Raw genomic sequence first — 57,671 nt, forward strand, 5'->3', positions numbered from 1 at the left:
CTTCTAATGAAAGATAATTCATTATTTTATGAAATGCCCCTGAGGCAAGTTGTGCCATTACTTTTCGGCCTAAATACAACGATAGGTTTTGCGATATAAACTGTGTAATGATTCGCGCCAAAAGTAAAGCAGTAAAGGCTTTAAGAAGATTTGCTGCATTTACTTCGACTTTGAAATAGCTGAAAGCATCAATGATCATACCCTCAGTGGCAACATGATTTTTCGAAACGATTTCAAGAAGAGGTAAAAGACTGCTTAATGCTATTAGTTCAATAACAACTGATAACAGCGAAATGACAATACTTAAATAAAGTAATCGATTTTCTTTANNGGTTGAAGATGTAACTTAGGTGCTTCACTGAATCCAGGCTTTCTCTACAATAAGTTGTACTTTGTTATTCTGTTGTGGTTCAGTCATAAAGAGGAACATGTTGTTTTCAGAAGCAATATGAAACTGGATTTCACTCACATACGCGTAAATTTTTTGCGTTTGAGATGCGTGTGTTAATTCCAAACTATCGAGTCCGGCCGCTCTAACTTTTAAATGAATGAATTGTCCTTGAGTTGCATCTAAACATATAACGAATTGATTCGTGGCAATTAATCCCATATATTCTTTGTTTCTTGTGAGCTCTGCTTGCGATACTTCAAAGCCACTGTAGAAGTACGGCAGGTGTTCAGGATTGCTGTAAGTAATTTCAGTGGGAGGGGTAAATTCCAATCTGTTTCTGATCAACTTAGCCGGGGAACCTGCTACTACTGTATAAGGCGCCACATCCCTAGTGACAACAGAGTTTGCCCCAACCACTGCCCCTTTGTGAATTTTTACGCCTGCCATGATGACCGAGTTAATGCCTATCCAGCAGTCATCCTCTATAGTAACTGTGTGCGATTTATTATCCTTGGTCTGTTTACTATCTTGGTCTTTAATGGTTAACCATGGATACAGATCGAAATGGTGTTTACCAGATGATATATATACATTGGGTGCAAATAAGCAGTAACGTCCAATTGTCACATCACCGAGAATTATGCATCTGTCTTGAATGGATGAATCACTGCCTATGCTAATAAGCTTGCTTGGCCCTAATTCAGAAAATCTTCCTATATAACAGTGGTCGCCCAGTTTTAATTTGGTGTCATTGGGAATGATTAAGTTTGCTCCTTCTGCAATGGAGCAATTAGAACCATAGGTTAATTCACCTGAAATATTAAAATTAGATTTTAGATGTACGGCTAACTTTGGGAAGTTAATCTTTAAATATATGTATTTAAAGACGCTGATTCTTAGCAGTTTTTGAAGGAGTCTTAAAGCAAGCTTCATTGCATTTGAGTTTTAGGTTAGTTATAGGTAAAGCTTGTAGATGGCCTTATATTTTTTAAACATTTCATTCAATTTCGTGGTTTTTGGTGCATCACAGGTTGTTTTTTGATAAGCGCCACCAAAAAGTGAGTTGCAGTATTCAATTTGAAAAATCAATCTATCACCATTCTCAACATGCTTCCCTTTGTGTAGCCCTCGCGTATCTTCTGCGATAATTGTACCTCGGGGAGCATTGAATTCGATAAATTGACTGTTATCAAATTCATCATGAACTTCACTATCATTGAGGCGAGCGTAGCCCTTATTCAGTAACTTGGCAGGGATCGCACCCGCTTTATGAGTTCCGGCCACAAATGTATGTGGTCCGTTATCAGTATCGACATCGGTAAGGTATATAAAAAATTTCAGCCATTTAGGCCTGTCCATGTCGAAGTGAAAATATTGAGCGGCCGCCATATCTGGTTTATCTGAAAATCGGGTATGCCACCACATTGTCACAATATCTATTATTGGTTTTGAACCAAGGTAATCTTGCGCAACTGTAGCAAATCCTTCATCGGCCATAATGGATTGAATATCTTCGTTTTTTAAGAGATCTTGTGTTTCGAAGTCATACCGAACAGCTTGAGGATTATCTCTATGGTAAGCGGTTCTAATTGGTGCTGAAAAACTACCATCATCCATACAGCGCATATAACAGGGTTGCGTGAGCGAATAGTCTAGCAATCGGTCACAGATATCGTCAGGTAGTCTGGAATCGAAAATATAATAACCATGTTCAAGAAGAGCTGTATTAATTTTTTTTCGATGAGTTATAGATAAACTCCCAAGTATCCTGTCTGAGGAAGCAAAATTGTATTTCCCGTTTTTTGTTTTTATCATCCAACTGAGTAAGTCATTGGAGCGCCCCTTGCTGCGGCAAAAAAGAAAAATCATACTTTGATAGGCATACTCAGGAGTCTTTTTAGTAAAATTGTATATACCTATACCCACAACCAGTTTGATGGTATGGATTAACGTTAATATATATCTTTTTAAATTGATCAATATGTGCTCACTTTGCTCAAAGGGATATTTTTAGACTAGATGTCGTCCAAACCGCTCACTGCAAAGTGTTTTGAACTCACTCATTTCCATTAAGCCTACTATTGTATCGAATAAATGACTAGTATCCTCTTCTCCAGACTCTACAGTTTGTGATAGTTTGAATAGTTTCTGAGTCACGTTCATCACTAAGCTTTCGCTCGGATCTCTATGCATGTTGTGCATATAGTAAAACATTAAGCTTTGCGCTCTCATTTGATGAGCGTCAAACTGTAGTTTATCAGCGCTTACCAAATACGCTTGATACTCTTCGTGTGTGGTGGCATTTTTGCAAAAATCGAAGCTGATATGAGGGTTATCACCGCAAGTAATTACAGGTATCCCAAGAAATGCCATTTCATGAGCTACTGTTCCATATACTGTGATAGCGCAAGTTATACCTGCATCAACTAGTCTTTTGTTCGTAGCTGTAATCGGTAACCACCGTAAGCCTGGATATTGGGCTTGTAACTGACTAATTACTTCAGAGCTTAAGTCTATCTGGTTGGGATGAGGTTTAATAAAAAATGGTATCTTACTTTTAGTTAGTGTTTCGATAGTAAAACAGATCCAGTCATAAAAGTCTGGGAATAGTGACCATGAGTAAATATGTGGGCTGTCGTAAAAATCATGCAAAAAGATAACAGCGGCATTGGTAACGTTAGGAATCGTATGGACATTAGCATGATAGGCAGATTTAGCCATGTAAGCTGTTGCAGTGTCTATCCCACCATCAATTCTAAATTGTAATTGCTTTTCTGCAGCTAGTAATTTGGAGTCTTTGTCATCTAAGCTCTGGAAATCTGAAAAGTAAGTATTACAACTTGCTGTCTGTTTCGTGTCATCTAATTTAAGCCTCTTGGCAACTGTTTGAAAGTTACTAAATGAATATACAGGGATACCCAGATATAGTGCGACACGAACAGGAATACCATGCTGAATATAGGTGGTATATGAGGTGAAATATGCTGAGGGCTTTGTTTTTGAAAAGTATCTTTTAGCGCTCTTGAAAGTTCTAAGTGCCTGCCAAATGACTGTAAGCATATAAAAATTACGAATATGTACAGTTGGCGCAGGCTTGAAGCGCAGATAACTATCGTAGATAAGATCTCCGAGCAATACATCTTGCCAGCTAAGCTTTAAAACATCACTTTTAGAGGAAAGGTTGCGCCAAATTTTCACTGAAATAAACAGCAACTTTATGTCAGATATGTATCCCAGTGGGCTGGTAGCCCTGAATGCAATCTTATTACAGAACAAACTGTATAAGCTAATCCACTTTTTGTCAGTCAATCTGTTCGATAAAAGATATGACTTTAACCAATTGGCAATTGATTGAGATGATCCAACGTTTAAGCTGCGGACTACATATTGCTCAAAAGATACATTTCCTTGCGTTTTTAGAGTGGTGGCTAGCGCGCAAAATAAACTAAAAAAATAATAGTCCTCAAGGCATTGAATTGTAATGATTTTAGAGTTTTCAGACACGTCGCCTTTACCCACCACTTTACTTAACATTTCCCTGAGTTTTGTTTGCGCTGCTGTCAGGCAGTAGTTTTTCTTTAGTTGTACAAATATTCTGTTCAGAAACATATTCATTTTAAAAGCATTGACGATAAGTAGTACATTTCGTTCTAATCTAGCCAATCATATCCCAATTAAGTGCAGTCCCTCTTGGTATCGGCTGATTAACTTTCTTCCCGAGCAATGTTTCTAGGTATTTGGTTGGTAAGCCTAATCCCGGACGAATCGCTCGAACATTCGTAGTGGTTAAAACATCTCCTGCCTTTAAATCATTTGTGACGTATAAAGATCTCCGATACTGCAAGGACTTTCCTTCCGCTTCAGTAGGCCCATAGTTGATTTTTCCTAGAGCGTGCCAAGCACGCTCTGTTTCAGTGACTAGTGCAGACATCTCGGCTGGCTCCATTGAAAAAGCACTATCAACTCCCCCATCTGCCCTGGATAGGGTAAAATGCTTTTCAATTACTGTTGCGCCTAGAGCAACGCTGGCTACTGAAACGCCAATTCCCATCGTGTGGTCTGATAGTCCAACTTCGCAATTGAACAATTGCTTCATGTGTGGAATTGTGAGTATGTTTGTGTTTTCTGGGCTAGCTGGATATGTACTAGTACACTTCAGTAAAATCAGATCTTTACAACCAGCTTCACGTGCTGCTCTAACTGTTTCATCCAGCTCGGACAGACTCGCCATGCCGGTAGATATAATCAAAGGTTTGCCAGTAGATGCAACTCTACGAATAAGAGGTAAGTCGGTATTTTCGAAAGAGGCAATCTTGTAGCAAGGTACGTTCAGAGACTCTAAGAAGTCAACGGATGTATAATCAAACGGTGTACTAAACGCAATTAATCCTAATTCGGCAGCCCGATCAAAAATGGGTTTATGCCACTCCCATGGTGTATATGCTTCGGCATAAAGTTTATAAAGTGACGTACCGCTCCATGGGTTATCTGGATCGCCAATATAAAATTCATTTTCATTTAGATCCAAGGTCATGGTGTCTGGGGTATACGTCTGAATTTTGAGGCCGTGAGCACCAGATTTAGCGGCAGACTCGACGATAGCAATTGCACGCTCTAGAGAGTGATTGTGATTGCCTGACATTTCAGCAATTATGAATGGAGGAGCATCATGCCCTATCCGACGGTCACAAATTTCAATAGTGTGAGTTTTCACGATTATTACAGCCTTAGAAAGTTTAATAGTACGTAGATTGAAGGGTCATATACGTTAGGTTTTCGCTCGTAATCAAGAAATAATGCAGCGTCAGCGATATTCCATGAGATATGTCCAATAAGAATCATACTTAATAAGGTGTCTGAACCAGAGATACGTAAATAGGGTTCGCTGATTTTGCTATCAAAATCTACTTCCTCAACGTTTTCAAGCTGAAAATGAATTAAAAACCTTCTTCGACTTTCATCAAAATCGATCACTAGCTTATTCTCTGGATATGCCTGACGACGCCCTTGAATTTCCCATAAACGCTGTCTTGCATACTTAATCAGGCGGTCAATAGGTACAGATCTAGAGAACTTTACACGCTCATGATCATAAGTTTTTTCAGACAGATGATCTGCAATGTATTCATCTCGATCTTCTTCAGAAAATACCTGATAAGGGCTATCAGGTAACTTTTTCAAAGTCTCAAGATCAAATGTCTGACCAGAGTTCAGTAACAGTAGTTGACTTTCAAGGCCAGCCTCTCGAACTAAAGACTCAACTACTGCAGGGCAACTGCCATGGGAAATATGGCGGTTTAGATTTGCACGCCTGCCTCCTACCACGTATTGGTCTGCAAAAGGCACAACATATTTGGGATTTATATCCCTTGTGTTAGCAACAAAACCAGCAATTCGTTGATTTAGTATCCGGTTCTTCTCTGCTAGTTTCTGTTGCTCGGTGAGGTTGGTATAGCAACTAGGGTATCCAGATCCACCGGAGTAAGGTAAAAGAGCTAAGTCAATTTGAGGGTAGTGCTGTTTGAGATATGTAACTCCTTCGGCATGTGGTTGACAGTCATTCGCATTGAATATGGTGAATCCATCCCAGCAAATAACAAGTGACGAGTCGATAATATATGCCATTTCGTTGGCTTTATCTGCTTCAATCATGTCTATGAATAAATCATCGGTAAGCCTTAGTCCTTTTTGGGGGGGGACTAAATGCACTTTTGAAAAGTTTAGGTCATTTGCGCGCAAAAACTGGGCTACAAAGTTGGGTTGTCTATCCATGATGATTATTTCAGCATCTCTATTGATATGTTGGATCGTCCCTATAGAGCAGTGATCTTCATGGATGTGTGATATGTACACGTAGTCAAATCGCCCCAACTCTTCAATGGTGGCGGCTGTCGGTGGCCAATGGAACCATGAGCCATGGAATATACCATCGTCCAGCCACGGGTCGAACAGTATACGTTTCCCTTTGTGTTCAAGAATGGCAGTTGCACCACCGATGTTAGTGAATCTCATGCTTTCTTTTCACCTTTCTGCGCATAAGCAATTACCTGTCGCCCGAGATTCACGCTGGCCAGCGCCTGATAAAACGTATTCAACACATCTGCGCGACCAAGGCGACGTAAGTTCATTTCAAAAGCCATGCGTTGCTCGTGGCAATGACGTCCGAGGTCTCTATTTCCAACATAGTTTTCTCCCATTAATAGAAACATTTCAATAGGGAAGCTTGATACTAAATCTGAAACCGTAAATCCTAAAGCAATTAGCAATCGCTTTAGAGTTGACGGGCTAAAGTAATTCAAGTGGGCTGGAGGGGCTACCCACCACTCCGAAAGGTTATGTAGTTCCTTTCCTGCCATTTGAAATGCATTGAACTCGTTAGGTACTTCCACAATCAACACGCCGCCATCTTTTAAGACATTTTGTGAAATATCATTAATAACCATAACTGGATCAGATAGATGTTCTAGAACGTTCATCAGCATTACAACGTCGAAGCGGCGTCCTGTGAAGACATCCATTCGCTCCATGCTCGCTTGTATGCATTCAAGTCCACATGACTTAACATGGGCTACCGCTTCTGGCGCTGGGTCGAATCCTGAGCAGGTTGCGCCTTTAGCGGCCAGATATTGCATAGTTTGCCCCCAACCACAGCCAACATCTAAAATACTTATATCTTTTAAGCTTTTTCCTAATAGCAATTCTATTTTATTCGCCATATCCTCTCGGTTAGCATCGTGGAATTCACGGTCAGCTTCCTGAACCTCTAAGGCTGAATTGTTAAATGCTTTGTATTTTGTGCTATAAAACTCTTCAGCGTAGAAGCGTGTAATTTCATCTGCTGAAGGAGTTGGTCTGACTTGAAAAAAACCGAAGTCTGGATGCTCTTCTAGCCAGAATTGTGAAGTGTTAGCCATTGTCTCTCCTAATAAATGCGCACAGTTTTTGATTGTGGTCTAATGTAATTTCTCGTGCCAGCCCAGCCAAGATTTGCCACGACATCTAATATTGATAGGTGGCTGACAAAGGGCTGCACACTTCGCTGTTGGTATTCGGTGGCTTGAAAATCGTGCACCCACAGATGAACGGAGCAGGAGTCAGCAAATTTGTCCTCTTGTAGGTACTGCAAGGCACCTGGAGGAGTAACATAATCAGTTGCCCCGAGTTTTGTTAAGATGTCAATTAAACGCTGTGTGCGCATCCCCGGTATATCAAGACTACTACTTTTGATAACTGGAGTGTTGATGCCTAATTTACTACGCAGTACCTCGAGTAAGGTGATATTCAAGTTGGACAGGTGTGTTATTGATGTTGTCGATAACGGCTCAGTCGCTTCTAACATCTCTTGCACACTCCCATGGCGTGCATACGCATTTGATAACATCGTTAAGTGCTTGCGACGCCATGGAGCTGAGTCATCAACCTCCACCTCTTGTATTGAGGCGCCTAGGTGACCTCTAAGCACCGGAACAGTCAGCCAGTTGGGGAGTCCGTTAAGTAAAATTCTATTACGGTTATGCCAGGATGATCTTTCAAATTGAGCATCATCAAGATAAACAAAGCAGTCTACTTGTTGCATTAAATTAAGATAACCGGCCCAAGGAAAATAAGTCGGCTGCATGATGGCACACCTCATTATAGGTCCTCTATGTCATTGTATTCATGCCACTCGTATTTGAGTAATGACCAGCGGCGTTGACTTATATATGAGCCATCATGGAAAAGTGCGTCTCTTTCCGTTCCTTCTAAAGTGAATCCCTGTTTCACATAAAGCCTCTCTGCAATCATGTTTTTTTCAAAGCTATGTAGCCAAATACGATGTAGTCCAAGCTGATTAAAGGCACGGCTTAATGTGATTTTTAGTGCCTTTTCGCCTAGGCCTTGACCACGAGCGCTTGGTTCTCCTATGTAGATTTGAAAATAACCAGAGCGATGTCGCTCAGTTACTGTTAATAAAACATTGCCTACATGCTCCCCAGTAGGACTAACAATTGCCCAAATAAGGACATTTTGATTGGTTTCAATCCAAGTTCGATGAGACGATTCGTCGATTGGGTAATTCAGCCCAAATGTCGACTTTAGTTCTGGTGAGTTGAGCCAATCTACAGTTTTCTTATCATGCTTAGCCTCATATGTAATAAGTACTTCTTCATGTTCCAACGTCAATTGTTTACGCATCACTCTGACTCTTTTCTAGTAAATTACGCAAGATGCGTTCGGTACCTTTGCCATCTACAGCTGCTAGACCTGTTGCCCTCATATGTGAGCGAGATATATCATCCTGAAAAAAGGCTCTCAGGTTTTCTCTTAGTTCTGTCGTCTGTAATTCTGACGCTGGGCCAAGGTAGCGACATAAGCCTAACTGATCAAGTTTTTTGAGAATTGGAATTTGATTTTCCGCCGTGGCTACTACAGCAGATGGGATGCCCATGCACGCTCGTTCCCAAGTCGCAGTTCCTGGTGATCCGACGGCTAGACTACATCTTGCATAATGCTTAACCATTTCCATTTCATAGCGGCTCCATTCCAATTTACCTCCAATTTTCTTTTGAAGGTTTGCCATAACTTGCTCGTCACAAAATCCTAGCGCAAGTATTTCTATGTCATGTTCTACTTCCATAATCGACTCAATACAGGAGCCAAGCCATTTAGCTGAAGTTCCACCGCCAAAGAATATATGTACACGGCGCAATTCAGGCCACAATGGGGCGCTAGCATGAGAGAGTGCAAACGATGGATGCAATATTGCATACTTGGGCCCTAGAAGTTGTAGGGTCTGTGGAGATAGTAAACAATTATAATCTAATGATTTACGCCCATAACCAGGGTCAACAAGTACATCACATTCGTGAAAGCGATTAGCTAAGTCATCTATGACTAATATGTGTTTAGTCCTAACTCTGATTAATGCTTCCCATTTAGCATCTATGCCGTAATGATCTACAACAACCCAGTCCACCGATGGCAATATATTTTTCATGCATTTGATGGATTGCAGAGCATCCTCTACTTGATTAACTACCTCTAGTAAATTTAGGAAAAATACATCATGTGAACAGTTTTTTAAAAGTCGATCAGTAACTATGTTGCGATTGCGGATAATAAAGCTACATTTTCCTCCACTCTGTACAATAGCATCTGCCAACAACAAACAGCGCATGAGATGTCCTGATCCAATTGTCTCTGATGCATCCGTACGAAAAACAACATGCACTATTACGCCCTCAATGTCAGAGCAGCATACAGTGACTCAGCAAGCTCCCAGTCTTCTAGTGTATCAATATCAACAGCTCTATATCTTGGGAGCAATACAGCTACAGAGTCTTGAGTAAGCGGCGAGCGACCATCCAAAAATGCTGCACGTGTTCCCCAGCAAAACTGTCCAGCATCATGAAATGCTGCTTCTAAGTCCTGTGAGCGCGTTAAGGCATGCTCTGGTGAAAACATACTTAATTGTCCTGATGCGTCCATGCGCAAAGCACGCTGAATGGGGTGGCCATAATGTGAAACCCCAAAACAAAACTTGCTACCAGATTCAACCAATCGATGATAAGCATCAACTAATACAGAAGGAGGAAGCATCGGTGCTGTTGGGTAAATGCAACATACGTGCTCTGGTGAGTCGCCTTGGGAGTCAAACCATTCAAGTGCATGCTTAATTACAGGCATAGTTCCAATTGTGTCGCCTGAGAGATGAGCTGGTCTTTTAAAAGGTACACGTGCTCCCCATTGAGTTGCTATTTTGGAAATTTCATCATCATCTGTCGATACAATAACCTCATCAAAACAACCGCTAGTTAGCGCTGTCTCTATTGACCAAGCTATCATTGGTTTACCATTAAAGTCCTTGATATTTTTTCTTGGAATTCTTTTACTTCCGCCTCTTGCTGGAATGATAGCAATATTCATGCTAATGCACTTTTTAACGACTTGATGACGGTAGTTTGACTTTCTTCGCTTAATGTTGCATACAAGGGCAAGCTGATAGCCTCACTGTAGTATTTTTCAGCCTCAGGAAACTCCCCTAGCTTAAATCCTAATTTTTGATAATAGGGTTGAGTATGTACGGGAATGTAATGCAGGTTCACGCCAATATTCGAGCTCCTGAGGTCATTGAACACATCCAGATGGCTTTTGTGAATATCCTTAGAGTTTAACCGAATTACATACAGATGAAATGCTGAGTAACTATCCGAATGCTGCCAAGGTCTCGTAACTGGGAAACTTTCCAATTCTTGATTGTATCTATCAACCAAGGAGTGTCGAGTAGCAACATATTGATCCAGCCTGGTCATTTGGCTTACGCCAAGCGCAGCTTGAATATCTGTCATTCTGTAATTGTAACCAAGTTCTATTTGCTGGTAATACCATGGTCCATCAGCCGCATGTGTCATTTTGTTGCTATCACGAGTGATACCATGGCTGCGTAGGAGTTGCATTCTTTCGGCTAAATAATCACTGTTTGTCAGTGCCATACCGCCTTCGGCAGTTGTAATAATTTTAACTGGGTGAAAGCTGAAAACAGTGATGTCGCTATAGCGGCAATTGCCAATGAACTCGCCTTTATATTTACCACCTATCGCGTGAGATGCGTCTTCTATAATTTTAAAGCCATACAGTTTTGATAAGCGACCAATCTCATCCATTTCACATGGTTGTCCGCACAAATGCACTGCGACTACAATTTTTGGTAGTTTGCCGTTGCGTTCAGCATCAACTAGCTTTTCTTCTAAGGCTTGAATGCTTATGTTGTATGTTTTCGGATCGATATCCACAAAGTCTACAGATGCGCCACAATACAATGCACAATTGGCAGATGCGACAAAGGTAATTGGAGTTGTCCATAATATATCTCCGGAACCTAAGCCTAAAGCAAGGCAAGCGATATGCAGTGCGGATGTCGCACTGTTCACAGCAACCGCATGGGCTACGCCTACATGAGATGCAACGGTTGCTTCAAATTTTGGTACTGCTGGTCCTTGTGTTAAAAAATCAGATTTTAGAGCTGTGATTACTGACTCTATATCTACAGATGTAATCTCTTGGCGGCCGTATGGAATCATGACTTTAGATTGTCCCGATTTTTTCTTGATTAGCTACAATCCAGGTACTTAGATCGCTATCTGTCATCCATTCTGAGTTGTTGTCGCTAGCGTACGTAAAGCCTTCTGTCACTTTTTTGCCGTTTTTGATACGTTCCTTGCAGTTATACCAATCGTTAATGGCTGGCAAAATTTTATAATGCTCGTCATATTCATAGGTGTAATATGCATCTTCCGCACCAATCATTTGCTCATGGAGCTTTTCACCAGGTCGGATTCCTACAACCTCTTGCTTGCATTCCGGTGCGATTACTCTAGCCAAGTCTGTGACCTTCATTGAAGGTATTTTTTTGACATATATTTCGCCACCTACCATGTCGTCGAACGCATGCCAGACGAGCTCGACACCTTGTTCGAGAGAAATCATAAATCTGGTCATTCTTGGGTCTGTAATAGGCAAGCTACCTTTATCACGAATAGATAAAAAGAACGGGATGACTGAGCCACGCGATCCCATGACATTGCCATATCTCACCACGGAAAATCGCGTGCCATGCTCACCTGAGTATGCATTCCCGGCAACAAACAGTTTGTCTGATGTTAGTTTCGTAGCGCCATACAAATTGATAGGACTGCTTGCTTTGTCTGTAGATAGGGCAACTACACGCTTAATGCCTTTATCAATGCAGGCATCAATTAAATTCATTGCTCCTGTGATATTCGTTTTCACGCATTCAAACGGGTTGTATTCCGCTGTCGGTACGATTTTTGTTGCTGCGGCATGCACAACATAGTCGACGCCATCGAGTGCGCGGTATAAACGGTCTTTGTCGCGTACATCGCCAATGAAAAATCTGACACGTTTATCACCTTGGAATTTTTTAGCCATCTCCCATTGCTTCATTTCATCACGAGAGAAAATGATCACTTTCTTTGGGTTGTATTTTTTGAGTGTCATAGGTACAAAAGTGTTACCAAAAGAACCTGTTCCACCGGTGATAAGAATTGTTGAGTTTGTCAGCATTGGCTAAATCTTGAATTGTTTGATAATTTCGGTCACCAATTGTACATCTTTGACGCGATGACCCACGGAAATCGGAAGACTTAATTCGGTTGCATGCAGCTTATCCGCAATAGGATATTCTCCTTGCAATATTCCTTGCATAGCTTCCTGTTTATGTGGCGGAATAGGGTAGTGAATTTCTGTTTTCACACCTTGCTCAAGTAACCAAGACTTTAATCGATCTCTTTCTTGAACTCGAATGCCAAAAATATGAAACACATCATGTTCGTCAGGTTTCTGACGAGGCAGGGATAACCAGTCGGGTAAGTTTTTAAAATAGACCGCTGCCAAACTGCGTTTGTGCTCAGTCATAGCATCAAGGTGTCTCAGTTTCACTCTGAGCAGGGCGGCTTGCATTTCATCTAGCCTGGAGTTAACGCCAATATATTTATTGACATACTTTTGTTTGGAACCGTAGTTACGCAGATGGCGAAGCCGATCAGCGATTTCGTCATCGTCTGTGACCACTGCGCCTGCGTCACCAATTGCGCCAAGGTTCTTGGTTGGGTAAAAGCTGAAGCAGCCAGCATCGCCAAATGTGCCTGTCATGCGATTGGCGAGTTTTGCGCCGTGAGATTGTGCGCAGTCTTCGATTACTTTTAAGCCACACTCATTGGCAATGGTGCATATCTCATCCATGCGACAGGCTTTACCAAATAAATGCGTCACACAAATCGCACGTGTGGTGGTTGTAATCGCTAATCGAATTTTTAGCGGGTCGATATTAAAGGTTTCCGGATCGGGCTCTATTAGAACAGGCTTATATCCTGCACGAATAATCGCCAGAATCGTAGCGATATACGTGTTTGAAGCCACTAATACTTCACTGTTTCTAGGAAGCATCAATGCTTCTAGCGATAAAATTAATGCATCCAAGCCATTGGCCACACCAATGCAGTGGCGTGCGCCTACCCATTCTGCAAACTCTTTTTCGAACTCGTTGACTTCGTGGCCTAAAACATACCAGCCTGAGCGGATGACGTTGGTAGCCGCAGTTTCCAATTCACGCATGAATTGCTGATTGGAGTTGGCAAGGCTTTCGTATTCAATCATTTGCTTGAGAGCTCGTAAGGCGTATCGATATATTCGCTTCTGTCATAAACATGTGATGCCATGACAAATAACACACTGTTTTCCCCGAAAGTCATGGTATGCCAGTCTTTAGGCTCAACCAGCAGGCATTGTGCAGGCGAGTTGAGCGTGATGGTTTCTTCTGAAATGCCATCGTTCATGTAAATGGCAATGTTGCCGTGTAATGCAATGAGCGCCTGTCTGGTGCTGGTATGTCTATGGCCGCCACGTGTTTGCCCATCAGCCCCATAGATCCAGTAAGTGCGAACAACTGGAAATGGTAGGGATTTCTCTAGCACGGTCAGTGAACCACGTGCGTCTGAGAATGTAGGTAAATTAAGTATTGTGAAGTGTGACATACCGCAATCCTGTAACTGAGTTTTTTGAAACAGCTAATATCAAGTGATTATATTTGCTTTAAGAAATCCTGATAGGCAATTTCTAATCCGATTTCAATGGAGACTTTTGGGTGCCAACCAGCTTGATGAAGAATGGTAGAGTCCATCAGCTTGCGAGGTGTTCCATCGGGCTTGGAGATATCAAATTGAATATTACCTTGATATCCGGTCACTTTTTGGACAGTTTCTGCCAGTTCTTTGATTGTAATGTCACTGCCATATCCAACATTCACAAGTGGTGGCTGAAACTTTCCACTAACCGATTCATCACTCCCTAAGAGTGCCTGAAATTGGTTACTTTCTAAACCCATTAAGAATACGCACGCATCTGCCATGTCTTGGTTGTACAGAAATTCACGCTTTGGTGTGCCGGTGCCCCAAACTGTTACTTGAGGCTGCTTGTTAACTTTGGCTTCATGAAACTTTCTAATCAGGGCTGGAATAACGTGACTGTTTTCCGGGTGATAGTTATCGCCTGGGCCATACAGATTTGTAGGCATTGCGGCCAAAAACTGCGTGCCGTACTGCCTGTTATAGCTCCAGCACATTTCTATGCCAGCAATTTTAGCGAGCGCATAAGAGCGGTTGGTTGGTTCAAGTGGCCCGGTGAGCAGATGCTCTTCTTTCATTGGTTGCGGCGCGAATTTAGGATAAATACAGCTTGAGCCGAGAAAGAGTAAGCGCTTGATGCCATGCACATACGATTGATGAATCGCGTTAGTCTGGATAGCCAGATTCTCATGAATAAATTGAGCCGGGTAGGTGTTATTGGCATGAATGCCACCCACTTTCGCGGCAGCTAAAAAAACGTACTCAGGCTTTTCTTCTGAGAAGAAGTCAGCGACAGCTGTTTGTGACATCAGATCTAGCTCGGCGTGTGTTCGCGTCACCAAATTTGCATACCCTTGCGCTAGCAAGGTTTTTACGATGGCTGAGCCAACCAGTCCACGATGGCCAGCAACGTAAATTTTTGCGTTTTTTTCCATGCTTTACTCGTGGTAATCCATGGCTTGATAGCCATGCTGCTTGATTAATTCATCTCGCTGCGCGGATTTGTAATCTTCGCGCACCATTTCAGAGACCAAGTCTTCAAAGCTGGTTTTTGGCACCCAGCCCAATTTTTCTTTAGCTTTAGTAGGGTCACCCAATAGAGTGTCTACCTCAGTGGGTCTGAAGTAGCGTGGATCGACTTGCACAATACATTTGTCATCCCAGAAACCTTTTTCCTCTACACCGTGGCCTTGCCAAGTGACGGTGATGCCTAACTCCAGTGCGGCGGCATTCACAAAGTCACGCACACTGTATTGTTTGCCGGTGGCGATGACAAAGTCTTCAGCTTGCTCTTGCTGTAACATCAGCCACTGCATTTCAACATAATCTTTAGCATGGCCCCAGTCGCGTAAGGAGTCCAGATTGCCGAGATACAGGCAGTCTTGCAGGTTCAGTTTGATTCTGGCAAGTGCGCGCGTAATTTTTCGCGTAACAAATGTTTCGCCGCGGATGGGGCTTTCATGGTTAAACAGAATGCCATTGCACGCGTAAATGCCATACGCTTCGCGGTAGTTGACAGTAATCCAGTAAGCGTACATTTTAGCCACAGCATAAGGACTGCGTGGGTAAAATGGGGTGGTCTCTTTTTGAGGCGTTTCTTGAACCAAACCATATAACTCAGAAGTCGATGCTTGGTAAAAACGGGTTTTTTTCTCTAGGCCAAGAATGCGTATTGCCTCAAGAATGCGCAATGTACCAATGCCATCGGCATTGGCTGTGTATTCTGGTGTTTCAAAGCTCACTGCCACGTGACTCATCGCTGCTAGATTGTAGATTTCATCTGGCTGAACCTGTTGAATGATTCTAATCAGGTTGGTCGAGTCGGTGAGGTCGCCGTAATGAAGAATCAGGTTTTGATGCTCTATATGCGGGTCTTGATAAAGATGGTCGATCCTGTCTGTATTAAACAATGAGGATCTGCGCTTAACACCATGCACTATATAGCCTTTATTCAGTAAAAGCTCGGCGAGGTAAGCGCCGTCTTGGCCAGTGATGCCAGTAATTAAAGCGACTTTTTGTGACATATTTTGAATTGCTGAGTTAAAAAGTGTTTGGATTATAGCATGGGCAATATTCAGCTTACGTTTGGCTCGCCGGAGTTTGACGTCGGCTTGCTTGCCAACATCGCCTTAATATTAGCCATCTTGCTCTTGCCATAGTCTTTGCTCAGCACTTGATCCGGCCCGTTAAACGGGTTGCCAAAGTGTTTGACATCGTCTTTTGGTAACTCACCGATAAACCGACTCGGTTCGCAGGCTTGCATTTCGCCGCCGCGTTTGCGCTTTTTGCACCAGGTGATATTGAGTGATTTTTGCGCGCGGGTGATGCCTACATACATCAGGCGGCGTTCTTCTTCAATCTGGTCGGCATCGATAGAGTTGGTGTGCGGCAAAATGCCTTCTTCACAGCCGATTAAAAAGACGTGGCCGTACTCCAGGCCTTTGGAGGCGTGCAGGGTGGAGAGTTTGACGGCATCTGGCTCGCTGTCTTCGCGACCCTCTAGCATAGTGATGAGCGAGACCAGTTGCGTTAGTTCGAGCAGGTTTTTGCCGTCGGATTCATTGCCGTATTCGGTAGAGCCTTCGCCTTTTTTGCTGAGCCAGGCGACAAATTCCATGACATTGCCCCAGCGTGTTTCGGCAGCGCGTGCTTCTTCGCCATCATACAAATAGGTTTCGTATTGAATAGCGGTCAGCAGGTCACTGAGTACTTCGTTGGCTGGGTCCTTAACGGCGCGGCCCTGCAATGTCTGGATATAGCGGCAGAAGGTGAGCAGGTCTTCGAGCTGCTTGGCGCCGACGTCGTGCTGGAAGCCGCCCTCAAAGGCCGCTGCAAACAGTGACATTTTGTGTGCGCTGGCATATTCACCCAGGCGTTCTAATGTGGTGTTGCCTATGCCTTTTTTCGGCGTGGTGGCGGCGCGGATAAACGCTGGATCATCGTCTTCGTTAGCGATCAGGCGCAGGTAGCTGATGATGTCCTTGATTTCAGCTTTGTCAAAGAAGGATGAACCGCCAGAGATGGTGTAGGGGATTTTGTGGTTGCGCAAAAACTTTTCAATAATGCGCGCCTGGTGGTTGCTGCGGTAGAGGATCGCATAATCTTTATAGGTCGTGCGATGCTCGAATTTGTGCGCCTGCAACTTCATGACGACGGTTTCGGCTTCGTGTTCTTCACTTTGGGTGGCGGTAACATGCAGCAGATCGCCGGTACCCAGCTCACTCCACAGTTTTTTCTCAAACAGCTTGGGATTATTGGCGATCACCTGGTTGGCAGCGCGCAAAATGCGCACGGTGGAGCGGTAGTTTTGCTCCAGCTTGATGACTTTGAGTTTTGAAAAGTCTGTGGTGAGCTGACGCAGGTTTTCCACGTCGGCACCACGCCAGCCGTAAATGGCCTGGTCATCATCACCTACGGCGGTAAACTGGCCGCGCAGGCCGGTGAGTTGCTTGATCAGTTTGTACTGGCAAGCGTTGGTATCCTGGTACTCGTCAATCAGCAGGTAGTGCAGTTTGCGCTGCCATTTATCCAGGGTGTCATGGTGTTGCTCAAACAGTTCCACCGGCACTTTAATCAAATCGTCAAAGTCTACCGCCTGGTAGGCGCGCAAGGTTTGCTGGTAGAGCTGGTAAACACGGGCAGCGGCATGCGCCATTTCTTCATCAGCCAAAGACTTGGCCTGGTCCGGGCTCACAAAGGCGTTTTTCCAACTGGAGATCTGCCATTGTGTCTTGCGCAGCAATTGTTTGTCAGTCGTCGCCAATATATCACTGAGGATTTTAAAGCTGTCTGAGGCATCCAGAATCGAGAATTGCGGTTTATAGCCGAGCAGGGCGGCTTCCTGGCGCAAAATTTGCAGCCCCAGCGAGTGAAACGTGGTCACCGTCAGGCCTTTGCCGCTTTTGCCTTCCAGCAATGGCGTGACGCGTTCCTGCATCTCCCGAGCAGCCTTGTTGGTAAAGGTGATGGCGGCAATCTGGTTGCCTTTATAGCCGGCCTGGTTAATCAGGTAGGCAATTTTTTGCGTAATCACGCGTGTTTTACCACTACCGGCACCTGCCAACACCAATAAGGGGCCATCCAGATAATGAATTGCTTCGCGCTGTGGGGGATTTAAAAGATGCTGCATGGGACTTCAGAGGTTTGTGGTAAACAACAAAGCGGTAGATGAATTAGCCTGTATGGACTATTTAACCCCTTCATTTATATGGGTATAGTCGCTCAACCATAGTATTATGTTTTTCAGGTAAACAAACTTTGTCCGCCCCTGTGTTTGATCTCAACAGTGTCATTCTATCATCAATTGGACTTACCTTAACGCTGGTTCTGGTCTTGTTGATTTTTGGCGCCCATCAGCAACGCAGCCTGATTATGCATTGGGTACGCGGCCTGTTGGTATTCGGTGTTGGACTCGCCATTTATTTTCTTTCACAAACCTCTTTGATACATGGCCCGCAAAACGTTTATGTGGCCACTTCAGTCACCATTATTGCACTCGGTATCAGCCTGTTTGTTAACGGTATCCGTTTGCTCAGAGGTTACCGTGTCTATCGTTATTGGGCCTTGCTGGTGGTGACCACGTTGCTCGCGTGTAATGCGGTGATGTTGAATATGCATACGCCGGATAGATGGATATTGTTAAGCAACCTCTTGGTGTTGATGTGGGTGTTTGGCTACGGCAGTCGCAGCCTGGTCGGCCATGGCAAAGACTTTGTTGCACACGTATTCTGGCTGTGTTGCAGCTTGTTTGCCCTGGTGAGTTTAATGCTGGCTTTGTTGGCGGTGAAGGTGATCTTGGGCGATCAGGAAAGTTTGCAATCGTTTTCACAGTGGAGCATGCATGCTTATATGATGACCGCGGCCATGCTGGCCATGACGACAGTCACCAGCTTGCTGTTGCTGGTGATGCATGTGCGGGCGCAGGCGGGGCTGCAGGCGATTGCCACACTGGATGGCCTGACTGGCGTATTAAACCGTAGAGGCTTGCAAGAAGCGGCCACGCGTATGCAGGCGGTGTCGCAGCGTATCCGCCTACCGATGGGGATGCTGATTGTCGACCTGGATTACTTTAAAAAGGTCAATGACGTGTATGGGCACCTGGTGGGCGATGTGGTGCTGAAAGCTTGCGCGGGAACCATACGCGCGGCCTTGCGTGGCGGCGATGTGATTGGCCGTTATGGCGGCGAAGAGTTTTGTATCTTAATGCCCAATACCGGCGAACATGAAGCAATGATCTTGGCGGAGCGTATCCGCCGTATTATTGAAGTGACGCCGGTAAGTATTGCAGGTGTGGAGAGTATGAGTAGCGACACGCAGGCAATCAAATGTACCGTCAGCGTCGGTTCAGTCAGCTCTGAAACCGTTGGCTACGGCCTGGAAGGTCTGTTTGCCGGCGCGGATCAAAACCTGTACAAAGCCAAGCAGAATGGCCGTAATCGCATTGCAAGCAATATTGATCAGTTACTGAATAAACCACCAGAGCCCGGCAAGCCAGCCAAACGGCATGCCAGCCTGATTGCCTGAGGATAACAGCCAGTTTACAAGGTATCTGGCTCAGGCGCTGCCTGGTCTTCTTTCGCTTTCTTCGCTGCCGCGGCCTGTTCCGCAGCCAGCGCGATCATCTCGGCCCGGCTCTGTGGTGATTCCAGGCTCACGCGGCCAATAGCACCACTGCGGTAGTCAGTTAGCAAGGCCATGGCGGTACGCTCCATATCCCACTCACCATCGTTACGTTTGTAAGTGCGGCGTTTGGCGATAGCTTGCAGCAGGTCTATGCCATCAATGGCAGTCACATCCAGCTTCATGACATCCAGTTTATAGCGCGTATTCATGAGCGCTGGATATTGTTTTAATAGCACATTACCCAAGAACTCGGCCACATCTTCATCGATCACCGCATTGCGGCCAATGGCGTGGCTGGCAGCCAGCAGATAACCGTCTGACTCATGTTCGATTTTTGGCCACATCATGCCCGGGGTGTCGGTAATGTTCTGGCTGTCATTTAAATCAAAGCGTTGCTGGCTTTTGGTCACCGCCGGTTCATCGCCCACTTTGGCCGCCCGGCGGTTAAGCAGGGCGTTCATCAGGGTGGATTTGCCGACGTTAGGGATGCCCATGATCATCATGCGCAACGGTTTCAGCGGCGTGCCACGATGTGATGCCAGTTGGCGGCACAAGCCTGGAATTTTCTTTGCGTCACCAGGTTTTTTGCACGATAAGGCGACGGCTTTGGTATTGGGCTGCTTGTTAAAGTAATTCAACCAGGCCTGGGTGACTTGCGGGTCGGCCAAATCGGCTTTGTTGAGAATTTTCAGGTTAGGCCGCTGGCGAAAATTACGCATTTCCTCAATCATGGGGTTGTGGCTGGCGGCAGGCACGCGTGCATCCAGTACCTCAATCACGACGTCGATATGTTCCAGTGTTTCTTCTGCCTTTTTTCGGGCAGAAGTCATGTGTCCCGGAAACCATTGTATCGCCATATTTTTGCTCCATCTTCAACTCAAAAAATACGGTATCAATGTCCCTTGCCGTACCCCATATTGTTTTTGTCCATGCTGCCTATGATGAAATTCAGGACGGATTAAAACAATGCAGCGATCATTTTAACATTTAAGCGGCAACTCCTTAAATATTGCAGACGTCGCCAGCGTTATTTCCAGCTATAGCCCAGTGTGAATAGGGCGCGCGTATCGCCTTTGACGCGATCATCTACCGGGCGGCTATCGTAGTTGTAGTCTAATTGTGTAGACGCACTCAAGCCGAAAATAAACGGAAAGCGCAGGCCGGTTGAGCTGTAAACCAGGATTTGTGAAGGGGATCTCGCGGTGTATAACACTTCGTGGCGATGAAAGGCCTGCACAAAAGAATCAAATAAATACTGGTTGTAATTGACTGCCCAACGCAAAGCGGCATGACTGTCATTACTTTCTTCGTAATAGTCCTGTTTAATCAGCGACACACCACCTTCCACTGACAGGTTAAGCTTTTCGCCTTCAAAAATCTGGTAACCGGTACCCACACCGTAGGTACTTCGTAACTTGATATCCCTGAAACGGTCTTTTTCCTGAATGGTGTTGAGGTAGCTAAACCATTTTTTGGTGAAAAAGTGGTCATACTGGCCGCGCACGCGCGCGTTGTTCTGCGTTTGTTCGTCGTTATCTTCTGCCCAGTAGTAATAGCCTTGTACCGTATAACGATTTTCCAGGCCACGTAATACCGACTCACCGTTAAATTGCATATTGCGGTTGGTACTGTTGCCATTGTTAAACGCACCGCCCAGGCTCAGGTTGCCAGTCCAGACATAGCCTTCACCAATCAGGTCGCGGCTGGGGTTGATGTAATGAATTTCGTCCAGCTCTGTATCCACCAGTGGCGTGTTGGTTTCCTCATCCAGAATCACCTGGCCTTCATCGGTATGAATCAGGCGGCCATTGACGATACTGCCATCAGACAACTGCATCAGGATAGGTTTGTCGGCATCGATACTGTGAATATCGTTCCAGTTGATTTTCACCTCATCTGCATAAGTGGTTTTGACTGTGAGTTTATTTGATATTTTAACGCCCAGTGTGCCTGTGATCTTGTCGCCATTTTTGAGCCAGATTGTATCTGCAAGCACTGGCGTGGCAAGCATGGAAAGCATTGTCAGCGGAAATAGCGCGCATTTAACCGTCTTGTCTACATATAAATAAGCCAATGTGGCTAAGCTGTTTGGCATACATACTCCCTGGTGCGATTGAACAACAGCGCTGTGAAACAGCGAATTGATGCAGCGTGTACCAACGTCGCTGCAGCGGTGGTCGTGCGGCTTGCGCACGGGATAAAACTGACCACCATGATAGACATGATTCGTAAAACAGCCTTTGAGTTCCCGAGATCGCTCCCGGCGTGGCTGCCAGAAGCAATCCTGATGAAGCTGGCACATGTTAAACTGATATATTGGTATTTTAAAACAGCAATACGCATGGTCAAGACAAACTTACCGCCCGAGGTGAAGCCCGGTCAATCTCTCCCGCTATTGCAGGCGCTGCATATTCTGACACGCGATGGCAAGCTGAATCAGGATAGCCGCCGCAAGCTCAAGCAAGTCTATCACCTGGTCAATTTCATTGAGCCGCTGATGCAGGCGGTGATGGATAAACAGTCACAGCCTGTGCTGGTCGACCATGGTGCAGGTAAGTCTTATCTGGGATTTATCCTCTATGACCTCTTGCTCAAACAACACGCAGGCGGCCAGGTGATTGGCATTGAAAGCCGCGGCGAGTTGATAGAGAAATCACGCCAACTGGCGCAAGAGTGTGGGTTTGACCGCATGCAGTTTGAGCATTTAACCGTCGCTGAGGCCATGCAGTCACAGCAACTGCCTGCAACCGTGGATATTGTCACGGCCTTGCATGCCTGCAATACGGCGACGGATGATGCGATTCAGTTTGGTTTGCAAAAACAGGCGCAGTTTATGGTACTGGTGCCTTGCTGCCAGGCCGAGGTGGCGGAGGTGATGCGCCAGCATAAGGCTGAGACACTGGCGCAAACCTTTTTAAGCGAGTTGTGGCGGCATCCTATCCATACCCGTGAGTTTGGCAGCCAGGTCACCAATGTGTTGCGTTGCCTTGAACTGGAGGCGCATGGCTACCAGGTGACAGTGACGGAACTGGTGGGCTGGGAGCACTCGATGAAAAATGAACTCATCATTGCCAAATATACTGGCCAGCGTAAACGCAGTGCGCGTGAGCGTGGGCAGCAACTGCTAGAGCAACTCAATTTGACCAGTCTTTCTGCGCGTTTCAACTTTCAGTAATTAAGTCTCTCCGCATATAAAAAAACCTCTGATACTGGGGTGGCATCAGAGGTGAATGGAGCGCGTTAAATGCCCCAGGGAAGAGCGTTGACGATTGTTGCTTAAAAGCGCTTACCAATACCCAGGCTAATTACCCATGGATTGACGTCCAGGGAGTCGATTTTGGCCCAGCGGTTGCCGGTGGTGGCGCTTTTCATTTCAACGTCGGTATCAATCCAGAGATATTTCACATCAGCGTTCAATAACCAGCCATCTTTAAGGTTGATATCTACACCCGCCTGCAAGGCAGGGCCAATGCTATTGCGGTCAATTTTGATTTTTTCGCCAGCGGTTGCACCAGAGGTGAAACGCAGATTGCGGTCCAGCATAAATGTCGCATTGATACCAGCACCCACATAAGGGTCAATGGTTTGATCAGGGTTAAAGTGCCATTGCGCCGTCAAGGTAGGTGGCAGCGCATCAATGCTACCCAGATGCTGGTTGCCAACCACACCGGCACTGTCGCCAGTGATTCTTACATCGTGTTTGCTGCCCAGTGCCAGGATCAGTTCGGTCGCAATGTTTTTGGTCCAGTAGTAGCTAATATCTAATTCAGGAATTGTGTTGCTGTCGAGTTTCAGGTCTGCGCTTGGTGTCATCACATTGGCACCCACCGCCTTGTTGACGGTGCTGCCCAAGCGGCTGCTTTCGTTCGGGCTGATATTGGTTGCACGCAGACGTACAACCCAGTCACCTTGCTCTGCATAGGCATTCATGGCAGGCAATAAGGCTGCCAACATTAAACTGATTGCGGTTTTTTTCATTGTGGTCACTCCATTAGGTGCATTGATTTGAGACCATTGTAGGTTTGCTGGCTAAAGCGGGTATTGACCCAAATCAACTCGACACATGTTTGTGATGTGTGTCGAGGGCTAATGGAGGCGTAAAGCGGGAGAGGCAGATACCCGCGGATTCGCAAGTATCTGTGCGTGTGACAGTTTAGATAAAGCGCGCCGACATACCGTTAGTAATCGTTACGTTGCTTCCAGGCGTCATCCAGTACTTTGGATTTCTGCTCGAAAATCACTTTTTTATTTTCCAGGTCTTTTTCCGCTTGCACTTTATCGGATTGGTATTGCTTTAACTTTGCCTGTTCCTGCGCAACCAGGGCTTCCTGAGATTTGATTCTTTGCTCAAGGTCACTCAATTTGCTCATGGCATCGCCCACGGCATCCCGTGCAGTGGCGGCATCCGTTTGTTCATTAAGGATATTGCGGGCAAACACTGGCTGGCTCAGTGTGGCGATCAGGAATAAAACAGAAAGGGACTGTAAACGCATGCGAGACTCCATAAAAACGTCATAACAAAATTTCAAAACGATTATAAAGCCAAAATGTCTTCGGGCTTAATACTCACCGGTCATTATCAATCGTTGTTGATTGCTTGATTAGTAAGCGGCAACAGCATTAGGTTCCTGACGCGCTAACGATCAGCCATCACTTCGCCATGCGGCATGCTACAAAATAATTCAGCCATTTTATTGATCTATCTCAATATGCGTTTTGTTGATTAAGTTATTGTATATAAAAATAAAAGTCATTTTTTTGTAAGACAAATTCTGACATGGCCAGCAGACAAAATGGATATCAGGCGACAAGGTGTCGTGTACGGTGTGACTGCTATCCAACTGGGAGAAGCACAGAGTCAAATATGTCCTTTTTTGGTCGACACGGAAAAACTAGGTCCGTGGCCCAGCCAGAATCAGCGACGAATTGACTCTCCATTATTAAATTAAATTGTCTCAATGACTCAGGGATAGAAAGCGATTGATTATGAAATTAAATTTGCCAGTGACGGCCACAGAAATCCAGTTTGATGATGCCCAGTTCATGTTGACGAGAACAGATCTCAAGGGTGTGATTACCTATGCCAACAAAGACTTTATTCAAGTTAGTGGCTTTAGTGAGTCTGAGTTGGTCGGCAGCAGCCATAATATTGTGCGCCACCCGGATATGCCTGCGGCCGCTTTTGCCGATATGTGGCGCAGCTTGAAAGCCGGTAAACCATGGACGGGCTTGGTGAAAAATCGCACCAAGCATGGTGACTTTTATTGGGTGGTGGCCAATGCCACGCCGGTAACTGAAAACAATCAGGTCGTGGGTTACTTATCCGCGCGTAGAAAGCCTACGCGGCAACAAATTAACGAAGCCTCCGCTGCCTACCAATTGTTTAATACAGACAACGCCAAAGGTCTGGCAATTGTAGATGGCAAAGTGGTGAACTTGTCCTTGGCGAATAAATTAAAAAACATATTGGGCGCCATTACGGTCAAACAGCGCTTAGTCGGTTTGGCGGCTATGGCTTTTGCATTGCTGGCCGTACAAGTAGGGCTGGATTTTACTCATCAATTCACTGCACTGTCTTTTGCTAGCCTGGGCTTGGCATTACCTGTCCTGCTAGGCTTGGCGATGATCATTGCTCGTTCAGTGACCCAGCCGCTGGCGCAAACACTCCGTGCGGTGAAAGAAATCACCATCGGCAACTACAGCACCTATATTGATGCGCAGGGTAGCAACGAGCTGAGTGAAGTATTGCAAGCACTGAAAAAGATGCAGACGTTGCTCAGTGTCAGCGAAAATGCCTTAAAAGAGTCTGCCATTGAAACCCGCGAGCAAGCCGCATTGTTTGAAAATCAATTGGCCGCGATTAACCGTTCTACCGGGTCAATAGAGTTTGACCTGGATGGCAAAATAACAGCCGTCAATGATATTTTCTTGTCGGTGTTGGGCTATACACGAAATGCGCTGGTTGGCATGTCACATAGCCAGTTGGTTGAGCCAGCATTTATCAGTAGTGGCGACTATCATGCCTTTTGGCAAAAGTTAACACGTGGCGAATCAGTCAGCGGTGAGTTTTTGCGTATCGGCCAGCATGGCAAGGAGATCTGGCTGGATGCGACCTATAGCCCCATTTTAGATGCAGATGGTAAGCCTTATAAAGTGGTGAAGTATGCTGCAGATATCACGGCGCAAAAGCTCAGAAATGCCGATTTTGAAGGCCAGATTACTGCGATTGGCAAATCACAAGGCGTGATTGAACTGGGCCTGGATGGCACGGTGCTTAAAGTGAACCAAACTTACCTGGATATGCTGGGTTATAGCGAACACGAGTTGCTTGGGCAACATGTTAGCAAGGTGCTGGAACCCAGCTTTGCCAGCAGCGAGGCTTATGCGGTCTTGTGGAACAAGCTTGTGCATGGCGGCTCGGACATGGGGCAATACAAGCGGATTGCCAAAGGTGGGCGTGAAGTCTGGATACAGGCGTCTTATAACCCGATTTACGATTTAAAAGGCAAGCCGTACAAGATTGTTAATTACACCATGGACATTACTGAATCCAAGTTGATTGCGGCGGATAATGCTGGTCAGATCTCTGGCATTCATAGAACCCAGGGCGTGATTTCGTTTGACCTTGACGGCACCATCACATCGGTAAACGACTTGTTTTTGCAACTCTCCGGTTATGCCGAAAGTGAAGTGTTAGGCAAAAACCACAGTATGTTTGTCGATTCCGCTTACCGCTCTAGCCAGGATTACAAGGCGTTTTGGGATGCTTTGCGCCGTGGTGAGGCACAAGTCGGGCAAGTGAAGCGTATCCGCAAAGGTGGGGCTGTGGTGTGGATGCAGGCCATTTACAACCCGATTCTGGATATGAATGGCAAACCCTTTAAAGTGGTGAAGTATGCGACAGATATCACTGCACAGCATGAAAGTGCACAAGCACTAGCCCATGCTGTACAAGAGACCAAAGCGATTATTGACGGCGCCAAAGCCGGTGATTTAAGCAGTCGCGTGTCGCTTGAGGGTAAAACAGGCGATATTGCTGCGTTGTGTGATGGCGTGAATGCGCTGATCGACAAGATGAGCGAAGTGATCTTGCAAGTGCGTGAAGCGACGGTGATGATTAATACGGCTGCGGATGAAATTTCCGTTGGTAATAATGACCTTTCCAGCCGCACTGAGCAACAGGCGTCAAGCCTGGAGGAAACGGCTGCCAGCATGGAAGAGTTGGCAGCGACGGTTAAACAGAATGCCGACAATGCAAAACAAGCCAGTCAGCTGGCAACTGCGGCTTCAGAGGTTGCTGTGAGAGGCGGTGATGTGGTTGGTGAGGTGGTGACAACCATGAGCGCCATGAATGAAAGCGCGAAAAGGATAGAGGATATCACTTCGGTCATTGATGGCATCGCTTTTCAAACGAACATTCTGGCGTTGAACGCAGCGGTTGAAGCTGCCCGTGCTGGCGAGCAGGGGCGTGGCTTCTCGGTAGTGGCTGCCGAAGTCCGCCATTTGGCCCAACGCTCTGCCGAGGCTGCCAAGGAAATTAAAGTGCTGATTGATGACTCTGTCGTCCAGACTGCAAAAGGCAGCCAGTTGGTGGAGGAGGCCGGAAAAACGATACAGGAGGTAGTGGTTTCTGTGCAACAGGTGACGGATATTATGAGTGAAATTGCTGCTGCTTCTGTTGAGCAAAGCACCGGTATTAACCAGGTGAATCAGGCAGTGATGACCATGGATGAGGTCACGCAGCAAAACGCTGCCTTGGTTGAAGAGGCTGCAGCGGCATCAGAGTCGTTGGTTGATCAGGCTGAAAGCCTTGTCCGTGCCGTAAGTGCCTTTCGACTGGGGCATGAAAGCGGTGCCGACAAACGTTCTACCGTGAGCCATATCCATGCGCGCACCAGTAAAGCACCTGTTAGTGTGAATGTGCAGCGCTCAGGAAAATTACGTACAGGCACGGATGATGGTGAGTGGGCGCAGTTTTAGAGGGGAGCCTTGTTGTGAGGCAATAAAAAACCGCCGGAATTCGGCGGTTTTTTGTTCAGGCAGCTCTCAAAATTTGAGATGAATCCTGATTATTTGTTCATGACGTACATCGTCACTTCAAAGCCAAAACGCATTTCAGTAGCAGCTGGTTTAGTCCACATGATAGTCTCCTTTAGTTGTTTCGTAGTACATCGTGCTTGATGTACTTGTATGACTGTCACTATACGCCGATGTTTCAAAACCACCCTGAAGCGAATCCGTAAAAGCAGCTCATGATTTTACGTAGTTTGCTGATATTGATTAAGAAACCTCTGCGACTAGCTCGGGTGACTCGTCCTGCCTATTCACTGACCATTGCGGAAACGGGTCGCTGAGTTGCCGCCAGGCATCCATGCCGGATGCCAGCTCTGCTTCTGTCAGTAGGCAGGCATCGAAGGCGGCAGTGAGTGCGGCTTTATCCATCCCCATGCCGATAACCACCAGTTCTTGCTGGCGGTCACCATAAGGGGCCTGCATGCGCGAGTGGATGTGTTGCAGGCTTTCTTCATCTTGTGGCCAGTATTCTTGCGGTGTGGCGCTCCACCACATGCCTGCCAGTTCGGTGCGGGTGACTGCGCCTGCTTGCGACCAGGTGGCGCAGAACTCTGGCCGTGAGGCGATCCAGTAACGGCCTTTGGAGCGGACGACGCCAGGCCATTCTTGATTGAACCACTGCCACAAACGCTGTGGATGAAACGGTTTGCGGGCGCGGTACACAAAGCTGGAGATGCCGTATTCTTCACTTTCCGCCACATGCTCGCCACGTAGCTCTTGCAGCCAACCAGGCGCTTCAGCGGCCTGGTCAAAGTCGAACAAGCCGGTATGCATGATGCGATTTAGTGGCACTTTGCCAAAGCTACTGTGTATGATTTGCGCGCGCGGATTGAGAGTTTTGAGGATGCTTTCCAGCCTGGAGACTTCTTCCAGGGTTAACAAGTCAGTTTTATTCAGCACTAACACGTCGCAAAACTCGATTTGTTCAACCAGCAGGTCAACCACCGTGCGCTCATCTTCTTCGCCCAGCGATAGGCCGCGGTCGCCCAGCATATCTTGCGAGCCATAGTCTTTGAGAAAGTTATAACCATCAACTACGGTGACCATGGTGTCCAATTCGGCGACATCTGCCAGCGAGACGCCGTCTTCGTCTGCAAAGGTAAAGGTTTCTGCAATGGGCAAGGGCTCGGAAATGCCGGTGGTTTCAATCAACAGGTAATCAAAGCGGTTTTCTTTGGCCAGCCGTGTGATTTCAATCAATAAATCTTCGCGCAAGGTGCAGCAAATGCAGCCGTTGCTCATCTCAACCAGTTTTTCTTCCTGGCGTGATAAGGCTGCGCCGCCATCACGCAGCAGTTGTGCATCGATATTTACCTCGGACATATCGTTGACAATCACTGCGACGCGCTTGCCTTCGCGGTTATTGAGAATATGGTTGAGCAGGGTGGTTTTACCTGCGCCCAGAAAGCCGGAAAGTACCGTGACTGGCAGTTTTTTCATAGGTCATCCTTTAGTGGTTAAATTGCCGTTCGCGGCGTTCATGCCGCTCCTGTGCTTCCAGGCACAACTTGGTGGTTGGCCTGGCTAATAGTCTGGCGAGGCCGATTGGCTCCCCGGTGTCTTCGCAATAGCCATAGCTGCCATCCTGGATGCGGCGCAAGGCGGATTGAATGGTTTTTAAATGTTTGCGTTCGCGGTCCCGCGTGCGCAGTTCAAGGCTGTGTGTTTCCTCTTGGGTGGCGCGGTCGGCCGGGTCTGGTGTTTCTTGCTGATCTGAGAGATGTTCACTGGTCTGGCGCATATTGTCTTGCAAGGTTTGAAGCTGTGCCTGCAGCAACTGCCGAAAGAAGGCCAGTTGCGCTTCATTCATATAAGCATCCGCTGGCATCGCTAATAATTGTACGTGAGTAACCATTTAAGCAACTTTGTTGCAATGCAATAAAGTTGCATTTTAAGGGGTGTTGTTATTATTTGCAACTAAGTTGCAAAATAAACAAGGTAGTGAGGCAGAGAGTAGCGCGGCTATTTTAGGCTGACGCCTGTTGGCATTGTGGGCAGAGGCCCTTGAGGTTGATCTCGATGTGGGATATTTGGTAGGTGTCGAAAATAGCTTGCGGAATATGCGCAGCCAATTCATGAATACAAAGGACTGTCCCGCAGCGCTGGCATTGCAAATGGGCATGACCGTGATTGCTTAACAAACCGCTGCTCGCGTTGGCGTCTGCGGCTTTGTAACTGCGTTTAGGGGCGTTCAGTTGAAATTTCCAGGCGCGGTCATCGGTGGATATTTTATGGATGAGGGCATGTTCCTGTAACCAGTCCAGCACCCGGTATACCGTTACCCGGTCAATTTCCTTGACGCCTTGCAACGTGGTTAAAATATCGGTATGACTGAGTGCCGTATGCGAGTTGAGCAGGGTGTTCAATACGGCTAATCGTGCTTTGGTTGAGCGCAGGCCCGCATCGGTGATGAGTTGTTCGGCAGTTTGCATGGCCAAAATTATGAACTACACGACAACATCGAGCAACCGGCCTTTTGTCTGGCCCAGTCCGGGCGCTTTTGCGCAAAGGCCTCCATGCCGGCTTGTTCGGTATATGGATGGCGCAATACTTGCAATAATGTCAGCAAGCGGCTGTTGTCACCTTGGGTCGCCAGGTCAATCGCTTCTTGCGCCAGGTAGTTTCGCAACACATAAATCGGGTTCGCCGCCGCCATTTTTTGTAAACGTTGCTCAGGGGTTAATGTCGATTGTTGTATGCGCAGGCTGTAGTTATGTAGCCAGGTTTGAATATCGGCGCCAAACTGTTGCTGCCCTGACTCAGTATAAAAAGCATCTGCCAGTGTTGCCAGTTGTGGCTGCGCCATATCCAGCTTCGCCAGTCGTGTGAAAAATAGCGTTTGGTCGACTTCCGCGCGTTGCATCAACTCAAAAATATGGTTAATCAGCTCGCCATCGCCGTCTTGCCAGTGATCAAAGCCAAACTTGTCAGCCAGGCTGGATGTAAGGGCGCGTATATAGGCCTGGTCGTAAGTGGTCAGGCCATCCGCCAGGCCTTGCGTCTCTGGCAGTAAGGTGCCGAGCGCTTCGGCCAACCGTTCCAGGTTCCAGCGCGCAATATCCGGTTGGCGGCCAAAACAATAGCGGCGACCTTGTGCATCAGTGGTATTCGGCGTCCATCCCGGGTCAAAGTTATCCACCCAGCCATACGGGCCATAATCGATGGTCAGGCCGAGGATGGACATATTGTCGGTATTCATCACGCCATGCACAAAACCAACACGCATCCAGTGTGCGATCATGACGGCCGTGCGTGAGCAGACTTCTTCAAACCATGCTTCTATCAAGGCCGGTGCAGGGTCATTGATATCAAGTGCCAAACCGGTGGATGGCCACCAATCGGCAAAGTCACGGTCCAGCGTAAAGCCGATCAGGCGTTTCAGCAACGGTAATTCGTTGCGGCTGGCCAGTATTTCAAAATGGCCAAAACGCGTAAATGAAGGTGCGACACGGCAGACAATCGCACCTGGCTCCAGTTGCGGGTTACCGTTGTAAAACATATCCCGTACCACCTGGTTGCCGGTAGTGACCAGGCTTAACGCTCGTGTGGTCGGTACCCCCAGATGATGCATGGCTTCCGAGCATAAAAATTCGCGCAAGCTGGAGCGGAGTACTGCCCGGCCATCGGCTGAGCGGGAGTAGGGTGTTTCACCTGCACCTTTGAGCTGTAGCTCATAGCGTTTGCCCGCGTGAACCAATTCCCCCAGGTAAATGGCGCGGCCATCCCCCAGTTGCCCGGCCCAATGCCCGAATTGATGGCCGCCATAGCGGGTGGCATAGGTAAACATGCCATCTAGCGCGCCATTGCCGCCCAATGTCTGGACCAGGTCGCGGTCTTGCATGTCTTTAGCTGATAGCCCAAGCAGTTGGGCGACTTCAGCGCTATAAGCAAGCAATTGTGGGTTTTTTACAGGTGTCGGCTGCACAGGTGACCATAAACAGTCACTGACCTGCCGGGTATAGTTGTCTGAGATCGGGTCGCCGGGCAGTTCCCGGGTAAAACGGTTATCAAAGTTCAGGGGCTTCATCATGCTATTTTAGTCATTATCCACGGCTAAAGTTCAGTGCCTGCCAAAAAACTCTGCGCTTCTCGGGTAAAATAGCGTTTTAATACGCGCAAGTGTGATTTCCACACGTTTAATTTCCCCACATGAATGTTTTTTACGAAGAAGACGGTGGCTTTAAGGTCGCTTCCATCATGTCTGAGGCCGATAGCAGCATGCAAGTCGAGGCCAGCACCGGCAAACGCAGCAAAATTAAAACCGCCAATGTATTGATGCGGTTTGATGGCGGTTTGTCAGGCTTTCTCGAAGCGGCGCAGGCGGAGTCCGACACCCTGGATACCGACTTTTTATGGGAATGCTGTGGTGAGCCAGAGTTTGCTTTCGAGGACCTGGCGCAAGAATATTACGGTGGCAAACCGAGTCGCCAGCAAGCGGCAGCGATTGCGCTCAAGTTGCACGCAGCGCCGATGTATTTTTACCGCAAAGGCAAAGGCCGCTATAAAGCTGCGCCGGAAGATACTTTGAAAGCCGCCTTGGCTGGCCTGGAAAAGAAGCGTCAGCAAGCCGAATTCATGGCGCAGATGGTGGTGCAGCTCAAGGCACAAGCTTTGCCTGAAAGCTTTGCGACTAAATTGGATGCATTGTTATATGCGCCGGATAAAAACAGCCTGGAGTGGAAGGCGCTGGAGCAGGCAGCGGCTGAGCTAAAACAATTGCCAGTACAAGTCTTGCACGCAGCAGGCGCTATTACCTCAGTGCATGATTACCACCTCGGGGCATTTCTACGTGAGTATTTTGCCCATGGCACCGAGTTTCCGGCATTTTCGCTGGCAGACATACCTGATGAATTGCCATTGTCAGCCGTACAGGCATTTAGCATTGATGACAGCACCACGACAGAAATTGATGATGCCTTATCCGTGACACCGTTAAGCAATGGCAATACGCAAGTCGGGATTCATATTGCTGCGCCTGCATTGGGCGTGACGCCACATGAGGCCTTGGATAACGAGGTGATGAAGCGTTTGTCTACGGTCTATATGCCCGGGCACAAAATTACCATGTTGCCGGAAGTCGCAATTCGGCCATTCAGCCTGGATGCAGGTGAAACCAAGCCTGCCTTATCGCTGTATCTGGAAGTGGCGCCTGACTTTAGCATTGTGCACCAGCATAGCTGCCTGGAGCGCGTACAGATTGCAGAAAACTTGCGGCATGACACGTTGGAACCTTATTTCAATGAAACCACTTTAGCGCAAGATAGCGGTCATCCGCTGTGGTCGTCGCTGGTGTTTTTGTTCCATTTTGCCGAGAGCCTAGAAAAGGCGCGTGGCAAATATGACCCGACCCGGCCACAGCCGGTGGATTACAATTTTTACGTGACGGATGGCATCGTTGATATTGTGAATCGTCAGCGCGGCTCGCCCATGGATAAACTGGTCGCTGAGTTGATGATTGCGGCCAATAGCCAATGGGGCTTGTTGCTGGCCGAGCACGATGTGTCTGGCATTTACCGTGCGCAAAACGGCGGTAAAGTATATATGACCACCAAGGCCGAAGGTCACCAAGGGCTGGGCGTAGCACAATATGCCTGGTGTACCTCGCCTTTACGTCGTGCAGTGGATTTGATTAACCAGCGGCAATTGATCAGTGTATTGACCCTGCAAGCGCCGGTCTACGCAGCCAATGGCGATGAGATTGTCGGCCATATGCGTAATTTTGATCAAACCTACAATGCCTATAACGAGTTCCAGACGCGCATGGAGCGCTACTGGTGCCTGCAATACCTGATTCAGGAAGGCATCACTGAAATAGATGCCACGGTGTGGCGCGAAAATCTGGTGCGCCTGGAACGATTGCCTTATATGACCAAGGTACACAGTTTGCCGGCGACCAAGCCTGGCAGTAAAGTACGCTTGGCGATACAGAAAATAGATACTTTGCTCATGGAGCTGGAATGCAAGTTTCTGGGCGTGATCGAAGAGGTGAGTTCCGCTGCCGGTGATGACGTGGCTGCCAGTGACGAAGCAATTGCCCTTGAAGCAGCGGCCGCAGATGATGCCCAGCCTGACGTGACGGAAAGTGCATAATGTTTAAATTTAATCGCAAAATCCATAAGGCTGTGTCTGACTTTGAGATGGTAGAAGTCACCGAGACCGATGGCGTGCGCTCCATGCATCTGGGTTCGCCGACGATACAGAGCAGCATGAAGGTTAAAGACCCTTACGCGCTGGTGCTAGCTTATTCATGGGGCGTGCTGAGCAGCCTGTTATTCAAGCCGGGTAGCCGTCAATTGACCTTGGTCGGCCTGGGTGGTGGCTCCATTGCCAAATACGTGTGGCAATATTGCCCGCAGATTCAGCAAACCGTGATCGAACTCAATCCGCAGGTGATTCAGGTCGCACGCAGTCACTTTTTTGTGCCAGATGATGACGAGCGTTTGCAAATCATTGAGGGTGACGGCATTGCCCATATCCAGCAGCATCCCGGCGGATGTGACTGGCTGATGATGGATGCTTTTGGCAGCAATGGCTTGCCACCAGATTTTTGTACCCAGTCATTCTTTGATGACTGTGCAGACGCACTGACGCCAGATGGCTTGTTTACCATTAACCTGTGGGGTTCGGACAAAAAGTTTGATATCTATATGCAGCGCATGGAGCAAACCTTTGAGCAACGCGTACTCATGATGCCGACGGGCAAACCCGGCAATATCATTGTATTTGGTTTTAAATCCGCTTTAGCCATGCCAGACCTGGCTACCTTGCGCAAACGCGCGCAAGAGGCCATGCAAACCCACAATATCAATTTTCTCGACCTGATAGACCGCCTGCAAGGCGCGAATCCTAACAACGGTAAGGAGTTCACCCTCGGTGGCTAATTTCATGAATCAATACTTCGCAACCTGCCCACGTGGCCTGGAAGCTATTCTCCTCGATGAACTCAAGCAGGGTGGCGCGCGTGAGATCAAAGGCACCGAAGGCGGCGCCAGTTTTAGCGGCGAGCTTTCTGTCTGCTACCACGCCAACTTGCACTCACGCGTGGCGACACGCATTTTGATGCAGGTCGGGCGTGGTAAATACCTGACAGAAGACGATATTTACCAGGGCGCACTCAAAATCAACTGGCCGAACTGGTTTGATGTCAAACACAGCATGATGGTCAAAGTCACGGCGGTGCGCAGTCCGTTGAAGAGCCTGGAATTCATTACTTTGCGCGTCAAAGATGCTATTTGTGACCGCTTCCGTCAAAGTGTGGGTAGCCGTCCGAATATTGATACGCGTGAGCCCGGCGTGCGTGTGCATGTATACCTGACGGCTGACAGCTACCAGTTGTATGTTGATACTTCCGGTAATCCACTCTATCAGCGTGGCAACCGTAAAAACAGTATTGAAGCGCCATTGCGTGAAAACCTGGCGGCAGGTATTTTAAAGCTCACTGGCTGGCAACCTGGCCAGGCGCTACTGGACCCTATGTGTGGCAGCGGTACGTTTCTGCTTGAGGCCGTGATGATTGCGCTGAATATTGCACCAGGCTTGAACCGCAATTTTGGCTTTGAAAAACTCAAAAACTTTGAATCTGATACATTCAAGAAAGTGCGTAATGCAGCGGCCAAAGCCGTTAAACCGGTGAGTTTCCAAAGTATTTACGGTTCAGACATGGATTTGCGCGCGGTACGTGTGACCAAGCAGAATCTGGAAATGGCTGGCTGGCTGGACGCCGTGCAATTGTCGCACTGGGAATTTACCAAGGTTGCACCGCCAGCAGACAGCGGCGTGCTGGTGGCGAATCCGCCTTATGGGGTGCGTATCGGTGAAGATGACACACTGGCCGAGCTGTATCCGCAAATGGCGGCAGCGCTTAAGCAGAGGTTCTCAGGCTGGAATACCTATTTCCTGACCAATGACTTGCGTATGCCTAAGCTCATGCGTTTAAGTCCGAGCAAGAAAACGCTGCTGTATAACGGACCACTAGAATGCCGTTTGTTTGAGATTAAAATGGTGGCAGGCAGCAATCGGCGCGAAAAAAATAGCGGTGAAGAAAGTGTCTGATTTAAAGCCACAGAGATCACAGAGCGCACAGAGGAGAGTCCGTTTCCTCGCAGGCGTATCTCTGTGACCTCTGTGGCTATCAATTGCGTGACGCGGTTAGCGGATATGCTGGAGAAATGATGACTGATTCAATTGATGCATTGCGGGCACGTGTGAATGCCTTTGTAGAAGAGCGTGACTGGGCGCAGTTTCATTCCCCTAAAAACCTGGCCATGGCCATGATTGTAGAGGCGGCTGAGGTGGTTGAGCATTTTCAATGGATGACAGAGTCTGACAGTCGCCAACTGCATGCCGAAACCAAAGACAAGGTTGGGCAGGAACTGGCAGATACTTTTGTGTACCTGATGCGGATTGCCGAGGTGTGTGGCATTGATTTGATCGCCGCCACCAATGCCAAGATTGCGCTAAATGCGCAGAAATACCCAGCCGATAAATGCAAGGGCAGCAACGCAAAATACACTGAATATCAATAAATTATATTCATTTATTAAAGNNTATTGATTAATTGAGGAGTTTGTTCGTGACGACGCATCTAACCTCGCCGGTGATTGATTTGCTAGTCCAGCAGCAGATTCAATTTGAAGTGATTGAAATTCCCCTGAGTGACGATCAGAAACCGATCCGCCAGCTGGAGGAATTACTTTCCGCCCAAGGATTAGATCCGCAGTCTGTGGTACGCAGCGTGGTGTTCAAGGGGGAAAACAGTGGTTTTTGCCTGCTGGCAGTGGCTGGCGGCGGCCGTGCAGACTGGGCGTTATTGCGCGCCCACTTGGGTGAGCGCAAATGCCGCATGGCGGAATATGACGAAGTGCCGGAAGCGACCGGCTATGTGGTCGGTGCAGTGCCGCCGATTGCTTTGCCTGAGGGCTTTACGGTATTGGTTGATGACAGTGTCGCCAACTATGACACCGTGGTGATAGGCAGTGGCGTACTGGGCTACGCACTGGCATTGCGTACCGCAGACTTGCTGCAGTGCCTCAGTGGCAAAGCACGCGGTCATTTTGTCAAAGCGTAACTGAGTTTGGGCACACGCTGTTAATGTGTGCTGCCGTTCACGTCTGCGATCAGGCGTTCAAACTTGATTTTATCGCTACCGCGAATAATCCATTTCTTTAAACCTTTGTTCCAGCTGGCCCCGGCTTGTTTAATAGCGTCTTTATGCTTATGCGTATTGCCAGTCAGTGCATAGGCCTTGCCGTGTGGCTCCAGTCCTAAGTGTTGATCTGTTGCCGTGTGATCATGTGATATTGCATGCTTTATTTCATGGTTAGTGCTTGAGTCCACCGCTGTTGAGGCGTTCACGGTGGCATCTTGAAACGATTTAAGCTCTATCAGCTTGGCACGGATTTGCATGCAGACCGGGTTGGTGGCGGCCAGCCAGTTTTGGTCGTGCCGGTTGGCTTCATATTGCCCGGGCAGTATGCCCATCAGGTCAGTCGGTAGCCGTAAATCAGCGACATGGTCAGGGGTGATAAAGAAACAGCGTTCAACGCCCAGGCGGCCGATAAACAGGCCTAGCTCAAAAATCACATTGTCACGTACCACCGGATTTTGCTGCCCGCGCATAATCGTCAGGTCATCCGGGCTAAATACAAATACGCCAAAATCCGAGTTGCGCAGGGCGTTGATCAGGCTGTAGATGGTAGAGCCTGAAATCTGGAACACGCCATTGCTCCACACCGTGCATTCGGCATCGCGGGTTAAATTGGCGTGTATGGCATTGGCAATATCCAGACCCTCGCGTGAAGAGCCTATAAAGATTTTTGGTTTCATCGCATCACTCCTTCAATTGTTGATTTATTATCATTTATTAACAATTGTATATGCGACGTTGCATGGTTGCCACAAAAATAAAAAAGCCCGGAAAGCCGGGCATTTTTATAGAGATCTCTGACAGGCGTTGGCGCCGTCTGAATACTGATCTGCCGGTGTTTATCCGCCAAAAATCGTATTTAAGGAGTTATTTTTACTGCTCTCGACCATGACCGACGCTTTACCAGGACTTTCGCTGATGGTGCTTACCCAGTCCTGGCTCATGCTCTCCAGGTCACTACTCGAAGATGTACCTGGTAAGCTGGTCAAGCCCGTACTATCGTCATTCGACTCATCGCCATTGCCAAAGATTAGCGATGCATTACTCAGCTGATATTGGCGCAACTGCTGCATTAAGCCTTTTGCGGTATAGGTTTCAGGTGCTGTGTCGGTGCTGCCTAGTGTCACTTGCGCACTGGCCGAGGCGTTTGTGCTGCTGTCACTGTTGGTGGTGCTTTCTTTGGCAAGCGTACTGACGGCATCGCCGCTGCTCGCTGCGTTGGTCTCGGTGTTGTAGGCCTTGTTTAGCAGGGCTGAGACATTGCTTTGAATATTGGAAACTGACATCGCCATGCCTCGTCAAAAAGAATACAGATACATTACTGCTAATCTTGTTAACGGCATCACCACAATAAACTTTAAAAAATCCTTTATTTCAGCGTTTAGGCCGTTGTTCGTGGCTGGTTTTTCGTCAGATAGCGCGTCAGTTAGCGTCGATTTATGGTATGGTTTCAGCCTTGTTCGACATCACTCTTTTCTCTGGCATCACATGAGCTCAGTCCGCTATTGCGTCAACGGTAAATTGGTATCTGGCATTGCGCCAACCAACCGCGGCTTTGCTTATGGTGATGGCATTTTCCGCACCATGCGCCTGCTGGGCGGCGAATTACAGGACTGGCCGCTACACTATCAGACGCTGGTGGCCGATTGCAGCAAAATCCAGATTGTATGCCCCTCAGCCGAGTTGCTGATGCAGGAATTCAGGCACTTGATGGCCTCTGCTGACGGCGAAGAGTTATCAAACGGGATTGTGAAGGTTATGATTACACGCGGTGACGGTGCGCGTGGTTACGCGCCGCCCGCCATCTGTGAGCCGACACGGGTATTTATACACAGTGCGCTACCAGTATATGCGCCTGAAATCTATACGACGGGCGTGGCTTTATATACCTGCCAGACGCGATTGGCCTCCCAGCCCTTGCTGGCTGGTATCAAGCACCTGAATCGCCTGGAAAATGTGCTGGCACGTGCGGAACTCAAAGACCCACGCTTTTTTGATGGCGTGCTGCGTGATTACAAAGACCAGGTGATTGAGGCCGTCAGCGGCAATCTGTTTATCAGCAAAGACGGTCTGGTGATGACCCCGGCACTGGATCAGTGTGGCGTGTCAGGCGTGATGCGACAAAAAATCCTCGACTGGTATAAAACGCACGGCCAGGTGGTGGTCTCGACCAACTTGTTTATGGAAAACCTGCTGGCAGCCGATGCTGTGGTGGTAGCCAATAGCGTCTATGGCGTATTACAGGTGACGCAGATTGACGACCAGGTGATTGCCAGCAATGATTGGGCCAAAGAATTAAGAGCGCATTTAAACTATGTTGTTCATTAAGCAGTGTGTGAAATACGGTGTTGCCGCCTTGGTGCTCGCGGTTCTGGCACTGGCAGTCTGGATGGTGATTTTCATGATTCGACCATTACCCATGGCATCAGAAACCATAGGCTTGCAGATTCCGGCCGGGGCCAGTGTGCGCGGCATTGCCGATCAACTGGTTGCCGCAGGTGTGCTGACTGAACCCTATAGCTTTCTGCTGACGGTGAAGGTGACAGGCAGTGGTGGTCAATTGCAGGCCGGTGATTACGCGTTGAATACGCCATTGCAGGTGATGTCGCTCATAGATATCCTCAAGCACGGCACGTTTGATCAATTTAAACTGCAATTGATTGAAGGTAAAACGTTTGCCGACTTCAGGCAAAAACTGGCACAGATGCCAGGCATCCGCCATGACACCGTGATGTTGTCTGATAGCGAGTTGATGCAGCAAATCAGCGGGCAAGCCATGCACCCGGAAGGCTGGTTTTTTCCGGATACTTATTTTCTGGACGCGCAGAGCAGTGATGCCGACCTTTACAAGCGGGCTTACCAGAAAATGGCGCAGCATTTGTCGGCGGCCTGGGAGGCACGTGAGACTGGCTTGCCTTACCGCTCCATGTATGAGGCGCTGGTGATGGCATCCATCGTCGAAAAAGAAACCGGGGTGGAAGAAGAGCGGCCGCAAATTGCCGGTGTGTTTATTAACCGCCTGCGTAAAGGCATGCGATTGCAGACTGACCCCACGGTGATTTATGGCATGGGTACGCGCTACCGGGGCAATATCACTAAAAAAGACTTGCTGACGGATACGCCTTACAACACGTATACGCGCAGTGGTTTGCCGCCGACGCCGATTGCTTTGCCAGGGCTGGCCTCGATACAAGCGGCCTTGCATCCGGCCAAAACCAATGCTTTGTATTTTGTAGCAAACGGCCAGGGCAGGCATGTGTTTACCAGTTCGCTGGACGCACACAATCAGGCGGTGCGCGCCTACCAATTAAAGAAACACTAAACAATATGCACCAAGATATACATACGGGGAATCTTGAATAATGGCGGGCTTGTTTATCACGCTGGAAGGAATGGATGGTGCCGGTAAGAGCACGCATATTCCGACGATTTTACAAATGCTGGCCAGTCGCGGCCGCGAAGTGGTTTCTACACGTGAACCTGGCGGTACCCTATTAGGGGAAGAATTGCGCGAAATCCTGTTGCATAGAGAGATGCATGTGGAAACCGAGTCTTTGTTGATGTTTGCTGCGCGTGCCGAGCATTTGCAGCAAGTCATTCTGCCAGCATTACAGCGCGGTGCGATTGTGGTGTCAGACCGTTTCACCGATGCGTCTTATGCCTATCAGTGCGGTGCACGCGGCCTGCCTTTGCAAAAAATGCAGCAATTAGAACAATGGGTGCAGGGTGATTTGCAGCCCGATGCCACCCTGTTGTTTGATGTGCCGGTTGAGGTGAGTTTGCAGCGCCTGGCCGGGGCTCGGACGCCAGACAAATTTGAAGCGCAAGGCGCTGAATTTTTTGCCAGATTGCGCGCGCAATACCTGGCCAGGGCGGCCGAATTTCCGCAGCGTTTTCATGTCATAGATGCGCATCGCTCACTTGAAGAAGTGAAGAAGTCAGTTGAAGAAATTATTTCATCTTTATGATTAATAAGCTTTATCCTTGGCAAAACTCCCTGTTCTCGCATTGGATGCAAGCGGGGGAGACGCGTCACCATGCCTTATTGCTGCATGGTAAAACCGGTATTGGTAAACTGCATTTTGCGCAGACGATGGCGGCGGCTTTGCTGTGTTTACGACCACAACAGGGCTTTGCCTGTGGCGAATGTGAGTCCTGTCATTGGCTATCTGAAGGCGCGCATCCTGATTTCAGGGAGATCACGCCTGAAGATGACGATGCTGCTGATAGTGGCAAGAAAAAGACCCGCAAACGACAGCAAATCCTCATAGACCAGATTCGCGCCTTGCATGACTATTTGTCGCTGACCTCCCATCGCGTCGATGGTATTCGAGTGGTGTTGATTCACCCCCTGGAGGCGATGAATGTAGCGGCCTCTAACGCTTTACTTAAACTATTGGAAGAGCCGCCGCAGCGCACGCAGTTTTTACTGGTCTCGCATCAGCGTCAGGCCTTGTTGCCGACTATTTTAAGCCGGTGTATGCAGGTGGAAATGCCGGTGCCGAGCCGCGAGCAGGGCTTGCAGTGGTTACAAGCCCAGTCTGTGCCGAATCCTGAATGGATCTGGCATTACAGCGGTGGTGCACCAACGACGATCCAACAGGATGAGTTTGACTGGCATGCCTGGTACCAGCAACTCCGCCCGCACCTGGTAGGCGGCGCGACCATCGATATTGCCGCAGCTGTGCCGGTGCTGATCAAGCAGGGCATGGAGCAGGCGATCCAGGTGTTACAGAAATGGCTGCTGGATGTCTGGCTCTCCAGCCACCAGCAACCCTTGCGTTATCATCCGAGTGAGGCTGCGCCATTGCAGGCATTGGCGGGTGCGGTCAATATGTCACGCTTACTGGCGTTTCAACAACAGCTAAATCGTTTTAAAATGACAGCACAGCATCCACTCAATCAGGAGTTACAGCTGGAGCAGTTATTATTGCAATACAAAAAAATGTTTGCTTAAGGCCAGTTTGTTTGATGGTGATTAAGGTAAACATTCTGGAGCCTGGGCTATGACAGATACACTACCACCAGCCGCCGCAAAACCCGGGGTTTTGTCGCTGGCGATTCGCGAAAAAGCAGCCTTGTTTGCTGCTTACATGCCTTTTGTCAAAGGCGGCGGTTTGTTTATTCCGACCAGCAAGCCTTTTAAAATGGGCGAAGAGGTTTTTATGCTGCTGACCTTGCTCAATGATCCGAATAAGCTCAAAGTCGTCGGTAAAGTGATCTGGATTACGCCGCAGGCAGCCAATAACAAGCCGCAGGGCATCGGTATCCAGTTTACTGATAAAGATGGTGGTGCTGAGGCGAAGAAACGCATAGAAACGATTCTTGGCGCTGCGCTTAAATCCAGCCGTCCTTCAAATACGATATAGCGCCTATTGAATCGCGCTGAATTTAGTCTTGGTTGAAAAACATGTTAGTTGATTCGCATTGCCACCTTAACTTCCCTGAACTGGTCCAGAATATGGACCAGGTGCTTGATAGCATGCGCAGCCATCAGGTTGGCCATGCCTTGTGTGTGTCAGTGACGCTGGACAAGTTTCCCGAAGTGCTGGCAATTGCCGAGCAGTATCCCAATATTTACGCCTCAGTCGGCGTACATCCGGATTACGAGGATATCCAGGAACCCACAGTAGACGGCCTGGTCCGCTTGGCTGATCATGACCGTGTGGTTGCCATTGGCGAAACCGGCCTGGATTATTTCCGCCTGACTGGTGACCTGGAGTGGCAACGTGAGCGTTTCCGTACCCATATCCGCGCCGCCAAAGCCACCGGTAAACCGCTGATTATCCATACCCGCAATGCTGCCGAAGATACTTTGCGCATCATGCAGGAAGAGGGCGCAGCAGAGGTGGGCGGTGTCATGCATTGTTTTACCGAAAGCTGGGAAGTGGCACAGGCTGCGATCGCCATGGGCTTTTATATCTCGTTTTCGGGTATTGTCACATTTAAAAATGCGCAGGCCCTCAAAGAGGTGGCGCAAAAAGTGCCGTTAGACAGAGTACTGGTCGAGACCGATTCTCCCTACCTCGCGCCTATCCCTTTCCGTGGCAAAACCAACCAGCCGGCGTATGTGCGCCATGTGGCTGAGGAAGTCGCCCGTTTGCGTGATGTGCCATTACAGCAGGTCATTGATACGACGACGGTTAATTTTTTCACCTTATTCAAACACGCGCAGCCATGCAATTAACCATTCTAGGCGTAGGCTCCAGCGCGGGGACGCCTGCCGTCGGCTGTACGTGTGCGACGTGTACCTCAACAGATGCCCGCAATAAACGTACGCGTTGCTCCAGCATGGTCACGCTGGATGATGGCCGCGTCATCCTGATCGACACCTCACCGGATTTACGCCAACAAGCGTTGCGGGAAAACATGCACCGCGTGGATGCAGTGCTATATACCCACACACATGCGGACCATCTGCATGGCATTGACGACCTGCGCGCGTTTTGCCAGATCAACCGCTGCCAGATCCCGCTGTATAGCTACCCGGAGTCGATCGCACATATACAGGAAAAATTTGGCTATACCTTACGTGATCCTATTCCACAATATTGGGATTTGCCTGTGTTAGCGGCACATGTGGTCGACGCGCCGTTTGAAGCAGCCGGACAGACGATTACGCCTATCCCGGTCATGCATGGCAAGATTCGCATTTACGCCTACCGGATTGCTAACCTGGTGTATATGACCGATGTGTCGGAGATTCCGGAAAGCTCTTATGCATTGTTGCAGGGTGTGGACGTTTTGCTCATTGATTGCTTGCGCGAGAATCCGCATCCGACCCATGTCAGTGTCGAGCAATCGCTGGCACTGATCGCGCGTATAGGGGCCAAGCGTAATGTATTAATACACATGACGCACGAGCTGGAGTACCAGGCTTTACAGGCGCGTGTGCCAGCCAATGTGCAAGTGGGTTATGACGGCATGAAGCTTGATTTTTAATGCCTGCGCTCATGGTGTGATATGCCGCCAGCGCACGACAACGGTCAACCGATATCGATGATAAAGCGTTATACTTACACAAAAAATAATTTGCTATTTTGATTTTGGATAACAGGAATTAAACATGAAGTTATACGCAAGAATTTCAGCGGTAATGGTTGCCACCTCATTACTGTTTGCAGCCACGGCCGTCTTTGCTGGCAAAACCTATGATGAAAACGAATTTATCAGCGGTTTTAGCGGCAAATCAAAAAAACTGGTCATAGAAAAGCTGGGGCAGCCGTTTAAAAAGCAGCAATCAGTCAAGCCAAGCAATGCCAATAATATGATAGGCAATATGGGCAAACAACAAGATAACTCCAAGCCAGTGCAGGTTGAAATGTGGTACTACAAAAACCTGGTGAAATATGATGACAAAAACACTTATAAAGAAACTGAAGTGACTTTTGTCAATGACCGCGTAATGAATATCGGTTTTTTCAATAACCGTTAATTTGGCCTTGTGTTAAAAAAGCTGTGTAGTGATACACAGCTTTTTTTTGTGCCTTGTTTTCATTTTGATGACTTTTCGTTTCCACAAAAACTGTGGATAACACGGTGGATTGCATCTTGGTAAAAACGATAAGTTTATGATTCTATGCGTTTTTAGCCAAGTGTGCGTTTTTTGAACTTCGAGCAGGGACGCGGCTCGCAATGGGTGTTTTGCCCATTTTGTCAACGCAGTGCGCATGTTTTTTCTAGGGCTGCCAGGGCACACGCTGAAAGCCGACAACCCTGGCAGTCGCTGCCATTTTACTGTCGGCTATTCAGGTGCTTGGTGCCATGATGCGTGTTGCCTGATCACAAAACAGTGCGCTTGAAGCTAGTGTGAGTGTTCTCCCGGGTGAAATATCAAAATCAGTGCAGGCAGTAACACCAGATTGACGACCATCGCCGCCAGCAAGCCACAAAATACCACCACCGCTAAAGGGTGCTCGATTTCATATCCTGACACCGGGCCTTTAAAAATGATAGGCAATAAGGCCATGGTCGTTGCCAGGGTGGTCATGCTGATGGCACGGAAACGGTCTGACACTGCGTTGAGTAATAAACGCGGCGTGGTGATACCGTCAGTCAGCCGCAGTTGCTGATAACGTGAAATCAGTAAAATACCATTGCGTGCGGCAATGCCCATGACGGCGATCAGGCCGATCATGGCGCCTAGTGACATGACGCCGCCAATGAACCAAATACCGATCAAGCCACCAGCGACTGCGACCGGTAACACGGCGAACAATAGCGCGGTGAGGCGCATGGATTTCAGGCTCATCCATATCAGCAAAAAGACCACCAGCAAGGCTAATAAGGTGTATATCACTAATGTCAGGCTGGCCGTTTTTTGCTCGGTATATTCCCCCATGAATTTGACGTAATTGCCCTCGGGCAGCTTGAGTCGGTTGATGCGGGCCTCAACTTCTTTCGCCACGCTACCGATATCGTTGCCTGCGACGTTGGCTGAAATGTCAATTTTTCTGGAAGCCCCTTCGCGTTTAATCTCATTCGGCGTGGCTTGCACATAGACTTCTGCCACATCGGCCAGGGTGATGACGGCACCGGCCGGGCTCTGGATGGCTATTTGCCGCAGCGCCTGCACGCTATCTTGTGCCGGGCTATCACCGATCAGGCGTACATTAAAGCGAGCCTGGCCAACCGTCACTTCGCCCTGTACCTGTCCTTGCGTCATCAAGGCGAGCGCTTGCTTGATCTCTGCTTCAGTCACGCCATAATGATCTGCGGCGGTGTTTTTGAGGCGGACATGAATGCGCGGAATCAGGACTTGGGATTCCACCTTGAGGTCGGTCAGGCCATTAATATCGGCGATGGTTTGCCGGATATGCTCAGCCTCTTCACGCAGGCTATCCAGGTCATCACCAAACAGCCGAATGACAATGCTGGCACTGTTGCCCGACATCACCTCCTTGGTGCGTTCTTTCAGGTAAGTTTGTACATCGGTAAAAATGCCACTGTAACCGGCAATCGCCTGGTTAATTTTCTGCATGGTGTCGGCATAGTTGACCGTTGGCGAGATGCTGACCCAAAGCTCGCCAAAGTTAGGGCCAACCACTTCATCGGCAACTTCCGCGCGCCCAATGTGCGCCCCCAGGTTGCGTACGCCATCAATCTGCATCAGTTCATGGCTGGCGCGTAAACTCATGGTTTTCATCTCGGTAATCGAGGTGCCGGGGCGCGCCACAAAGTGCATCAGGAAATCGGTTTCTTTAAAGGCTGGCAGAAACTCTGTGCCTAAAAATGGCAGGGTAGCCAGCATGCCAAACAAAAACAGGCAGGCGCTGGCAAGCACCGTTTTGGGTTTCGCTAAACGACTGGCCAGCCATTGCTCCACCCGGTGCGGCAAACGTAATGCGTGCTCCGTTTGCGGTGGCGTCTGCTTTAAAAAACAATAGGCCAGTACCGGTGTCACGATCAGTGCGACTAGTAATGAGGCAGAAATAGCCAGTAAATAGCCATAGGCCAGTGGTTTGAAAAATGCACCAGCGACGCCCTGTAAAAAGAACACCGGAATAAAGACTGACATCACAATCAGTGTGGCATAAATCACCGAGCCACGGACTTCATAGGACGCCTGCGCAATCACTTTGATCAGGGGCTTGGGTTGCAGTTGTTGCTGATTTAGCGCCATGGCCCGCAGGATATTTTCCAGATCGATAATTGAGTCATCCACCACCTCGCCCAGGGCAATCACCAGCCCGGCCAGCACCATGGTGTTGATGCTGACATTGAGCCAGGTCAGTAGCAGCATAGCGGTGACTAACGATAGGGGGATGGCCACCAGGCTAATGATGGCTGCCCTTGGTTTGCGCAAGAATAGGAATAAAATGATGGCTACCAGGCCAATGCCAAGCACCAATGCCTGGTTCAGGTGATGCAGTGCCTGTTCAATAAACGTGGCGGGTCTGAAGATGGCGGCATCGACATTGACGCCATGTAGTGCGGGTGTTAACTCAGCTAGCGCTTGATCTATTTGCCGTGTCACGCTCAGTGTATTGGCATCAGGGTGTTTTTCTACAATCAGCAGCAAGCCATCGCCCTGGTTAATCACGGCATCGCCAATCGGTAATGCATGTGCCCAGTCCACGTCGGCAACCTGGCCCAGTTTGACCGGGATGCCATTGCTCAGTCCGACGGTCATTTGCAGGTAATCTTCTTTATCTAGCGTTGGCCTGTCGTATGCCACGGCCAACCGTTGCTGTGCAGTATCCAGGTAGCCGCCACTGTCCGGGCGGATGGCTGAGGCCAGACGCTGGCTGACCTGCGTCGCAGTGAGTTGGTGCTGCGCCAGTTTGACCGGATTAAAACGTACATGCAATTCCTGGTCACGCAAGCCCCAAATGGCCACATTGGCAACGCCAGGAATGGCCATCAGGCGCGGGCGCACGGTCCATAAGGCTTTGGTGCTGAGTTCGGCGATGTTGTATTGCGTACTGCTCAAGCCAATTTTCAATACGCGTGACATGGAGGATAAAGGGGACAGCATGACCGGCGGTTTGACGATGGCAGGCAAGCGTTGCGCAGCCAGCAGCAGCCTTTCCTGTACCGCCTGCCTGGCTTCGGCCAGCGAAGTACCTTGTTCAAACAGCATGACGACGGAGGATAAGCCGAGCACCGATTTTGAGCGCAAGGTTTTCATATGTGGAATGCCATTCATGGCATGCTCAATCGGGATAGAAACCAGTTGCTCAGTCTCAACACTGGAAAGCCCCGGTGCCTCGGTCTGGATTTCGACTTTGACAGGCGCAAATTCTGGAAACACATCCATAGGCGTATTGGGGATGGTTTTAAAGCCTGCCAGCATCAGCAGCACAGCTAGCACAATAACCAGGTAGCGCGCCTGGATGGCGCGCATGGTGAATCTTTTTAACATAGTGTATCCCGTTGTATTTAGTGGGTATAACCGGTTTCTACGGCAAACAGTTCCTGTGCGCCCTGCGTGACGACCGCCTTGCCGACCAGGCGTTGATCAGCCAATGAACAGCCTTGTTTGCCGGACTGGGTGACAAACACCAGTTGGCGGGCAAAGTGTGTTTCATCCTGCTGCACGTATAACCAGGTGTTGCCATTCATATCGACAATGGTGGACGAGCAAGGCACGCTGAGGCGTGTTTGTGCCTGTCCACGTTGTGGAATCTGCACGGTCAGTCGCTGCATGGGCACAATGTCACCTTGAGATTGCAGCGTATATAGCAGCTTGCGGGTCCCGGTCAGCGGGTCTGCTTCTTGCGGGCTGACCACCGGTTTCAGTGCATAGTCAGCAGATACTCCGGCGCTACCCGCCAGCCACGCCTCTGCATTGAGGTTTAACTGGCCTGCTTGCGCATAGGGGACATAGGCGGTGACCAACAAACGTCCGGGTTGCACAATGTCGACCAGTTTGGCACCGGCAACCAGCAGCTGGCCGGCGCTGAAGTAAATGTTGCTGATGATGCCATCATTGGCCGCCTTAATATGATAGGTACCCGCCGAGCCTTGCTCTACCGCTTGTTTTAACAGGTCGCGCTTTTGTGTGGCAGTGCGCAGACTAGTCTCTGCCATCGCGACATTCGCCTGTGCGTCATCTACAGCCCTCTGGCTGCCGACATGCTGTTGCCAGAGTTGCCGGGTACGACCCAGGGTTAACAGATGTGCCGACAATTGTTTATCTGCAGCCTGCAATTGCCCTTCTGCATCTGCCAGGCTGGTCATCAGGCCTAAGCGGGTTTCCGGGGTCACTACCGGGTTGATCGTCAACAAAATTTGCCCGGCTTTCACTTGGCTGCCGACCTGTAAATGCTTGCCTGGCGTAAAAGTTACATAGCCATTCATGGGGGTGCTGTAAGCTGCCAGGGCTTCGGGAGCCAAGCTGGCTTGTGCCGGGTAGTTGCGTGTGCCGGTCTGGCGTGACACGGTGGCTTGCGTGGTCGTCAGCCCCAGTTTTTTAATGGCTTCTGCCGACAGGGTGACCTGGTTTAACTGGCTTTCAGCGATCGTGGTCTGTTGAGGCTTGCCTGTGTCAGCGGCCATGACTGGGCTGACTGCGCCAGCATCCAGGAACGCCGTCAGTATGAGCAGGGGAAGGATCTTATGTCTGTGTAATAAGTGTCTGTGAAGCAAGCGCTGAGTAATCTGCATGAAGAATGACTTTCTATAGGGAATCAGGGGCGTGTGGCGGCATGGCTGGTACTGCGCATCAAGTCTGACCAGTTGCTGATCAGGTCGGCCTTTAATTGTGTTTCGCGCAATTGCAGGCTGATAAAGCGTTTACTGCTTTCCAGCACATTTAAATAGGCAATCTCGCCATCGCGGTAGGCACTTTCTGCATACTGTATGGTTTGCCGCACATTAGGTTGTAGTTGCGTATGCAATTGCTGCCACTCCTGGCAATCGCGCTGGTACTTCAGGTGCGCTGTGTTGATTTCCAGTGACGCTTTGAGTTTGACCGCCTCGGCATCTTGCTGGGCCTTTGCAAGTTCGGCATCGGCGCGCTGGATTTGGCCCTGGTTCTGGTTGAATAACGGCAAGTTCATGCGGATGGCCGGGGCAAGCACATGGCCATTGGTTTGGCCGCTGGTTGCATCTGCAATGACTGATGGGCCTAACCAGTTGAATTTGCTTAGGCTGTGCTTTTCTTTGGCCGCGGCCATCGTTGCTTCTGCGGCGAGGATGTCAGGGCGGCTACTCAGTGCCACGCTTTTAAGCTGCGCAATATCGACGGCCGAACAGGCTGGTATCAATTGCTCGCTGAGGGATAATGTCTTGTGTCCATCCATCCAGCCCAGCATATGCATGAGCTGGGTCTGTGCCAGTTGCGCATCCATATCGGCCAGTTGCAAATCCCTGGCCGCAAGCAGAGCTTCGTTTTGCGCCAGCAAGGTTTCTTGTGCGCTGATATCGCCTAATTGTTCACGTGTGTTGGTCAGGCTGGCGATGGTCTGGTTGAGTTGCAGTCCCTGCTTTAAGCGCTCGCGTTTTTCTGCTGCAATGACGGCCTGGGCATAGGCCACGCGGGTATCTCGAATCAGGGTAAAGCCGGATTGCATCAATTGGTACTGCGTGGCTTGTGCCTGCGCCTGGGCTTGCTTGATACGCATGGGGCGCAACAACAAGGCTTCAATCGGGAACTCGATTGCGTAACGATATGGTTTGTTGGCGGCGCTAAAGGCATAAAAAAGTGATGGGTTAGCGATCTGGTTGGCTTGTTGTACATCCGCATTTGACAGTTCCAGATCACTGAGCTGCGACTTGAAGGCCGGATTCTGTTTAAGTGCCAACAGCACGGCATCATACTCAGATAAGATCGTTGCGTTGCTTTCTTGTACGTTGCTTTCTTGTATTTGGGCACGCTTGGTTTGCAGCGTTGGATCTACGGCGACGATGCTGTCGACCAATTGTGCTGGCTTTACTGTCTGCGGCGTTTGGCAGGCAGTCAGTAGCAATGCGATACTCATGCTTGCTGCTTGCTTGAACTGATTGGGCATGGATAAATCCCTGTGAATGATGACAGGGTTGCATCTTGCCTGCGGTTTCTTAAGGCAAACTTAAGCCATTTTTTAAGAATCCCTTAAGCTAGCTTGGTTAGAATGGCAGTATTCAAAGAGAGGATGAGCCGTTGAAGTTATTGCTGGTAGAAGACGACCGCATGATCGCAGAAAGCCTGCAGCAGGCCATGCGGGCGCATGCGATTTACTGGGCGCCAGATGCTTTTCAGGCTGAAGCGGCATTGGCCGGTGAAACGTTTGATGCCATGTTGCTTGATCTTGGCCTGCCTGGAAAGTCAGGCATGGCCTTGTTGTCCGCTTTAAGAAAAGCAGGCAATGCACTGCCCGTGATCATTATTACTGCAAGGGATGCGATTGAACACCGCATTCAAGGCCTGGATGCTGGGGCTGATGATTATGTATTAAAGCCTTTTTCTGTCGAAGAGATTGAGGCCCGGTTACGCGCGATTTTCAGGCGTAAAGAGGAGCGGCACTCCAACCAGATACGGGTTAATGATGTGGTGCTGGATATTGCCAGTTATACCTTAACCATGGGCGATATCAGTCAGCGGCTTTCTAGCAAGACTTTTGCCATCATGCACGCGCTCATGTCACAGCCAGGAATGATTTTTTCAAAAACACAACTGGAAGAAAAACTGTATGGCTGGGGCGGAGAGGTCGACAGCAATGCCGTCGAAGTGCATGTGCATACCATACGCAAAAAATTTGGCGCAGAGATTATTCAAACCGTTCGTGGCATAGGCTACGCATTCCCTGGGCAAAAAACACCATGATGCGGTCCATTAGGGTCGAGCTGGCCGTCTACCTGTCGATTGCCATCGTGTGCATTATCGGTTTGCTGTCCTTTTTATCTTACCAGTCAACGGCGGACGAACTGGGCGAGCTTTATGATGCCAATTTACAGCATTTGGCCGAGACCATCATAGGCAGTGACCAACTAGCAAGCCTTGCGACGCGTTACGACCCAGCAAAACACAGTATTCCATCCAAAATGCGTGGCGAGCAGGATTATCTGATTCAACTACAGCAACAGGGGAAGGTGATTTACCAGTCGCACCAGCGTGCGTTTGATGTCGATACGGTACGGGTAGGGTTGTCCACGCAATGGGCAAATCAAAAGCGTTGGCAGGTATTTGTTGCCAAGCGTGGCGACACTATCTGTGTGGTCGCGCAGGACTTTAAACTACGGCAACGTACCATCCGCGAAGTGGCTATCCACCTGATTATCCCGCAGTTGCTGATCGTGCCGTTTCTGATTTTGGGTGCGTTGCTGGTGATACGAAAAACCTTTAAACCATTGCTGGCGCTATCGTCTGAAATTGATATTAGACGCGCGGATCAACTGACGCCGCTTACCATCGCCCAGCCGCCTGATGAGCTGAAGCCGATTATTCAGGCGCTGAATGGCTGGATGCAAAGAGTGAGTAATGCCATTGCCATGCAGAAACGCTTCACCGGTGATGCAGCACATGAGCTCAGGACGCCGGTGACGGCGCTTAAGTTGCAAATCAGTGCCATGCAGCATGGCGATAAAGCTGAGTTAGATCATTGCCTGCAGCAAGCGCAGGGTGGAGTTGCGCGTATGGAGCGCCTGGTACACCAGTTGCTCACGCTGGCGAAAGTGGATCCTGATGCCAGACAACAAGAAATGCAATCTGTGCATTTAAATCCTTTGGTGATCAAAGTATTGAATGATTTAGGTCCGTTATATCGCAAGAAACAACTGGATATTGGCTTCACGCGCGCCGACGAGGTGACCATGATGGGGCTGCCAGATGAAATTGAAGTCCTGCTCAATAATATTATCGTCAATGCGATTCACTACACGCCTGTACATGGCGTGATTAATCTGTCACTCACGGCCTTAGCGGATGGATTGCGATTTGAAGTAGAAGATAGTGGCCCAGGCATTGATCCGGATGCACTGGAAAAAGTATTTGATCGCTTTTATCGCGTAGAGCAATCCGAGATCACAGGCTCTGGCTTGGGCCTGGCAATCGTAAAGGAAATAGCTTTAAAGCATCAGGCTAGCGTTCGCCTCGAGAATAAACCATCCCAGAGCGGATTAATTGTCATCTTTGAATACCGGGTGCATTCATCACAATAAGACATTAAATCTCCTTTAATTGATAAAAAATGTAAACATAAAGACAAACAAATGTTAATATTTGTATTGACGTTTGTTTTTATTTTTGTTTAGGAGAGTATTGATGATGAAGCATTCCCTGATTACCACCGCCATTTTATTCGCTTTTAGCCACGCGGCATCTGCTGCGCCAGTCGCTGTCAGCGCAGATGCCGCAGACGGCTATGGCATGTACCTGGATTTAAGCGCCCAGGTGACAGCAAAAGCCAATCTATTTCCAATCGGCTCTATCACCGTAGGCCAGGCAACCGTGGGCATTACAACACCGGTGGCGCTGGGCGATATCAGTGTCGCAAGCGCAGGCACGCCAATCCCAACGCAAACAAATTCAACCCTGAATCTAGGCTTGACCACGAGTGGCGCTGGCAATGGTGTGTTATCTAGCTTGAACCCGATTTTGGCACTGCTGATGCCAACACAAGCGGGGTCTGCCACTTTTTCAGGTTCTGGGGCCTATCTTGAAAACAATCCTGTGCCTGGGTCAAATAGTGCCATCGGTACTGGGAGCGTAGAGAATCTGGATCTTCATGTGTCTAGCGCATTGGCGCTGAAAGCGGATTTAATCAGTTCAATATCCACCGTCACGGTGAATGAAAGCACTGGCTTGTTCACGGCAAACGGGGATAGCACTTTTACGGGCGCCAGTCTGAGCATTCTGGGGCATTCGATTGACCTGGCGGCGGCAGCCTCGGGGGGCGTTGATTTGGACCTGGGGCCGCTGGGGCATGCTTCCATCTGGGCCAATGAAAGTAAATACTGGGCAGATGGCGTGCTTGCCAGCAGTTGCAGTGCGGCCACATTTAGTTGCGCGGTGCAAACCAATGCCTTGAGCATCACGCTGGATGATATCGGTATCAACTCATTAGGCCTGTTAGGGACTGCGAGTCTTTCAGCCACCACCGATTTGTGCATTACGGTTGGGCATTCCTATGCGTCGCTGACAGTGACTCCGGTGCCAGAGGCTTCTTCATCTTTAATGATGATGCTCGGTTTAGGGGCGCTCATGGCACTTTCACGTCGCCGCGTGTAATTGACCTGATATAACCTGGTGATATAAAAAGCCCCCTAAATTCAGGGGGCTTTTTGTTTTACCTGATATGTGAAGCACCAGGTGTTGGCTGTCAGCATTCAAGCGCTTATAAGCGCTTTTAATGACACGATCGTTGATTAGCCGTGGTCGTGGTTGCTTGGCTGGCAACTGCCGCATGGCGGTGGAGGCGGTGGTGTGCATGGGCTAGGTGCTGGTATGCATCCACCGTGATATCCAGGGTTGTACCATGAGATAGGGCCGTAATTGAGGCCGGGTTGATTGAAGTAACTAAAGACGCTGCCCATGATAAAAGGGCTATAGGCATAGCCTGGAAAAAATTGTGATCCGCCTGAAACCGTTTGTGTTTCAGATTGGGAAAGTTGATTGATGGCCATATTCTACCTTTCAAAAGTTAATATTCATTCGATCTGGCTTGCCAAATCATGCTTCAGACGTCAGTCTCAGTAACGTTAAAGTGATGGGCTTGGTGTGGGGGTATACCCTGGGTGATACCAGGAAATCGGGCGGTAATCGAGACCGGGTTGGTTGAAATAACTAAAGACGCTACCCGTAATATAAGGGCCGGATGCATAACCTGGAAAAAACTCGGAGCCGCCAGAAGTGCTTTGTGTTTCAGATTGGGAAAGTTGATTAATCGCCATATTAGATCTCTTTAAAAGTTAACATGAATTCAATCTGCTGGCAGTGGTGCTTGTTTCTCACTGACTGCCATTGCTGAGAGAATTACCTTTAAACGTCATTTTTACGCTCAGTTGAAACGCGTGGATGTCTGACGCACTACACTTCGTTACTTAATGGATGAAGTGTTAATTAATGTTAATTATAAACTTAAATTAAAACAAGTTAATTTTTAAGTGCTATTCACATTTAAGGTGATTACGACATGGCAAAGAGATATCAGTTTGATCAGCGTTGAGTAACGCTGAGACTTTTCATTAGGACGGTGTGATGATTTACGCGCGAAGCAGGGATACAAAAGAAATGTTGCTGAGAATGCTGCAGACAAGCGTTGGACAAGGATGGCTAAGCCATGGTTGTCACAAAACGACAAGCATTGCTAAGTACTATTTAAAAGCTAAGGAGGGGGCGTAACGTTGTTGCCGAAGAGCCTTAAAGTTTAATCTGACGCAAACATGAAAGATGTTAAACTGTGGCCATGGTGATTCAGAACGAAGCAAAAGCAATTATTCAAAAACGCAAAAAATTGAGTGCTTGGGAATCTGTATTTGGCGCAGCTTGTAAGCTGCTTGATGGTGCCCAGAAGAGGACTCGAACCTCCACGTCGTTAAACACTAGTACCTGAAACTAGCGCGTCTACCAATTTCGCCATCTGGGCTAAAGAAGCTGTGCATTTTAAAGGAAGAATAAATATTGTCAACCAGAAAAACGAAAAAATCCCTGCGTGCAAATGACCCGCAGGCCCAGCGTGAAGCTGAGTTATATCAAACACCATTGCCGAGTCGCGAGTTGGTGTTGCAATTGCTCTCGGACCAGGGAGTCCCCCTGGGCGCCGACCAGATTTATGTATTACTCGACATCAGCCATGATGAACGAGACATTTTTAATCGCAGGCTGGGCGCCATGGAGCGTGATGGCCAGTTAATGCGTAACCGCAAGGGGGCATTTTGCCTGCCGGATAAGATTCACCTGATTGCTGGCACGGTGTTTGGTCATACCGATGGCTATGGATTTTTAGTGCCCGATGATAAAACCAAGAACCCGGAAGATATCTTTCTGGGGCCGAAAGAGATGACCCTGGTCATGCATGGCGATCGTGCCATGGTGCGCCTGGCGGGCGTGGATCGTAAGGGTCGCCCCGAAGGCAAGCTGGTCGAGGTGCTGGAACGCGCTAACAAAACGTTGGTCGGGCGTGTGATTCGTGCGCAAGGCGTGACGATTGTTGCCGCAGAAGATAAGCGCATCAGCCAGGATGTGCTGATTCCTTATCATTTGGATATGGATGCACAGGTCGGCCAGATCGTGACGGTTGAGTTGACGGAGTATCCCTCTTCTCATTCCAGCCCCATGGGCAAGATTGTAGAAATCTTGGGTAACTATGCCGACAGTGGCATGGAAATCGAGATTGCGTTACGCAAACATCATTTGCCGCATCAGTTTAATCCTGCAGCGGTCAAGCAGGCCGAAGATTTCCCCAGAACCGTGCAAGCCAGGGATTACAAAGGTCGCAAAGATTTACGTGATTTACCATTGATTACGATTGATGGCGAAACCGCGCGTGACTTTGATGATGCTGTGTTCGCTGAGCCACAGGGCAAAGGTTGGCGCCTGGTGGTGGCGATTGCCGATGTGAGTTTTTATGTGCAACCTGGTGATGCGCTGGATAAAGACGCTTACGACCGCGGCAACTCCGTGTATTTTCCGCGTCGTGTGATCCCGATGTTGCCGGAGGCGTTGTCTAATGGCTTGTGTTCGCTGAACCCGGATGTCGAGCGCTTGTGTATGGTGTGTGATATGCAGGTGGACGGACAAGGCGTGGTCAAGCAATACCAGTTTTACCCGTCGGTGATGTTGTCTAAAGCGCGTATGACTTACACCAAGGTACATGCCTTGTTACAAGGTGAAGATCCTGCCCTAGCCGAAGAATATGCCTGGTTATTGCCGCATGTGCAAAACCTGAACAGCCTGTTCCGGTTAATGCTGACCCAGCGTGAAAAGCGCGGTGCAGTCGAGTTTGAGTCGACTGAAACCATGATGGTGTTTAATGATAATGGCAAGATCGACAAGATCGTGCCTGTAGTGCGCAATGACGCGCACAAGCTGATTGAAGAATGTATGTTGGCAGCTAACGTGTGTGCGGCCGACTTTTTGCTGAAAAATGAACAAACCTGTTTGTTCCGCATCCACGAGGGCCCGACGCCTGAAAAACTGGAAGCCTTACGCTTGTTTATGGGCGAGTTTGGCTTTGGTGTTGGCGGTGGCGAAAATCCAAGTGCCAAAGACTATGCCAAACTCATGCAGCGTATCAAGACACGGCCAGATGCTCAGTTGTTGCAAACCGTGATGTTGCGCTCTATGCAGCAAGCGGTGTATAGCCCGGATAATGTCGGCCACTTTGGCCTGGCTTATGAGGCTTATACCCACTTTACTTCACCAATTAGGCGTTACCCGGACTTGCTGGTGCATCGTGCCATCAAGGCTGTGGTAGAAGGCAAACGTTATCAAGCCAAAGACTGGCATCAGCTGGGTATGCATTGCTCGATGACTGAACGCCGTGCCGATGATGCCACGCGTGATGTGACCAACTGGCTGAAATGTTTTTACATGCAGGATAAGGTTGGCGAGGTATTTAGCGGCACGGTGGCTGGTGTGACCAGCTTTGGTTTGTTTGTGGCGCTGGATGAGGTCTACGTTGAAGGCTTGTTACACGTGACTGACCTCGGCAATGACTATTTCATTCATGATAAAGCCCGTCACGAAATGGTGGGCGAGCGTACGGGTGTACGTTACCGGCTGGGTGATCGTTTAACCGTGAAAGTGGTGCGGGTTGATTTGGAGACTTCGCGTATAGACTTTACGCTGGTTGGCGCCGTAGAAGGCTCGACAGAGCTGGAAGGTGGATTATCCGCTGATGATGAGAAACCGGCCGGTACAAGAGGCCGGTCTGCTAAAACGGCAGGATTGAATACGCCTGTTAAAGCAGCGCCAGCGGCTTGGGCCAAGTCTGCGACTACAAAAGCCAAACCTGCCAGTGCAGGCGCAAAATTACCGCGTAGCCAGGGCGATAAGCCCACGACAGGCAAAGCGACAGCAGGAAAATCACGTTCAGCCAAAGATAAAGGTCGCCACTCGGCACAAAAAAATAAAGGCAAACCTAAGGCAAAAGCACGATAATAGCGCCTGAGGTTAGTTTGTTATTTATTCGCGCAGTGCGCAGCAATATTAAAATGTTGCTGGGCCTGCGCGATTCGTGTTTTATCTTTTGCGCGGTTTATCTTTTGTAGATAGGTTAGCAAAAGTCATTAAGAAAAATTAGGAGTCACTATGTCAGAAACCCGCATTCTGTTTGGTTTTCATGCGGTGTTGAGTCGCATGCGTCAGCATGGCAGCAGCATTCAGGAAATTATTATTGATCAAGACCGTGTCGATGCGCGTATGCGCGATTTACTCGACATGGCAAAGTCGCAA

54 protein-coding genes and 1 tRNA gene (1 of these 55 cut by a window edge) are annotated in these 57,671 nt (G+C 48.5%); 21 read left to right on the forward strand and 34 right to left on the reverse strand.

Features of this window, described 5'->3' with window-relative positions:
- The 18 genes from B3355_RS06010 to B3355_RS06095 form a co-directional block, all read right to left on the reverse strand.
- Positions 1-301, reverse strand: a 301-nt coding sequence (locus tag B3355_RS06010) for a hypothetical protein (RefSeq protein WP_349679994.1), incomplete at its 3' end; no start/stop codon positions are given.
- A gap of 54 nt (positions 302-355) precedes the next feature.
- Positions 356-1,324 carry an acyltransferase gene (locus B3355_RS06015; protein ID WP_292781432.1) on the reverse strand — a complete coding sequence of 323 codons (969 nt, stop codon included), beginning with the start codon at positions 1,322-1,324 and terminating at the stop codon, positions 356-358.
- Positions 1,325-1,345: 21 nt separating this feature from the next.
- Positions 1,346-2,371, reverse strand: a complete 1,026-nt coding sequence (locus B3355_RS06020; RefSeq protein ID WP_292781435.1) for a phytanoyl-CoA dioxygenase family protein — start codon at positions 2,369-2,371, stop codon at positions 1,346-1,348.
- Between the two features lie 30 nt (positions 2,372-2,401).
- Positions 2,402-4,054, reverse strand: a complete 1,653-nt coding sequence (locus B3355_RS06025) for a hypothetical protein (RefSeq protein ID WP_292781438.1) — start codon at positions 4,052-4,054, stop codon at positions 2,402-2,404.
- The gene (gene pseI / locus B3355_RS06030; RefSeq protein WP_292781441.1) at positions 4,047-5,105 is read right to left on the reverse strand and encodes a pseudaminic acid synthase; all 1,059 of its coding nucleotides are present in this window, start codon (positions 5,103-5,105) and stop codon (positions 4,047-4,049) included. Before pseI ends, B3355_RS06025 begins: the two co-directional genes overlap by 8 nt.
- Before the next feature lie 5 nt (positions 5,106-5,110).
- A complete protein-coding gene (locus B3355_RS06035; RefSeq protein WP_292781444.1) occupies positions 5,111-6,403 on the reverse strand; it encodes an MBL fold metallo-hydrolase in 1,293 nt (430 codons plus the stop codon).
- Entirely contained in the window at positions 6,400-7,305 is a 906-nt protein-coding gene (locus tag B3355_RS06040) for a class I SAM-dependent methyltransferase (RefSeq protein ID WP_292781446.1), read from the reverse strand. The genes B3355_RS06035 and B3355_RS06040 overlap by 4 nt, the downstream gene beginning before the upstream one ends.
- An 8-nt stretch (positions 7,306-7,313) precedes the next feature.
- Complete coding sequence (locus B3355_RS06045; RefSeq protein WP_292781449.1) at positions 7,314-8,009, reverse strand: WbqC family protein; 696 nt, start codon at positions 8,007-8,009, stop codon at positions 7,314-7,316.
- A 14-nt stretch (positions 8,010-8,023) separates the two neighbouring features.
- Positions 8,024-8,566 carry a GNAT family N-acetyltransferase gene (locus tag B3355_RS06050; protein ID WP_292781452.1) on the reverse strand — a complete coding sequence of 181 codons (543 nt, stop codon included), beginning with the start codon at positions 8,564-8,566 and terminating at the stop codon, positions 8,024-8,026.
- Positions 8,559-9,602 carry a UDP-2,4-diacetamido-2,4,6-trideoxy-beta-L-altropyranose hydrolase gene (gene pseG, locus B3355_RS06055; protein ID WP_292781456.1) on the reverse strand — a complete coding sequence of 348 codons (1,044 nt, stop codon included), beginning with the start codon at positions 9,600-9,602 and terminating at the stop codon, positions 8,559-8,561. Before pseG ends, B3355_RS06050 begins: the two co-directional genes overlap by 8 nt.
- A gap of 2 nt (positions 9,603-9,604) precedes the next feature.
- A complete protein-coding gene (gene pseF, locus B3355_RS06060) occupies positions 9,605-10,297 on the reverse strand; it encodes a pseudaminic acid cytidylyltransferase (protein ID WP_292781459.1) in 693 nt (230 codons plus the stop codon).
- Entirely contained in the window at positions 10,294-11,451 is a 1,158-nt protein-coding gene (pseC, locus tag B3355_RS06065; protein WP_292781462.1) for a UDP-4-amino-4,6-dideoxy-N-acetyl-beta-L-altrosamine transaminase, read from the reverse strand. Before pseC ends, pseF begins: the two co-directional genes overlap by 4 nt.
- Positions 11,452-11,455: 4 nt before the next feature.
- The gene (pseB, locus tag B3355_RS06070) at positions 11,456-12,454 is read right to left on the reverse strand and encodes a UDP-N-acetylglucosamine 4,6-dehydratase (inverting) (protein WP_292781466.1); all 999 of its coding nucleotides are present in this window, start codon (positions 12,452-12,454) and stop codon (positions 11,456-11,458) included.
- A gap of 3 nt (positions 12,455-12,457) precedes the next feature.
- Complete coding sequence (locus tag B3355_RS06075) at positions 12,458-13,546, reverse strand: DegT/DnrJ/EryC1/StrS family aminotransferase (RefSeq protein WP_292781469.1); 1,089 nt, start codon at positions 13,544-13,546, stop codon at positions 12,458-12,460.
- Complete coding sequence (locus B3355_RS06080; protein ID WP_292781472.1) at positions 13,543-13,923, reverse strand: sugar 3,4-ketoisomerase; 381 nt, start codon at positions 13,921-13,923, stop codon at positions 13,543-13,545. Before B3355_RS06080 ends, B3355_RS06075 begins: the two co-directional genes overlap by 4 nt.
- A 47-nt stretch (positions 13,924-13,970) precedes the next feature.
- The gene (locus B3355_RS06085; RefSeq protein WP_292781475.1) at positions 13,971-14,948 is read right to left on the reverse strand and encodes a GDP-L-fucose synthase family protein; all 978 of its coding nucleotides are present in this window, start codon (positions 14,946-14,948) and stop codon (positions 13,971-13,973) included.
- Between the two features lie 3 nt (positions 14,949-14,951).
- Entirely contained in the window at positions 14,952-16,037 is a 1,086-nt protein-coding gene (gene gmd / locus B3355_RS06090; RefSeq protein ID WP_292781478.1) for a GDP-mannose 4,6-dehydratase, read from the reverse strand.
- Between the two features lie 50 nt (positions 16,038-16,087).
- Entirely contained in the window at positions 16,088-18,142 is a 2,055-nt protein-coding gene (locus tag B3355_RS06095; RefSeq protein ID WP_292781481.1) for a UvrD-helicase domain-containing protein, read from the reverse strand.
- Positions 18,143-18,345: 203 nt separating this feature from the next.
- Here B3355_RS06095 and B3355_RS06100 point away from each other — a divergent pair, with 203 nt between their 5' ends.
- Positions 18,346-19,536, forward strand: a complete 1,191-nt coding sequence (locus B3355_RS06100) for a GGDEF domain-containing protein (RefSeq protein WP_292781484.1) — start codon at positions 18,346-18,348, stop codon at positions 19,534-19,536.
- 14 nt (positions 19,537-19,550) lie between these two features.
- Here the strand turns inward: B3355_RS06100 and ylqF are convergent, their stop codons facing one another.
- Together ylqF and B3355_RS06110 are read right to left on the reverse strand one after the other, a co-directional pair.
- Positions 19,551-20,492: a ribosome biogenesis GTPase YlqF gene (gene ylqF, locus B3355_RS06105; protein WP_024931132.1), complete on the reverse strand. Its 942-nt coding sequence runs from the start codon at positions 20,490-20,492 to the stop codon at positions 19,551-19,553.
- Between the two features lie 170 nt (positions 20,493-20,662).
- Positions 20,663-21,730: a DUF481 domain-containing protein gene (locus B3355_RS06110; RefSeq protein ID WP_292781489.1), complete on the reverse strand. Its 1,068-nt coding sequence runs from the start codon at positions 21,728-21,730 to the stop codon at positions 20,663-20,665.
- A 246-nt stretch (positions 21,731-21,976) separates the two neighbouring features.
- Here B3355_RS06110 and B3355_RS06115 point away from each other — a divergent pair, with 246 nt between their 5' ends.
- Positions 21,977-22,810: a class I SAM-dependent methyltransferase gene (locus tag B3355_RS06115; RefSeq protein WP_292781640.1), complete on the forward strand. Its 834-nt coding sequence runs from the start codon at positions 21,977-21,979 to the stop codon at positions 22,808-22,810.
- A 101-nt stretch (positions 22,811-22,911) separates the two neighbouring features.
- Here B3355_RS06115 and B3355_RS06120 read toward each other — a convergent pair whose 3' ends face one another.
- Complete coding sequence (locus tag B3355_RS06120; protein ID WP_019882502.1) at positions 22,912-23,613, reverse strand: OmpW/AlkL family protein; 702 nt, start codon at positions 23,611-23,613, stop codon at positions 22,912-22,914.
- A gap of 200 nt (positions 23,614-23,813) precedes the next feature.
- Entirely contained in the window at positions 23,814-24,128 is a 315-nt protein-coding gene (locus B3355_RS06125; protein WP_292781493.1) for a hypothetical protein, read from the reverse strand.
- Positions 24,129-24,621: 493 nt separating this feature from the next.
- On the opposite strand from B3355_RS06125, the gene B3355_RS06130 reads away from it, so the two are divergent.
- Positions 24,622-27,615 (forward strand): PAS domain S-box protein, encoded by a 2,994-nt coding sequence (locus tag B3355_RS06130; RefSeq protein WP_292781496.1) that lies wholly within the window; start codon positions 24,622-24,624, stop codon positions 27,613-27,615.
- A gap of 89 nt (positions 27,616-27,704) precedes the next feature.
- Here B3355_RS06130 and pqqA read toward each other — a convergent pair whose 3' ends face one another.
- The 5 genes from pqqA to B3355_RS06155 all read right to left on the reverse strand — a co-directional run bounded on the left by pqqA (position 27,705) and on the right by B3355_RS06155 (position 31,738).
- Positions 27,705-27,776, reverse strand: coding sequence for a pyrroloquinoline quinone precursor peptide PqqA (gene pqqA / locus B3355_RS06135; RefSeq protein WP_081624291.1), 72 nt, complete (start codon positions 27,774-27,776; stop codon positions 27,705-27,707).
- A 139-nt stretch (positions 27,777-27,915) separates the two neighbouring features.
- Positions 27,916-29,148 carry a zinc metallochaperone GTPase ZigA gene (zigA, locus tag B3355_RS06140; RefSeq protein WP_292781499.1) on the reverse strand — a complete coding sequence of 411 codons (1,233 nt, stop codon included), beginning with the start codon at positions 29,146-29,148 and terminating at the stop codon, positions 27,916-27,918.
- 10 nt (positions 29,149-29,158) lie between these two features.
- Positions 29,159-29,563: an RNA polymerase-binding protein DksA gene (gene dksA / locus B3355_RS06145; RefSeq protein WP_292781502.1), complete on the reverse strand. Its 405-nt coding sequence runs from the start codon at positions 29,561-29,563 to the stop codon at positions 29,159-29,161.
- Positions 29,564-29,675: 112 nt separating this feature from the next.
- Positions 29,676-30,140 (reverse strand): Fur family transcriptional regulator, encoded by a 465-nt coding sequence (locus B3355_RS06150; protein ID WP_292781505.1) that lies wholly within the window; start codon positions 30,138-30,140, stop codon positions 29,676-29,678.
- Positions 30,141-30,148: 8 nt separating this feature from the next.
- Entirely contained in the window at positions 30,149-31,738 is a 1,590-nt protein-coding gene (locus B3355_RS06155; protein WP_292781508.1) for a protein adenylyltransferase SelO, read from the reverse strand.
- A 119-nt stretch (positions 31,739-31,857) separates the two neighbouring features.
- Between B3355_RS06155 and B3355_RS06160 the strand changes: the two genes are divergently transcribed.
- The 5 genes from B3355_RS06160 (at position 31,858) to B3355_RS06180 (ending at position 36,775) form a co-directional block, all read left to right on the forward strand.
- Complete coding sequence (locus B3355_RS06160; protein ID WP_292781511.1) at positions 31,858-33,798, forward strand: ribonuclease catalytic domain-containing protein; 1,941 nt, start codon at positions 31,858-31,860, stop codon at positions 33,796-33,798.
- Positions 33,798-34,589, forward strand: coding sequence for a polyamine aminopropyltransferase (locus tag B3355_RS06165; RefSeq protein WP_292781514.1), 792 nt, complete (start codon positions 33,798-33,800; stop codon positions 34,587-34,589). The genes B3355_RS06160 and B3355_RS06165 overlap by 1 nt, the downstream gene beginning before the upstream one ends.
- Before the next feature lie 4 nt (positions 34,590-34,593).
- Positions 34,594-35,760, forward strand: coding sequence for a THUMP domain-containing class I SAM-dependent RNA methyltransferase (locus B3355_RS06170; protein ID WP_292781517.1), 1,167 nt, complete (start codon positions 34,594-34,596; stop codon positions 35,758-35,760).
- Positions 35,761-35,879: 119 nt separating this feature from the next.
- Positions 35,880-36,233, forward strand: coding sequence for a nucleotide pyrophosphohydrolase (locus tag B3355_RS06175; protein WP_019882488.1), 354 nt, complete (start codon positions 35,880-35,882; stop codon positions 36,231-36,233).
- Positions 36,234-36,274: 41 nt separating this feature from the next.
- Positions 36,275-36,775, forward strand: coding sequence for an aminoacyl-tRNA deacylase (locus B3355_RS06180; protein ID WP_414683413.1), 501 nt, complete (start codon positions 36,275-36,277; stop codon positions 36,773-36,775).
- A 20-nt stretch (positions 36,776-36,795) separates the two neighbouring features.
- Here B3355_RS06180 and B3355_RS06185 read toward each other — a convergent pair whose 3' ends face one another.
- Both B3355_RS06185 and B3355_RS06190 read right to left on the reverse strand, forming a co-directional pair.
- A complete protein-coding gene (locus tag B3355_RS06185) occupies positions 36,796-37,533 on the reverse strand; it encodes a nucleotide-binding protein (RefSeq protein WP_292781522.1) in 738 nt (245 codons plus the stop codon).
- A 159-nt stretch (positions 37,534-37,692) separates the two neighbouring features.
- Positions 37,693-38,139 (reverse strand): hypothetical protein, encoded by a 447-nt coding sequence (locus tag B3355_RS06190; RefSeq protein ID WP_292781525.1) that lies wholly within the window; start codon positions 38,137-38,139, stop codon positions 37,693-37,695.
- 202 nt (positions 38,140-38,341) lie between these two features.
- Here B3355_RS06190 and pabC point away from each other — a divergent pair, with 202 nt between their 5' ends.
- The 8 genes from pabC to B3355_RS06230 all read left to right on the forward strand — a co-directional run bounded on the left by pabC (position 38,342) and on the right by B3355_RS06230 (position 44,288).
- Positions 38,342-39,181, forward strand: a complete 840-nt coding sequence (gene pabC, locus B3355_RS06195; protein WP_292781528.1) for an aminodeoxychorismate lyase — start codon at positions 38,342-38,344, stop codon at positions 39,179-39,181.
- Complete coding sequence (gene mltG, locus B3355_RS06200) at positions 39,168-40,175, forward strand: endolytic transglycosylase MltG (protein WP_292781531.1); 1,008 nt, start codon at positions 39,168-39,170, stop codon at positions 40,173-40,175. The genes pabC and mltG overlap by 14 nt, the downstream gene beginning before the upstream one ends.
- Positions 40,176-40,215: 40 nt before the next feature.
- Complete coding sequence (gene tmk / locus B3355_RS06205) at positions 40,216-40,821, forward strand: dTMP kinase (protein ID WP_292781534.1); 606 nt, start codon at positions 40,216-40,218, stop codon at positions 40,819-40,821.
- Complete coding sequence (holB, locus tag B3355_RS06210; protein WP_292781537.1) at positions 40,818-41,810, forward strand: DNA polymerase III subunit delta'; 993 nt, start codon at positions 40,818-40,820, stop codon at positions 41,808-41,810. The genes tmk and holB overlap by 4 nt, the downstream gene beginning before the upstream one ends.
- 49 nt (positions 41,811-41,859) lie before the next feature.
- Entirely contained in the window at positions 41,860-42,222 is a 363-nt protein-coding gene (locus B3355_RS06215; RefSeq protein WP_019882477.1) for a PilZ domain-containing protein, read from the forward strand.
- 41 nt (positions 42,223-42,263) lie between these two features.
- Positions 42,264-43,040, forward strand: a complete 777-nt coding sequence (locus B3355_RS06220) for a TatD family hydrolase (RefSeq protein WP_029512376.1) — start codon at positions 42,264-42,266, stop codon at positions 43,038-43,040.
- Complete coding sequence (locus tag B3355_RS06225; RefSeq protein WP_292781544.1) at positions 43,031-43,795, forward strand: MBL fold metallo-hydrolase; 765 nt, start codon at positions 43,031-43,033, stop codon at positions 43,793-43,795. The genes B3355_RS06220 and B3355_RS06225 overlap by 10 nt, the downstream gene beginning before the upstream one ends.
- A 124-nt stretch (positions 43,796-43,919) precedes the next feature.
- On the forward strand, positions 43,920-44,288 hold the full coding sequence (locus B3355_RS06230) for a hypothetical protein (RefSeq protein ID WP_414683411.1): 369 nt from the start codon (positions 43,920-43,922) through the stop codon (positions 44,286-44,288).
- A gap of 369 nt (positions 44,289-44,657) precedes the next feature.
- Here B3355_RS06230 and B3355_RS06235 read toward each other — a convergent pair whose 3' ends face one another.
- The 3 genes from B3355_RS06235 to B3355_RS06245 all read right to left on the reverse strand — a co-directional run bounded on the left by B3355_RS06235 (position 44,658) and on the right by B3355_RS06245 (position 50,307).
- Positions 44,658-47,717 carry an efflux RND transporter permease subunit gene (locus B3355_RS06235; protein WP_292781546.1) on the reverse strand — a complete coding sequence of 1,020 codons (3,060 nt, stop codon included), beginning with the start codon at positions 47,715-47,717 and terminating at the stop codon, positions 44,658-44,660.
- Positions 47,718-47,734: 17 nt separating this feature from the next.
- Positions 47,735-48,853: an efflux RND transporter periplasmic adaptor subunit gene (locus B3355_RS06240; RefSeq protein ID WP_292781549.1), complete on the reverse strand. Its 1,119-nt coding sequence runs from the start codon at positions 48,851-48,853 to the stop codon at positions 47,735-47,737.
- 131 nt (positions 48,854-48,984) lie between these two features.
- The gene (locus tag B3355_RS06245) at positions 48,985-50,307 is read right to left on the reverse strand and encodes a TolC family protein (protein WP_292781552.1); all 1,323 of its coding nucleotides are present in this window, start codon (positions 50,305-50,307) and stop codon (positions 48,985-48,987) included.
- A gap of 131 nt (positions 50,308-50,438) precedes the next feature.
- On the opposite strand from B3355_RS06245, the gene B3355_RS06250 reads away from it, so the two are divergent.
- The 3 genes from B3355_RS06250 (at position 50,439) to B3355_RS06260 (ending at position 53,504) form a co-directional block, all read left to right on the forward strand.
- Positions 50,439-51,101 (forward strand): response regulator, encoded by a 663-nt coding sequence (locus B3355_RS06250; protein ID WP_024931162.1) that lies wholly within the window; start codon positions 50,439-50,441, stop codon positions 51,099-51,101.
- On the forward strand, positions 51,098-52,435 hold the full coding sequence (locus tag B3355_RS06255) for an ATP-binding protein (RefSeq protein WP_292781556.1): 1,338 nt from the start codon (positions 51,098-51,100) through the stop codon (positions 52,433-52,435). The genes B3355_RS06250 and B3355_RS06255 overlap by 4 nt, the downstream gene beginning before the upstream one ends.
- A gap of 103 nt (positions 52,436-52,538) precedes the next feature.
- Positions 52,539-53,504: a PEP-CTERM sorting domain-containing protein gene (locus B3355_RS06260; protein WP_292781559.1), complete on the forward strand. Its 966-nt coding sequence runs from the start codon at positions 52,539-52,541 to the stop codon at positions 53,502-53,504.
- 470 nt (positions 53,505-53,974) lie between these two features.
- On the opposite strand, the gene B3355_RS06265 is transcribed toward B3355_RS06260, so the two are convergent.
- Together B3355_RS06265 and B3355_RS06270 are read right to left on the reverse strand one after the other, a co-directional pair.
- On the reverse strand, positions 53,975-54,166 hold the full coding sequence (locus B3355_RS06265) for a hypothetical protein (RefSeq protein ID WP_292781562.1): 192 nt from the start codon (positions 54,164-54,166) through the stop codon (positions 53,975-53,977).
- 610 nt (positions 54,167-54,776) lie between these two features.
- A tRNA-Leu gene (locus B3355_RS06270) sits at positions 54,777-54,861 on the reverse strand.
- A 35-nt stretch (positions 54,862-54,896) separates the two neighbouring features.
- Here B3355_RS06270 and rnr point away from each other — a divergent pair.
- Together rnr and rlmB are read left to right on the forward strand one after the other, a co-directional pair.
- Positions 54,897-57,377 (forward strand): ribonuclease R, encoded by a 2,481-nt coding sequence (gene rnr, locus B3355_RS06275; RefSeq protein ID WP_292781565.1) that lies wholly within the window; start codon positions 54,897-54,899, stop codon positions 57,375-57,377.
- Between the two features lie 150 nt (positions 57,378-57,527).
- Positions 57,528-57,671, forward strand: the 5' portion of a protein-coding gene (gene rlmB / locus B3355_RS06280) for a 23S rRNA (guanosine(2251)-2'-O)-methyltransferase RlmB (RefSeq protein WP_019882464.1). The gene runs 618 nt beyond the window's last position; only the first 144 of its 762 coding nucleotides appear in the window; its start codon is at positions 57,528-57,530; its stop codon lies off the right edge, out of view.

This window comes from Methylophilus sp. UBA6697 (genome assembly GCF_002454655.1).
Classification (GTDB): domain Bacteria; phylum Pseudomonadota; class Gammaproteobacteria; order Burkholderiales; family Methylophilaceae; genus Methylophilus.

Coding starts and splice junctions, on each gene's coding strand:
- B3355_RS06245 (WP_292781552.1), bottom strand. CDS start 50,307: ATGCCCAATCAGTTCAAGCAAGCAGCAAGCATGAGTATCGCATTGCTA.
- pseC (WP_292781462.1), bottom strand. CDS start 11,451: ATGATTCCATACGGCCGCCAAGAGATTACATCTGTAGATATAGAGTCA.
- holB (WP_292781537.1), top strand. CDS start 40,818: ATGATTAATAAGCTTTATCCTTGGCAAAACTCCCTGTTCTCGCATTGG.
- B3355_RS06190 (WP_292781525.1), bottom strand. CDS start 38,139: ATGTCAGTTTCCAATATTCAAAGCAATGTCTCAGCCCTGCTAAACAAG.
- B3355_RS06095 (WP_292781481.1), bottom strand. CDS start 18,142: ATGCAGCATCTTTTAAATCCCCCACAGCGCGAAGCAATTCATTATCTG.
- gmd (WP_292781478.1), bottom strand. CDS start 16,037: ATGTCACAAAAAGTCGCTTTAATTACTGGCATCACTGGCCAAGACGGC.
- B3355_RS06265 (WP_292781562.1), bottom strand. CDS start 54,166: ATGGCGATTAATCAACTTTCCCAATCTGAAACACAAAGCACTTCTGGC.
- B3355_RS06235 (WP_292781546.1), bottom strand. CDS start 47,717: ATGTTAAAAAGATTCACCATGCGCGCCATCCAGGCGCGCTACCTGGTT.
- B3355_RS06115 (WP_292781640.1), top strand. CDS start 21,977: ATGGTCAAGACAAACTTACCGCCCGAGGTGAAGCCCGGTCAATCTCTC.
- B3355_RS06015 (WP_292781432.1), bottom strand. CDS start 1,324: ATGAAGCTTGCTTTAAGACTCCTTCAAAAACTGCTAAGAATCAGCGTC.
- B3355_RS06080 (WP_292781472.1), bottom strand. CDS start 13,923: ATGTCACACTTCACAATACTTAATTTACCTACATTCTCAGACGCACGT.
- tmk (WP_292781534.1), top strand. CDS start 40,216: ATGGCGGGCTTGTTTATCACGCTGGAAGGAATGGATGGTGCCGGTAAG.
- B3355_RS06215 (WP_019882477.1), top strand. CDS start 41,860: ATGACAGATACACTACCACCAGCCGCCGCAAAACCCGGGGTTTTGTCG.
- B3355_RS06230 (WP_414683411.1), top strand. CDS start 43,920: ATGAAGTTATACGCAAGAATTTCAGCGGTAATGGTTGCCACCTCATTA.
- B3355_RS06085 (WP_292781475.1), bottom strand. CDS start 14,948: ATGGAAAAAAACGCAAAAATTTACGTTGCTGGCCATCGTGGACTGGTT.
- B3355_RS06050 (WP_292781452.1), bottom strand. CDS start 8,566: ATGCGTAAACAATTGACGTTGGAACATGAAGAAGTACTTATTACATAT.
- B3355_RS06045 (WP_292781449.1), bottom strand. CDS start 8,009: ATGCAGCCGACTTATTTTCCTTGGGCCGGTTATCTTAATTTAATGCAA.
- B3355_RS06260 (WP_292781559.1), top strand. CDS start 52,539: ATGATGAAGCATTCCCTGATTACCACCGCCATTTTATTCGCTTTTAGC.
- B3355_RS06225 (WP_292781544.1), top strand. CDS start 43,031: ATGCAATTAACCATTCTAGGCGTAGGCTCCAGCGCGGGGACGCCTGCC.
- B3355_RS06035 (WP_292781444.1), bottom strand. CDS start 6,403: ATGAGATTCACTAACATCGGTGGTGCAACTGCCATTCTTGAACACAAA.
- pabC (WP_292781528.1), top strand. CDS start 38,342: ATGAGCTCAGTCCGCTATTGCGTCAACGGTAAATTGGTATCTGGCATT.
- B3355_RS06150 (WP_292781505.1), bottom strand. CDS start 30,140: ATGCAAACTGCCGAACAACTCATCACCGATGCGGGCCTGCGCTCAACC.
- B3355_RS06160 (WP_292781511.1), top strand. CDS start 31,858: ATGAATGTTTTTTACGAAGAAGACGGTGGCTTTAAGGTCGCTTCCATC.
- B3355_RS06040 (WP_292781446.1), bottom strand. CDS start 7,305: ATGGCTAACACTTCACAATTCTGGCTAGAAGAGCATCCAGACTTCGGT.
- ylqF (WP_024931132.1), bottom strand. CDS start 20,492: ATGGCGATACAATGGTTTCCGGGACACATGACTTCTGCCCGAAAAAAG.
- B3355_RS06110 (WP_292781489.1), bottom strand. CDS start 21,730: ATGCCAAACAGCTTAGCCACATTGGCTTATTTATATGTAGACAAGACG.
- B3355_RS06130 (WP_292781496.1), top strand. CDS start 24,622: ATGAAATTAAATTTGCCAGTGACGGCCACAGAAATCCAGTTTGATGAT.
- zigA (WP_292781499.1), bottom strand. CDS start 29,148: ATGAAAAAACTGCCAGTCACGGTACTTTCCGGCTTTCTGGGCGCAGGT.
- B3355_RS06165 (WP_292781514.1), top strand. CDS start 33,798: ATGTTTAAATTTAATCGCAAAATCCATAAGGCTGTGTCTGACTTTGAG.
- B3355_RS06255 (WP_292781556.1), top strand. CDS start 51,098: ATGATGCGGTCCATTAGGGTCGAGCTGGCCGTCTACCTGTCGATTGCC.
- B3355_RS06240 (WP_292781549.1), bottom strand. CDS start 48,853: ATGGCCGCTGACACAGGCAAGCCTCAACAGACCACGATCGCTGAAAGC.
- B3355_RS06220 (WP_029512376.1), top strand. CDS start 42,264: ATGTTAGTTGATTCGCATTGCCACCTTAACTTCCCTGAACTGGTCCAG.
- B3355_RS06155 (WP_292781508.1), bottom strand. CDS start 31,738: ATGATGAAGCCCCTGAACTTTGATAACCGTTTTACCCGGGAACTGCCC.
- B3355_RS06175 (WP_019882488.1), top strand. CDS start 35,880: ATGACTGATTCAATTGATGCATTGCGGGCACGTGTGAATGCCTTTGTA.
- dksA (WP_292781502.1), bottom strand. CDS start 29,563: ATGGTTACTCACGTACAATTATTAGCGATGCCAGCGGATGCTTATATG.
- B3355_RS06125 (WP_292781493.1), bottom strand. CDS start 24,128: ATGCGTTTACAGTCCCTTTCTGTTTTATTCCTGATCGCCACACTGAGC.
- B3355_RS06075 (WP_292781469.1), bottom strand. CDS start 13,546: ATGATTGAATACGAAAGCCTTGCCAACTCCAATCAGCAATTCATGCGT.
- B3355_RS06170 (WP_292781517.1), top strand. CDS start 34,594: ATGAATCAATACTTCGCAACCTGCCCACGTGGCCTGGAAGCTATTCTC.
- B3355_RS06185 (WP_292781522.1), bottom strand. CDS start 37,533: ATGAAACCAAAAATCTTTATAGGCTCTTCACGCGAGGGTCTGGATATT.
- pseF (WP_292781459.1), bottom strand. CDS start 10,297: ATGAATATTGCTATCATTCCAGCAAGAGGCGGAAGTAAAAGAATTCCA.
- B3355_RS06120 (WP_019882502.1), bottom strand. CDS start 23,613: ATGAAAAAAACCGCAATCAGTTTAATGTTGGCAGCCTTATTGCCTGCC.
- pseB (WP_292781466.1), bottom strand. CDS start 12,454: ATGCTGACAAACTCAACAATTCTTATCACCGGTGGAACAGGTTCTTTT.
- mltG (WP_292781531.1), top strand. CDS start 39,168: ATGTTGTTCATTAAGCAGTGTGTGAAATACGGTGTTGCCGCCTTGGTG.